A 57,671-nucleotide genomic window follows, 5' to 3' on the forward strand; every position below is an offset into this window, starting at 1 on the left:
CAGAAACACCATTCAATATATTTATAATAGCAGCATGAATAACCATTATTCCTAGCAGGGACATCCCCTTACCATTCAACCAAATTCCTTTCCCTCGAAAAACCAATAACAGGAAACTTAGATAGAATAAGTAATTCACATTTGCTAAAGGCCCCATAAATTTAATTCGCATATAAAAGCATGTTAAAAATAAAGAGCATATCAATCCAAAAGCAACTACAGTACTAATTTTTAATTTACCTTGATGTATCACATAGTGCCTCCAATACTATAACTTCTTCACCATCTTTGCCGGAGACCCTGCATACACTCCTGGCTCTAATAAATCCTTACTGATGACCGAATTTGCCGCTACTACAATGTGGTTACCTATTGTTACTCCCTGGGTAATTACCACATTGGCACAAATCCACACATCGGAGCCAATCTTCACAGGCGCCGATGATATTCCTTGCTTGCAAATCAAATTATTAGGGTTACTGTACTCATGTTTGTGGTCTACTATTACAACGTTCGGTCCAAAGAGATTATTATCTCCTATAGTTATTTCACTCATTGCAACCAATTTACAATTTGTATTAAAAAAATTATTATATCCTAGCTTTAAATTTCCACCATTCACTTCAAGGTTACAAAAATCCGAAAACCATGTCTTAGTTCCTATATCACAATATCCCCTAGAATGAATCCAAAACCTGACGCTTTTCCCGATGAAATACTTAATACCCCTAGTCTTTAATCTTCCTAAATTAATAATCTTTTTATTAAAAAGTCTTAGCAATCCAATACATAACATTATATACTTTCTCATCACCGCTTCTCCAAACTAATAAATTTTATTTTATCCTTATTTTACGCGATAGATATCGGATGTACCCCATTGGAAAGGCCAATACAGTATAAAATAATGGCAGCTTGTACAGCCTTTTTCTTGCAAAGCAATAAAAGCATACCACATTAACTGCAGCCTTAATTTTTTTGATAAACCCTCTAGAATAATTAAATCTATTATAATAGTAAAGCATGAAGCCTTTAGGGTTTTTCATCATGATGCTATATAAATTATTGGTATATCCATCTTCTTGATATTGGACTATTATCAAGGTTTCTGGACAAACCCATAAATAGGATTTAGTATCTAGCAGATCATATACCACACCTTCTGTAATGACCTTTTCATCTGGAAATACCGGAAATGGGTTCTCCTTCATAACATCGGTCCGTATTACTAAAGCTGTATCCACTCCAAAGCCTTTTTCGTATAACTTTGTTAGAGTTGAATAACAATTTTCTTCTGGGAATTTGCTATTGTTTATATGTCTACCTCCTATTACCTCTTTATATGCAACCATTCCCCACGCTTTGCTATCTAATGCTTTGTCCCAATTTTGGATAATAATATCAACTGCATTATCTGAAAGATAATCATCTGAATCAACGCACATAAATAGTGGTGTTTCAATCCCTTCTACCCCACTATTATGTGCTCTCATTTTACCGCCATTATTTTGATAAACGTATTTAATTTCGATTTTGTTTTCTTTTATAAAACCCTGTACTAGTACTTCTGTGTTATCGTTTGAGCCGTCGTCCACTAAAAGCCAGGAAAAATTTTTATTAGTTTGCCTGCACAAACTCCTGTATAGGTTTTCAATTATATATCCTCTATTAAATGTGGTTGTAAGTATGGTAATTTTTTTATTGTTCATTAACAATAACCCCTGTATTTATTTGAAATTTGGCTTAATAAAAACCTTGTTAGGATCAATTATCTGTTTTTTCCCTTTATTTAATTGTAATAATTTCTCCTTGTTAAATTCCGTAAGACAGATGTAATTAAGCTTTTTATAAGTACCTAAAAATCTATGAATCTTTAGCGTAAATACGCAAGCGAGTGTTTGAATCTTGCTACCCCGATAACATTTATTAGTGACCGCACACTTAAGACCTTTGTCAACACAATCTTCACATATTTGACCATCCCGATAAAATAGGGCCCCGGGACATAATAACCTAAAATTGTGTATTGTCTGAATAACTGGGGTTTTTGTACTGAATGCTGCATAGTAGACCGATGGACTAATAAGATTAAGCGTATTATGAACATGAACAACATCTATTTTATTTCGTTTAATAATAGCCTTAACCTCTCGATAAGTTCTAATTGAAAACACTGTAGTAAACGGAAGACATAGCTTTTGTAATTTGCTCATCTTCCTTAACTCATTATTATTTCGGCTGTATAACAAAACTGTGTATCCATGTTCTTCTAATAGCTTCTTCTCATTAATAACAACCGTATCCTCACCACCTGGAATTTGATAATAGTTGTGGACCATGAGAATTTTCTTTTTTTTCTCCATTTTATTTTCCCCTTATAAAGGTATGCCATATGAACTTATTATTCGTATGAAAATATCTCTTAAATAACCTGCGAGGGTCTTGAAGCAATCGATAAAACCACTCCATATTAATCTTCTGCATCCATTTAGGTGCCCTATTAATATTTCCGGCAAAGTAATCAAAACCAGCACCGACACCTAGCATCAATCCATTTACCTTTCCTTGATGCTCAAACATCCACTTTTCTTGCTTTGGGGCACCAAGACCAACCCATACAAAATCTGGTTTAGTATCATTAATAAGCTTTATAATTGTTGCATCTTCTTCGATAGTCATTGGTCTAAAAGGAGGACTATACATCCCGACAACCTGAATATCTGGATAGTTTTGTTTTAATTTTATGTGCATTTTTTCTAAAGTCTCTTCTGTAGATCCATAAAAATAATGTCTATATTGATTCTCCACTGACGCTTCGAACAATTCCCCCATAAGACTTGGGCCCGTTGTTCTATCCATATTCTTATGCCCACGTTTTCTACCAATTGTAGATAATGGTCCACCATCTGGGATTGCCATCAATCCACCATTCTGAATTTTACAATAGTTTTCATCTTCATAGGATGTAACGGTGGTATGTACATTAGAAACACAGATATAATCACCAGCTAAGCGATTTCCAGATTTACTTTTAACATTTGTTTTCAAATATTTTAAAAGCCACTCCATATTAATCGCTGCAATATCCACACCAAGAATATTACAGGTAGGTATATTACTTTTGTCCACCTTGCGTTTATACTCCTTATAAACCGTAACTTTACTCGAGTTCATCTCGTAATCTTCCCACCTTTTATTTAAAAATAAACTTATTATTCTTTCAAACATATTATTGCGTAAAGTGTTCTAAAAAACTATTTCATAAAGTTTAAACATAATAACTTCTTCTAAAATAAAAAAGAGAACCTCCTAAGATTCTTGTATGCTGTATGTTATAAAATAAACCAATCAAGAATAAAAAGAAGTTACGTATAAAACAAGTCATATGCTTATATGAGATTATATATAATAGGTAAGTAAATCAATCAAACATCTTCTTAACTCTATCTTCCTTCTCAACCTTCTCCATATCTGCTTCTACCATAATACGAACAAGCTCTTCAAATGAAGTCTTCGTTGGATTCCAACCTAGTAATGTTTTTGCTTTTGTTGGATCTCCTAATAATTGTTCTACTTCTGCTGGACGGAAGAATTTAGGGTCTACTGCTACAAGTACTTTACCTGTTGCTTTATCAATACCTTTTTCCTCAGCACCTTCTCCTACCCATTCAAGCTCAATACCAACATGTTTGAATGCTAATGCAGTAAATTCACGAACTGTATGCATTTCGCCTGTTGCGATAACGAAATCTTCTGGTTTGTCATGTTGAAGGATTAACCACATACACTCTACATAGTCTTTTGCGTAACCCCAGTCACGAAGGGAGTCTAAGTTTCCTAGGTACAATGTTTCCTGTTTTTCTTGTGCAATACGAGCCGCTGCAAGTGTGATTTTACGTGTTACGAATGTTTCACCACGACGTTCTGATTCATGGTTAAATAAAATCCCGTTTACTGCAAACATGTTATAAGATTCACGGTAATTCTTTGTAATCCAGAAACCATAAATTTTCGCTACACCGTACGGAGAACGTGGGTAGAATGGCGTTGTTTCTTTTTGTGGTACTTCTTGTACTTTTCCGTATAATTCAGATGTTGATGCCTGATAAATACGAGTCGTTTCAGTTAAACCTAAAATGCGAACTGCTTCTAAGATACGTAATGTTCCTACGCCATCTACATCTGCTGTATATTCAGGTACATCAAATGATACTTTTACGTGTGATTGTGCACCTAAGTTATAAATCTCATCTGGACGAATTTCACTAATTAAGCGAATTACGTTTGATGTATCTGTAATATCACCATAATGAAGATGGAAATTTTCTTGGTTATTTAACCCTTCGATTTCTTCGTTTACTAATCGCTCAATACGATCCATATTATAAGAAGAACTACGACGGATAATACCATGTACTTCATATCCTTTTTCTAATAAAAACTCTGCTAAGTAAGATCCATCTTGTCCTGTTACGCCTGTAATAAGTGCCTTTTTCATACTGCCTTTTCCTCCAAGTAATGTAATCTTTTTTACTTTCTCACTAATTCCTTTTCCGTTTGTAAAAACCAATTATACGCTTTCTTTAAACCTTCATCTAAAGAAGTCGTTGCTTTCCAGCCTAAAGAGTTTAACTTTGAAACATCTACTAACTTACGAGGTGTTCCATCTGGTTTAGATACATCAAAGCGAAGTTCGCCAGTAAAACCTACCGTTTCTTTCACTTTTTCAGCAAGTTCTTTAATAGATAAATCTTCACCTACACCGATGTTCACAATTTCATTACCTTCGTATTTATTCATTAAGTACACACAAGCGTCTGCTAAATCATCAGAGTATAAGAACTCACGTAATGGCGTACCTGTTCCCCAAACTTCTACAAACTCAGCATTACTTTCTTTTGCCTCGTGGAACTTACGAATTAAAGCTGGTAATACATGTGATGTATGTAAGTCAAAGTTATCATTTTCACCATATAAGTTTGTTGGCATTGCTGAAATATACTTTGTACCGTATTGACGGTTATATGATTCACACATTTTAATACCTGCAATTTTTGCAAGTGCATACGGCTCATTTGTTGGTTCTAATTCACCTGTTAATAAATATTCCTCTTTTAACGGTTGTGGTGCTAATTTCGGATAAATACAAGTACTACCTAAAAATAGTAACTTCTCAACACCGGAACGATAAGCTAAATCGATTACATTCGTTTGAATCATTAAATTATCACGAATGAAGTCCGCTGGATATTGATTATTTGCAACAATTCCACCCACTTTAGCTGCCGCTAAAAATACATAATCAATTTTTTCTTTTTGGAAGAATTCTTCTACTTGTCTCGGATCACGTAAATCTAATTCTTTACTCGTTTTATAAACTAGATTTGTATAGCCTTGTTCTTCTAATTTACGTAAAATTGCTGAACCAACTAATCCACGATGACCCGCTACATAAATTTTAGAATCTTTTTTCATGATTTTTCAAACTCCTTTTTAAAAGGCATTATTTGATCCTAATAATACCTTTACTGTTTTTAATATAATCTTTATATCATAGAAAACATTTCTATTACGTATGTATTCTAAGTCTAATTCCACCATTTCCGCAAATCCAACACTATTTCTTTCTGTCACTTGCCAAAGTCCTGTACACCCCGGAGTCACCAGTAACCTCTGTTCATCATAAGAAGTATATTCTTTCACTTCTCTCGGAAGCGGTGGACGTGGTCCAACCAAACTCATCTCACCTTTCAATACATTTAATAACTGCGGTAACTCATCAATACTTGTTTTACGAATGAATTTACCAATTCTTGTAACACGTGGGTCCTCTTTCATTTTAAACATAGCACCTGATACTTCATTATGTTGCAATAAATCTTTTAAACGTTCTTCCGCATCTGTTACCATTGAACGGAACTTGTACATTCCAAACTCTTTTCCGTCTTTCCCAACACGAATTTGTTTAAAAAAGACAGGACCTTTCGGATCTTCCAACTTAATCAATATAGTAACAATAATAAAAACGAATGAAAGCAAAATAATACCGCATAACGCACCAAATATGTCCATTAAACGCTTCATAAATAAATACAACCTATTTTGATTTATCTCTTCAGCAGCAAGTAATCCTTGTTCCTTTACAGTTCCACTGGATACCTTGGTTAAGGCCAATTCCTTTTCACCTCACTTTATACGTATACATTTTCTTTTTTTACAAGTTCGTTCATATATTTCATTAATTCTTTTCTTAACTCTTCATGCTGCAATGCCATTTCAATCGTAGTCTTAATAAAACCAAACTTCTCCCCAACATCATAACGAGTACCTTCGAAATCATATGCGAACACACGCTGAATTTCATTTAACCGTTGAATGGCATCTGTTAATTGAATTTCTCCACCAGCACCTGTCTGTTGATTCTCAAGGAACATAAAGATTTCTGGCGTTAACACGTAACGACCCATAATTGCTAAATTTGATGGTGCTGTACCTTCTGCTGGCTTTTCAACAAATTGACGCACTTGATAACGACGGTCATTTTGTTCAACCGGATCAATAATACCGTAACGATGTGTTTCATTTTCAGGTACTGTTTGTACACCGATAACCGACGACTGTGTACCCTCATATTGATCCATTAATTGACGTAAACATGGCGTTTCTGCTTGTACAATATCATCACCAAGTAATACCGCAAATGGTTCATTTCCAATAAACTTACGTGCACACCATACTGCGTGCCCAAGTCCCTTTGGTTCTTTTTGTCTTATGTAATGAATATTAATTCTTGAAGAAGCTTGCACCTTTTCAAGCATTTCATACTTTCCTTTTTCTAAAAGGTTTTGTTCTAGTTCGAATGAATGATCAAAATGATCTTCAATCGCTCGCTTTCCTTTTCCAGTAACAATAATAATATCTTCAATTCCTGATTCTATCGCTTCTTCTATTATGTATTGAATTGTTGGTTTATCAACAATAGGTAACATTTCTTTCGGCATCGCTTTCGTTGCTGGTAAAAACCTTGTTCCAAGACCAGCGGCTGGAATAATCGCTTTTCTTACTTTTTTCAATTGTAGCCCTCCAATATTATTTTATTCACATGTAACAATAACAAAAACCCTACCTATAGAGTCATATTGATAACTCCATAGGTAGAGTTTCTATCATAAATAAATTATGGGCATCTAACCCAACCTCACGCCATACTCCCGACGACAAGCGTCTAAGGTAGGTTTGAAATAAAAATTTCTACCCACAGCACGACCGAGTGTCTCCATTGATAACGGTTAGGAGACATCACCAAATCTCTTCAATTAAAAAATACCAAATAATTTCTTACGACGAATGTTTTCTGGATCTTCTTTATAAATTGCTTTCCCGCTAATGATTAAATACGGATTCTCTCTTAAATCATTCATAACACTTGTGCCGAATTCTTTCTCTATTAGTGCATAGCTCTCTGCTAGATGAAATCCTCTTGACGTTATGTTATGTGCATCTGATGCGATCATATGCGTTAAATTATGTTCAACAAGTTGTAGTGAGAATTTTTTAATCTTTTTTCCGAATTTACCTAGAAGACTTCCTGCCGTCACTTGTGTTAATGCCCCTTTATTGACAAGGTTATATAACTTATCTGGCCGCTCGATTAACTCGGCATTACGTTCGGGATGAACGATAATTGGGATCATTCCTTTTACACGTAGTTCATAAAATAGTTGTTCTGCATAACGAGGTACGTGATTAGATGGAAATTCAATGAATATATATTTATTTGTCTCATTTAAAGTAACGATTTTACCAGATTCATAGTCTTCTAATAAATCACCGTATAACCTGACCTCTTGTCCTGGTAAAACTTTCAGCTTGATTTCATTTTGTTGCAATTCATCATTTAACTGCTTCACTTGATGAATAATAGAAGTACGCTCATTTACATATTTTCCATTTTGATGATGTGGTGTTGCGACAATTGTATGTATTCCTTCTGCCACGGCTTGTTGTGCCATCGCTAAACTATCCGTTACTGTTTGTGCACCGTCATCGATACCCGGTAAAATATGACAATGTAAATCAATCATTTCTTTCACCCTTCCTCTCTTATAGTAATCTTTTTTCCCTTGAATATGAGACATCTCATATTCAAGGGAAAAAAGGAGATATGTTTCCCATATCTCACTCTTTTAATTAATTTGCACCGTAGTAATAATACAGACCCTGCTCACGTTCACGATCGTTCAAGACAACGCCTAATAATTTCCCTTTAGCTGATTCTAGCAATCCTTTTGCCTTTACTGCTGTTTCTTTCTCTGTCGATTCACTACGAACGACAAGAATAGAAGCATCACATACATTCGCCATAATTTGTGCGTCTGTAACAGCTAAAATTGGTGGTAAATCGAAAATAACCAAATCGTACATACTGTATGCTTGTGCAAGAAGTTCTTGCATTGATTTTGAACCTAACAATTCAGCTGGATTTGGTGGGATTGGACCACAAGCTAAAAATTGTAAATTATCAACTGATGTTGTTTGTACACATTTTTCTAAACGTTCACTATGTGTTAATACGTTCGTTAATCCGAAAATGTTATCTACTTGGAACATTTGATGCATCGCTGGTTTACGCATATCTGCATCAATTAATAATACTTTCTTTCCTTGTTGGGCAAACACGACTGCCATATTCGCTGTCGTTGTTGTTTTCCCTTCACTCGGGTTCGCAGATGTTACCATTAATGAATGTAAATTCGTATCAACAGCTGCAAATTCGATATTCGTTCGAATATTACGATATTGTTCTGAAATTGGTGATTTCGGTTGTTGATGAGCAATTAATTGACGACGTTGACGATGATTCTTTTTCTTTTTAAATAAATTAAGAGCCAATTGTTTGTCCCCTCACTTTTCTTGATGATGGAGCGTGTGATTTCACGTTCATTGTTTCTTCATCCATACGAGCTACAATACCTAATACTGGTAAGCCAAGTAAGTTTTCTACGTCTTCTTCTTTTTTCACTGTGTTATCTAAGTATTCTAGTAAGAATGCAAGGCCGACTGCAGCCATTAAACCTACAACGAAGGCGATTGCTACATTTAACATTGGACGTGGTTTAATCGGAGATTGATTTTCTGCAACTTCTGCTTTAGAGAGTACTGTTACGTTATCCACATTCATAATTTTTGCAACTTCACCTTTAAATACCTCTGCAGTTGCATTTGCAATATCACGAGCTAATTTTGGGTCTTTATCCTCAGCTGTTACAGAAATAACTTGTGAATCTTTTTCATTCGCCACATTAATCTTTCCTGTTAACGCTTGCGCTGTCATATTTAAATTTAATTTTTCATTTACTTGATCTAAGATTACTGGACTTTTAATAATAACCTTATATGTATTCGTTAATTGAATATTCGTTTGAACTTCACTAGCTTGAATCATCGTTCCATCTTGTTTCTTCTGGTTAACAAGAATTTGCGTTGAAGATTGATAGATTGGTGTCATGAAGAAGAAGCTAATGATAGCACTTACTATAGCAGCACCAAAGGCGATTACGAGGATTATTGCTAAACGTTTTTTTAAAATATGAAATAACTCTTTCAAACTAATTGTTTCTTCCATAAGTTCCTCCAACTTTCTAAAATTTGCACATAAGAAAAATTATAACATATAAATCTTACATTTTTTATTTTGATTAATTTAGTTCTACATTTGTTCACATCAAGCACATATAATCTTACAAAATAATCTTAAATATGACAACACATTCCAACGAATTTCCAAAATTTCCATTATATCATGTTTTTCATATAATGCAATGATTAATTTTATAAAAATTCAAAAAAGCCAATAAAAATATTTATCAGCTTTTAAATTTACTATTCCACACACTATTTTCTAATAATATCCATATTGTTCTTTTTCTTCTCTTTTATCGTTTAAAACGACTCCAAGTAATTTACCGGACGCTTTGTCTAATATTTGCTTCGCTTTTACAACGTTGTCTTTTTCTGTTTTTTCACTACGTACGACCAGTACAATTCCATCGCATTTGTTCGCTAGTATTTGCGCATCAGTAACCGCAAGAACCGGTGGCGTGTCAATCAAAATCATATCAAACATGTTATATGCTTCTAGTAATAGCTCATCCATTCCACGGCTACCTAATAGTTCAGCTGGGTTTGGTGGGATTGGACCTGCTGCCATTAAGTATACATTCTCTATATCTGTTTTTTGTATGCATTGCATTAGTTTCGCTTGTCCTGATAATAGATTCGTTAACCCATTTGAACTATGGATGGCAAATAAGTTTTGAATCGTCGGCTTACGCAAGTCCGCTCCGATTAATAAAACTTTCTTCCCTTGTTGACCGAAAACAACTGCTAAGTTTGCGATTGTCGTTGTTTTCCCTTCACCTGGATCTGCCGAAGTAACAATAATAGAACGAACATGATTATCTACAGATGTAAATTCAATATTTGTACGAATGTTACGGTATTGTTCTGTGATGCGTGATTTAGGCTCTTTATGCGTAATTAATTGTCGTAATGGTTTTCTTTTTTTTCTCCCGAACATGGTATGATCTCCTCTTTTCAAAATGCGACACTTTCCCCTTTATCTCTCTATGTCCGATATGCTACGCCCATTTTTCATTTACTGATACTGTTAAAATTACCCATCACTTTCCTCTACAATCCATCATAACCAATCATAATAAGCTTTGTACTATCTCATAACCTTCATAATGTGACAACCGCGTCTCTATTTTTATCGCGCTATCATTTATCTTAATTTCAAGATATTTATAGCGTCATTATATATGAACTTCCATTCATTTACAATAAAATTTCTGATTACTCTGCATTTTAATATTTCGAACAAAAAGTACATGAATTTAAAAAATTCTTCTGCCTATTGCAGAAGAATTTTTTAAATTCACATCTATTCTTTTTTATCACCAATCGCAAATGTAATTTCAGCTTCACATGCAACTTCACCATCTACTGTTGCGATTGCTTTTCCTTTTCCAATTGGACCACGTACACGTGTCATTTCTACTTCTAGGCGCAGTTGATCACCTGGACGTACTTGTTTTTTGAAACGGCAATTGTCGATACCAGCAAAGAAAGCAAGTCTTCCACGGTTTTCTTCTTTCTTTAATACCGCAACTGCTCCGACTTGTGCTAATGCTTCTACAATAAGTACACCGGGCATAACTGCATAGTCAGGAAAGTGCCCGTTAAAGAATTCTTCGTTTGCGGATACATTTTTAATTCCAACCGCTCTTTTTCCTTCATCTACTTCTAATATTTTATCAACAAGTAAAAATGGATAGCGGTGAGGAATGATTTCTTTAATTTGTTCTATATTTAGCATATAACAATCGCCCCTTTTGTAATATTGGTCTTACCACTTGGACATATTGTTTATTATCCCATTTTGTTTATTGTTTGTCATTATAAAGTGAAACTTTAATCAGTCGGTTCCCTTTCCCGCTGATTATTAGCTTTCACCAATCGGGCTTTTACGGGCAGTTCATCTCGCACCTCCCCCCCTTGCATTCGCTAAACTTTGAGATGGGAGTCTTACTGCCCGGCGAATAGCGGGGTAAAGTGAAACTTTACTATATTTTCAGCTTTATATATAAAAAAATGCACACACTCTATTCCATTAAAATAGCTGCATATACTTGCAACTGACACGGAGGTAGAAAAGAGTGTATGCCCAGATTAGGGAAAGGCAATATGTACTGAAACATTATTTGCCTTAATGTCGTATTCGACTCATTATATTATAAACGTTTTCAAATAAGGAAATATTAAATTTAACCATATATATGAATATTTTACCTATTTCCTTCGTTTTTCTTTATTTTTCTTCTATTTTCTCAATAAATCAAAATAAAATAAAAAAATGAAAGAATAAAAAAACAAAAAAGAACTACGGTTAACACCGTAGTTCTTTTCATCTTCCTGCTATTTGTGAGCTAATAATAAGTGGGAAGTACCCCCACTTATTAAAGTTTCACTTTATCGTAAAGCACGCTTTGGTAATTTATCAATATTCTCTAACATAATACCTGTACCAACCGCAACACATTGCATTGGGTTTTCAGCAATTAATACTGGTACTTTTAGTTCTTCTGCTAGAAGCATGTCGATACCGTGTAGTAAAGCTCCACCGCCTGTTAGAATAACACCGCGGTCGATGATGTCCGCAGATAGTTCTGGTGGTGTGCGCTCTAATACGCCTTTTGCAGCTTGTACAATGATAGCCGCGTCTTCTTTTAGTGCTTCTGTAATTTCTTCAGAACATACTGTAATTGTGCGTGGTAAACCTGTTACCATGTCACGTCCGCGAATTTCAAGCTCCTCGCTACGTGCACCTGGGAATACTGTACCAACTTTAATTTTAATATTTTCTGAAGTACGTTCTCCAATTAACAGCTTATACTTACGTTTAACATAGTTTAAGATCTCCATATCAAACTTATCGCCAGCCATTTTGATAGAGGAAGAGGTAACAATATCACCCATAGATAGTACAGCGATATCTGTTGTACCTCCACCAATATCAACAACCATGTTACCACTTGGTTGGAAGATTTCCATACCAGCACCAACTGCGGCTACTTTTGGTTCTTCTTCTAAAAATACTGTTTTACCACCTGAACGTTCAGCAGCCTCACGAATTGCTTTTTGTTCTACAGATGTGATATTTGTTGGACAACAAATTAAGATACGAGGTTTTGAAAAGAAGCTCTTTACGTCCAATTTGTTAATGAAATACTTTAACATTGCTTCTGTAATTTCGAAATCTGCGATTACACCATCTTTAAGTGGACGAATTGCTACAATATTACCAGGCGTACGTCCCACCATACTTCTTGCTTCTTCACCTACTGCTAATACTTTACCTGTGTTACGATCAATTGCAACAACAGATGGCTCATTTAATACAATACCCTTACCTTTAACATGGATTAATACGTTAGCCGTACCTAGGTCAATTCCGATATCTCGCGCAAACATTCCCGTTTTTTCCTCCTCGATATTCAAAATCAGGTTACACCCGAATTCTTTTACACCTAATTTCTGATTTTATCATAAATTTAACAGAAACGTAATATTCGCAAAAAGAATTCTTCTGAAAAATATTACCGAATTGACACGGAATGTTTACGATCGCATATTTATTGACGGACCGGCTTTTCTACATCTTCTTTTCTATACTTTTGCTTTGTTGCTTCTCCGCCCCTTAAATGACGAATAGACTTATGATAATCAAGAATTTCTTTCACTTCATTTGCGAGCTCTGGATTAATTTCTGGTAGACGTTCCGTTAAATCTTTATGGACTGTACTCTTTGATACCCCAAATTCCTTTGCAATGACACGCACTGTCTTTCTTGTCTCCACGATATACTTACCAATCTTGATAGTTCTCTCTTTGATGTAATCGTGCACACCACTCGCCTCCCTAAATTGGATGTGAGAAGGGTGAAATGAGCCTCGCTGCATATGACTAAGAAGTAAGTGTGAGTGCTGTTTGTAAGCGTTAAACATTCTTGGATTTATAATGAAATGATTCACGATTTCTCACCTCAAACACTCTCTTTGCTTTGGTTTATACCATTGTATTGCCCGCACTACTGATATATGCTACATGTTCACTATTTTTGCGGACTAAGTTAAGAAAAATTACATTTTTTTGTGAGAAATACGTTAACAGTGACTATTTTGGCGAAAAAAAATGACACCTTATATATAAGGCGTCATTCTTCTCGTTCCAATTCTTCTTCTAATAACTGATGGTGGGGAACCTCTTTCTTACCAGCAATGTAATAATATAAAGTGAATAAAACAAACAATAAAATAATAGCAGTCGACAGAACAAACAAAAATGACACAGTATCCCCTCCCTTTTGTAATATATATTCGAGAATCTCGTCATTTTTCCTTGTTATTGCAACTTTTTTCTCGAAATTGAGTATTTTTATATAAAGTGAAACTTTAATCAGTGGGCGCCATTTCCCACTGATTATTAGCCTTCACCAATCGGGCTTTTACGGGCAGTTGAACCCAGGCCTAACTTCTTAGCTTTCACTGAATTTTGAAGTAGGGGTCTTACTGCCCGTTAATGCGGGGTAAAAGTAAAAAAATCAGCCCTCCTAATGAGAACTGATTTTTCCACTTTTTTATTCTTGTGAAGAAGAACTGTTAGATGATTCTGTAGAACCATTTGTTGATTTTTCTTCTTTCTTCGGTTCTTCTTTTTTGTCACTAGTCGAACCGCTCGTTGATTTCTCTTCTTTTTGAGACTTATCTTCTGTTTTATTTTCTGGTTTCGTGCTAGTTGACTTCTCTTCTTTTTGAGATTTGTCATCAGCTTTTTTACCAGAAGCGTTCGTTGCTTTTGCAGCGCCTGCTTCAGCTTTAATTTCTGCTACTGATTTATTTAAGTAGCGTTCAGGGTTCACAGCCACATTGTCTTTACGTACTTCAAAGTGAACGTGAGAACCTGCTTCTTTATTCATTGCACTTAGACCGGATTTTCCTAATACTTCACCTTGTGCAACTCGTGCACCTTTTTCTACTTTTACACTGCCTAAGCTTTGATAAGAAGCTGCTACACCATTTCCGCTATCAACTGTTACAACATAACCAAGAAGTGAATCTTTTTCAGCTTTCGTTACTGTACCACTTAAAGCAGCAGCTACATTAAATTCTTTTCCATTCTTCGCAGCAATGTCGATTCCTTTATTTGGGGAATATGTGTTGTTATAAAAGACAAGTGCTTTTTCTTGTTCCGCCTCAGTTGCTGCATCTTCATAGAATTTCTTCTGTACGACTACTTCCGCATTCGCGGCAGCTGGCATTTTCACTACTTCTGAAGATTTCGTTACTGGTACTGCTGGATCTTCCGATTGTGTATACGGTGTTGCTTGATCTTGGTTCGGAGTCTTCTTCGGATTAGCTCCTTGGAACCATAGCGCAACCATTAAGATTACCGCTGCACAAGCAATGTACAGTGCCGGAAACACCCATCTTTTTTGAAATAAATGTACTACCTTTTGCGACTTTTTATTATTTCTTCCTCGCATTCCATCATCACCTCAGCAATCATTTTGAACAATATTCACGTATCCTATACAACGTATAACTAATTACTTTTCGACAAAATCTGTAAAAATATGTATAGGAATTGTAAAATTTCCGAGGAAATGATAGAAAAAAGAAAAAACTGAGCATTTTCGGCTCAGTTTTTAGTCTAATTGTTTCTTTTTATATACGATTAAACATGCAATAAGCGAAATGATAAGCCAAACTGCAATATTTAATACATGCCCACTAATATTACTAAATCCTGCCCCACCTACTACGCTGTTAAGTGCTTTTACAATATGAGATGTTGGAAGATATTCAATCATCGTCTTAATTGTTTTATTTTCAACTAGTGCCTCAAATTGTACAGCTAAATACATCGTCATTAAAATAGGCATCCCAATTAATGATGTTTGTGGTACAGAAGATGCGAGTAATCCGATCATTGTTCCAAGCACGATAAATAAAATAGTTCCACATAGAAATATCAATCCTACCAATGGAATGTTGATATTTAACTGATCTAAAATGAATAAATTTGCAATACAAATAGCCATCGTCAGACCTGCTGTTAATAAACTCTTTCCAAGAAGAACTTCAACAGAAGATGCTGGGGATAACATTAACACACGTAGTGTATGTTTTTCTTTTTCTTCTGCAATTACCATAGATTGAACAAAGCCTGCGACAAATAGGAAGCCCGTTATAGTAGTAATGCCTAACATTTCCTTTCCGACTCCAAATCTGCTAAACAAAAATGAAAGTATAATTGGTAAAAATGCCATTAATAACACTTGTGAATTTGTCTTAAAATCTTGTACTTCTTTTCTAAAAATAGCTGATACACGTCTCATTGAAAATGTCATTATAATCCCCTCCCAGTAACTTCAATAAAGATATCGCCTAAAGTTGGTTCGTGTGAATGAATGGATAGTAATTCACCTTTATTCATCCATTCTGAAATGCGTTTTGCCCCTAATTCATCTTTTTTCACAATTTCTTTCTTCTTATCTGTTAACACAACTTGTATTTGATCTTTCGCGTATTGCAAGCGAAGGTTTTCTGGAGTATCAAGCGCTACAATTTCTCCACCACACAGAAAGGCAATGCGATTACAAAGCGTTTCTGCTTCATCCATGTTGTGCGTTGTTAAGAAAATCGTTGTTCCTTCTTTATTTAAGTCTTTTAAGATTTTATGAATGTTTTGCACATTTACTGGATCAAGTGCGGATGTTGGTTCGTCTAAGAAGAGGATATCTGGTTTATGAAGGATTGCTCTCGCTAGTGTGACACGCTGCTTCATTCCTTTTGATAATTTTTTTACTTGTGTTTTTTTATCATCTAGCAAGTTCACTTGTGCTAGTACTTCATCGATTCGTTCTTTTTTGCAATCGTATAAGTCACAAAATAATAGTAAGTTATCATAAATGCTAAGTCTTTCGTATAAGCCGCTATTGTCTGTTAAAATACCGATTCGTTTGTAATCAATGCTGCTTGGTCCTGTAATATCTTTACCTAATACTTTTACAGTTCCAATGCTATGAAGCAATTGAGATGTTAATATTTTTACGGTTGTCGTTTTCCCAGATCCACTCGGTCCGAGGAATCCAAAGATTTCTCCTTGCTTCACCTCAATATTTACATTTCGAAGTGCCGTTTTTCCGTTGAAACTTTTCATTACATCTTTCATTTCAATTGCCAATGTCATTTCTTCATCCCCTTTGTTTTTCTTATATAGATGAAATTCACTTTCGCAAGTTTCGATTTCGTTGTTTCGCTTTTCTTAACTCAATCATATGAAAAGCAAAGGGTTTACGCAGTAAAATACACGCAAAAGGAGTATTTTTACTGGTGAATGAATCGTATTTTGAGCTTATTGGAGCATCTTTTATATCCCAATTACACCTTTTAACTCATCCATTCTTCCTTTCGAAAGCGGGATTGAACTTTTTCTTTCGTCATCCAAAATTAAACTGAAGCTATTACGAGTCCACGTAATGACTTCTCGTACTCTTTGTAAATTCACAAGGTACGAGCGATGACATCTAAAGAACCCGAATCCTGTTAATCTCGCTTCTAGTTCACTTAACGTTAATGCACATACGAAATCACCTTCGCGTACATGAATATGTGTCACTCCGTTTTGCGTTTCAATGAAATGAATTTCCATCGGATCAAGTAAAATAATTTTATCGTTCACTTTCGCTGGAATTCTTTCAAGTTTCATTTGCGGAATCATTTGAACAACCTTTTCTTCACCAACTTCTTCAACTTCTTCTTGTTCGATTTCTATTTTTTTCACACCATCGTTATTTAAAATGTATACATCCTCTGTTAACGACAAGGCGTCTGATAGAAAGGATGACGTAATAAAAATCGCTTTTCCTTTCTCCTTCATTGCCATAATTGCTTTTCGAATAATAATCGTGCTCTCTGTATCTACATTTTGCTCTGGCTCTTCCAAAATAACTAAATCCGGATTATGAATCATAACCCGCCCAATATGAAGGCGACGTTTCTCTGAAAATGATAATTTTTCTATTTTAACGTTTAACTTATCTAGGAGACCGACATGTTGTACTACTTCTTCCGTGCTCATATTTGATTCATAGAGTCCTATTAAAAACTTGAAGTATTCCTTTACCTTCAAACGATCGTATGCTTCATCTTTCAAAAAACAAAAACCAATGCGAGAATAATTTTTCTTTCCAATCAATTCTCCCTCAAATAGCACGTTGCCAGTTGAAGCTTCTTCCTCGCCAATAATGATTCGGTGCAATATTTTCGCTGTATGGTTATTACATTGCAAAACAACACATTGTCCCTTCTCAACCGTCAGTTCAACTACTGGTAACTGGTTCGTTTTTCCTAACTGTCTCAACTCCAATAACGCCATTCTGTCTCCCCCAAATGCTTTTTATCCTATTATACCAAACAATTAATGGAAAATTTTGATATTTTATGGAACGTTCTAAAAAGAAGACTATCCAAATGAATGGATAGCCTTCTTCTCTATTTTTCTCTACCATATACGTCTTGAGCTGATCACGCAGCGCTCGTTTTAAAAACTTCCCTTCAGATGTTTTCGGAATTTCGTTTACAAATAAATCCTTCCGAATCAACCGTGACAATGTCTCCTGTATGGAGCCAGCCATCTTTCATTGATTCTTCTGTACACTCATCCTTATAATAGCTCCCAGCGATCCACGGCCCCCTTAAACAGAGCGCTGAACATTGACGATTTTTTAAATATATCAACGATTCGCCAAAGAATATCGACTTAACTATAAAATACGACAAAAATAACCTATCTACTAACAAAAGAAAACCGTCCCAATATACCTCTTGGGACGGTCTATTTTGTATTCTACTTCTTCACCATTAACTTTCCTTCATAATCATTCATCGACTTTATTTCGACACCCTTATAATAATGAGCAACGATATCTGTATATTTCTTACCTTCCGCTGCCATGCCATTTGCTCCGTATTGGCTCATGCCAACGCCGTGGCCGAAGCCTTTCGTCGTAACGACGATTTTATCTCCATCTTGTTTCCACGTGAAGTCAGAAGAGCGTAAATCTAATTTTTCACGCACTTCTTTTCCTGTTAATGTTTTCCCTTGAAATGCTACGTCTTTTACTCGCTTTCCTTCCGTAAGATCTTTAATATTTCCAACCTTTCCGTCTGCTAGTACTTTCACACCGAGACGTTTTTGGAAGTCAGCTACTGTAAATGTTTGCTCACTCGTAAATTTCGGAGAAGCTTGATCCCACGGACTATCTACGCTCTTTAAATACGGATAATCATTTCCCCAGTAATCAGCCGCATTTTCTGTCCGGCCATTACTCGTTGAGAAGAAGGATGCTGAGATTGGTTTTCCATCATACGTTAAAACTTGTCCTGCGGTTTTCGAAACGGCTTCTTCGATTTTCTTCAAATTATTTTCGTAGTTATTACCCCATTGTTTCTTCAATTCTTCTTTACTTTTGTACACTTGATCTTTCACCGTATCTGTCACGTCCGCATTGTTTTTCTTTCCTCCGCTTAGCATACGCTGCACCACAAATGTTCTCGCTGCTAATGCCTGCGCCTTTAGCGCCTCTATTTCAAAACTGGCATTCATCTCAGAAGCTACTACACCGGTCACATACTCCTCCATAGGTAATGTATCTACCTTTTTCTGTTTCTCACGATATACAGCAACTTGAACCGCTGTATCCACTTTCCCTGGAGCTGGTATACTTTCTATCGCTGGAGGAGTTTTAGAAGCTGCTTCTTCCCCTACTTTTGCTTTCGCAAATGGAATAACAAGAGCAGCAGGTACAATGATAACGAGCGCTATGAGAAGCGCTACTGTGATGAAAAATGGCTTTGAAAATTTCATCTTATTTCCCCCAATATGAAAAAGCTTTACTCCATTCATTCTTATGGAACAACTCTTTCTTTTAGAACATACTTAAGGGGAACCAGCTAAAACGGAAATTTTCTAAATATTTTCACTGGTACGTGCATAAGTATAGAATTTATTGACTATAACAGTAATAACCCAAAAAAAAATAGCCCCTACGTCAAAAGACGTAGAGACTATTTCAATTAAGCATGAAGATCAGAAACTTCTTGTTCTTTCACTTCTTCTACTTGTTCGTTTACACGTTCAATAGTTGCACCTAATGCAGCTAATTTCTTATGGAAATCTACATAACCACGGTCAAGATGCTTTAACTCAGTTACACGAGTGTAACCTTCAGATACTAAACCAGCTAAGATTAATGCAGCAGCAGCACGTAAGTCAGTTGCGCCTACTTCAGCACCTTGTAAGCTGTTTGGACCGTTCATAATAACAGAACGACCTTCAATTTTAATATCAGCATTCATACGACGGAATTCTTCAACGTGCATAAAGCGGTTTTCGAATACCGTTTCTGTAATCATACTTGTTCCATCAGCTTGTAGTAATAATGCCATCATTTGTGATTGCATGTCTGTTGGGAAACCTGGGTGAGGCATAGTTTTAATATCAACCGCTTTTAACTTATCTGGGCCGATAACACGTACACCTTCATTTTCCTCAATAACTTTAACACCCATTTCTTCCATTTTCGCTGTAATTGAGCGTAAGTGTTCAGGTACAGCATTTTCAATTAAGATGTCTCCACCAGTAATTGCCGCTGCAACCATGAATGTTCCTGCTTCAATACGGTCAGGAATAATAGAGTGGTTTCCACCATATAATTTATCAACGCCTTCGATACGAATCGTTCCAGTTCCAGCTCCGCGTACTTTCGCTCCCATCGCATTTAAGAAGTTAGCTAAGTCAACGATTTCTGGTTCTTTCGCTGCGTTTTCAAGGATTGTTGTCCCTTTTGCTAATGTAGCTGCAGACATAATGTTTTCTGTCGCGCCCACGCTTGGGAAGTCTAAATAAATTTTAGCTCCTTTTAGTTCTCCCTCAACGTATGCCTCAACAAAACCATTACCAACCTGTACTTTTGCTCCCATTGCTTCGAAGCCTTTTAAATGTTGGTCAATTGGACGTGAACCAATTGCACATCCACCAGGAAGTGCAATACGAGCACGACCGTTACGTGCAAGTAATGGTCCCATTACTTGAACAGATGCACGCATTTTACGTACATATTCAAATGGTGCTTCGATGTTTAGTTCTTTAGAAGCATCGATTGTTACTTGGTTATTTTCAAATACGACTTCAGCATTTAAATGACGTAATACCTCATTAATTGTGTATACATCAGACAAAACTGGTACTTCAGATAGTACATTCTTTCCATCACTCGCTAATAGGGCTGCAGCGATTATAGGTAATACAGCATTTTTTGCGCCCTCAACACGCACTGTGCCGTTTAACCGCTTTCCGCCACGGACGATGATCTTTTCCAAATTATTCCCCTCCGTGTCCTTTTTTCAGTATCTATTCACTCAATACTCAGAAGTTATGATCGGTGTGCCAACCACAATTGTATCTTTGTTGTCTGTAGAACGTATTGCTATTTGCACATTTATTTTCTCTCTATTTGTTGAAAGAGCGTCATCCCACTTTTTATTGTATGCGGAGACTGACACAAATGCTCTTTCTTCTATCTGTTCGATCGCTCTTGCTGAAAGATCTTTCAAAACCTGATTGGTTTTATTTTGCAAAACACCTTCAATCTTATCATTCAGTACACCTTGAACACAAGTGTAAATTATAGGTTTTTCACTAAAAATTTTATTTGTTTTCTGAATGTACTTCGGGTCCCATTTCGCCCCGCTCACTTCGAAAATAATGAAAGTGTTTTCTTTAGTATTTTCCTTACTCCATGTTACTACTACTCGTTCTTCATAAGAAGAAAACTTTTTATAGGATGTAGCTTTATATCCATCTGGAGATTGCTCTAATTCCCACTTTTGAATATTCGCCTTGTCCTTCACATCGTTTAACAACTTTTGAAACGTATGTATATTAGAAATTGTTTTTGTTTCTCGCGCTAACCATGACCACTTCTCTACTTTAGCATCATTTTTCTCTAAAGTTGCAATCATGCTCTCCATTTTCTGTTCATCGCTGATTGGTTTCATTTCTCTATATCCAACCAAAAATAAAACAACACTTATCACAACAATAAGAATGGCTTTAAGCTTCAATTTCATCCCCTCCTATCCCCATTGTTAACGGAGATATGAGGTTCTATACACTTACTTTACTAAATACGTTAAACTCTTTGAATAGCCTAAATAATCAAGGAAAAAGTTACTTACAGATGTCCCAATTGCAATTGTAATTAGGATGAGTAATACTCGCGTCTGCATCACCTTTCCAGGCTTCATTAAACGCTCAATGTGAATACCTTGTAAGGCCCACCATGTAATGGTAATAAACAATAAATGCGAAACGATGGCAATCAGTGCTTGTTGCCCTAAAAGATGTGCCAAAAAATCGACCCCTTTTTACCCAGCTACTACTTACGAAATACTATAAAAACGATACCATAATAAGTAGGAGCCACACTTTTTCAAATACAAATAATCATCTTACATTTCACATCGTAATTTGCTCTCAAAAAACGTATACCTACGTGCATTTTCAATTGTAGTTCACACAAAATAAAAAGCGCAGAGTAACAACTCCACACCTTTTATTTTCACTATTGTACCACGTTCCCTAGGAAGAAGAAATCCTTCATTAATGGAAAATATTCATAAAAGAAATTGTATCCAATCATCGGCATAATCCCCAGTATTACAATCGAAATTGCACAAAGACTCATAACAACCTTTATATTAAATGGCAAACGAATTTTCTCTTCCACTTCTCCCGTCCGGAAAAACATTTGCTGTAGAATCCGGAAATAGTATACGAATGAGATGACTGTCGTTCCCATCATAATAGAAGCTAGTACGTAATGAGCTGGCTCTACATGCAGTGCACCTAAAAAAATGTTAATTTTCCCGATGAAACCAGCTGTTCCTGGTATTCCGGCCAACGATAAAATAAAAATCGTCATCACTATCGCTGTAAATGGCGATCTTTTATACAATCCGGTGAAAATGGTAATATTTTCTTTGTTACTTTGTAAGATTAAGCCGTGGATAATTGCAAACGCGCCTATATTCATAAGCATATACGCAAGCATGTAAAACCACATGCTATCCATCGTAAATGGTGATAATGCTACAAGCGGAACGAGTAAATACCCCGCATGTGCGATTCCCGAATAGGCAAATAGGCGTTTTACGTTATATTGCTTTAACGCTACGACGTTTCCGATAATCATCGTAATACTCGCTAGCACTGCAATGTATATACTCATACGTCCGTATAAAGATTGCATATCTCCTTGCACCGATACACTTGCAAAAACCATGAGAAACAGACGAATAATGAGTAGGAACCCAGCAATTTTAGAAATCGTTCCAAGAAAAGCAGTAACAGGCGTAGCCGCTCCCTCATACACATCTGGTGCCCACATATGAAACGGCACCGTCGCAATTTTAAACGAGAGTCCAACGAGTAATAGTAGAAATGCGAGAGCTAACAATAACTGAATACCACCAGCAAGCTCCCCTGCGAATACTTTTTGCATATCCACGATATTAGTTGATCCTGTAATACCGTATAAATAACTCATTCCAAAGAGCGTAATTGCCGTTCCAATTCCTCCGTTAATGACATATTTCATGGCCGCCTCATTTGATGCACGGTTCTTTTTTCGTATCCCTACTAAAATATATGAAGAAAGTGAAAGCAATTCTAAACCGACGAAAAGTGTAATGAAGTCGACACTAGAAGCCATAAACATAGCCCCAAGAAGTGCCATTAAAAATAAGTAATAATATTCTCCCTTATCTTCAATGGGATTCTTCTTATCATCGCTCATTGCGGTGCATAAGATGAGGGCTGCTCCGCCTAATAACAACGTTTTGAACCCTTTTGAAAACCCATCTAACACGAACGATCCGTTTAAAATATCTCCTGTCGGTTCACCATATAGCATAATTAATGACACAATTGCTAATATGACGGCTGCGATTGCACTAAGCGCTACATATCTATGGTTCAACTTAAAAAACAAATCACATATGGAAAGAAGGATGGCAGCTCCGAGAATTATGAATTCTGGCACCATGAGATGCCATGATAAGCTAAGTAACGTATTCATATCCATCCTACTTCACCCCCAATGTTTTCAATGTATTTTGAAGCGGATCCCCTAGTATTTCTGGCATTACTCCAATTGCAATAATGCAGAAGATAAGTAGCAATATAGGGACATACTCCCATCCATGTATATCAGCTTTCGCTTCCCACTCTTTCTTACCAAATGTTACTTGAAGTGTCGCTCTCAATACGTATACAGCGGTTAAAATGATGCCAAGTACGCCGACTGCCGCAACGACCGGCTCTCCTTGGAATAAACCGAGAAAGGCAAGAAACTCGCTAACAAATCCAGACATGCCCGGCAATCCAAGCGATGCCATTCCTCCCGCTAAGAAGAATCCGCTAAGTATTGGGACACTTTTCGCGAGTCCGCCAAGCGCTGTAATATCCGACGTTCCAAAACGTTGTTCTATAACACCAAGTAAGAAGAAGAGTAATGCCGCAATTAAACCGTGCGACACAACTTGGAATAGTGCCCCTTGTGTACCTGGTGCATTTAACGCCGCAAGTCCCATTAATACAATACCCATATGCGAAATACTAGAGTAAGCAAGCACCTTCCGAAAGTCCGTTTGGATGAGCGCCAAGAAGGCTCCGTACAATAAATTGATGACTCCTAAAATCGCAATGAGCGTTGCAAACTCGCGAAAGTATTCCGGGAATAACCCCTTTCCGAAGCGAATCATACCGTATGCTCCAATCTTCAGTAAAACGCCCGCATGAAGCATAACTACAGCCGGATGCGCTTCAATATGCACATTAACCATCCAGCGATGTAACGGGAAAACAGGTAATTTAATCGCAAAAGCGATCATTATGGCAAGAAACAAACCGAACTGTAAGCTACTTGAGACAGCCGTTCCTCCCCCAGCACCTACACTCGTTAATATTTCTTTAAGCTCTGTAATATTTGTTGTACCTGTTTTTGCAAATAAAACCGAGAAAACGATGAGTAAAATAGCGGAGCCGATACCGTTATATATTAAATAACTATAAGCAGCCTTTTCACTCGACAATTTCCCCCACTTCCCAATTAATAAAAACATTGGCGGCAATGTAATTTCAAAGAAGATAAAGAACAGCATTAAATTTTGAGCAGCGAAGACGCCGAGCATCCCTATTTCTAGCATGAGTAGCAGCATATAAAAGGCTTTTAAGTTCCTTTTTATAGTAAATGCCGCAATTGCTGCAAGCATCGCTAGAAGGGCCGTCAGCACCATCATAACGAGCGATAAACCGTCAATACCAAGCTCGTAATAAATGGAAAACCATCTTTTATCCACCGCTGCAAAATCCCCAAATTTAATCCATTTCACTTTTTCATCGAATAGCGACAAACTCTTTCCAGAAGCATATGTACAAGCGAGGACGATAGCGATTCCAAATGGAAGCGCCGTCCCAAATAAACCGAGCGCTCGCACTGTACGCGATTCTTTTTTCGGTGTTAATACAAGTAAAAGAATTCCTAAAAGCGGGGAAAAAATGAAGAACGTTAATAACAAATCATTCATCGTAAATCCCCTCCCGTATAAAGCAAAATAATGACGAGTACTGCAAGCGAAACAGCTGTTACAGTGCCGTACACTTGTACATTTCCGTTTTGGAGTCTAGAACCGAGTCCGCTTATCCCTTTAACTAGACTTCCTATTAAAGCGGCAATTCCTTCGACTACATACACCTCAAATAAGCGAAGCACATGAGCGATTCCCTTCGTAATAGGGAGCACCGTCATATTGTATAGTTCATCCACATAGTACTTTTCTTTCAAAAGGTTATATTGAGGTGTTCCCTCGCCACCAGCCCAATCTCTAGAAATAGATTTCTTACCGTATATGAAATATGCAAGAGCAATCCCTGCAAATGAAACGAGCGTCGCTACGATCATAATCCAAACTGGCCCGTGTACCTCTCGCGCTTTAAATGCTACATCTTTCGTAAGCCAATCCCCAAGAAACGTCCCAAACCACGGTGTATTCATATAACCCGCCACTACCGCGAGGACGCCGAGGACAATCATCGGATACGTCATAACGCGGGGCGATTCCCGCACATCTTCCTTCGTCTTCGCTTCCCCCGTAAAGACAAGGAAGTATAGCCGGAACATGTAGAATGCTGTTAAGAACGCTGCAATGACTGCTAATATGAATAAAACGTAATTGCCATTCATCCAAGCCGCCGCTAAAATTTCATCTTTACTAAAGAAACCGGAAAGGAGTGGCACACCACTAATTGCAAGTGTACCGATTAAAAATAGTGCACCCGTTACTTTCATCTTCTTCTGTAAACCGCCCATTTTATTAATGTTTTGCGTATGCACTGCATGAATGACACTTCCTGCAGCCAAAAATAGTAGCGCTTTAAAAAAGGCGTGTGTCGTTAAATGGAAAATACCAGCTACATAACCGGCAGATCCTAATGCAAGCATCATATAACCAAGCTGACTAACTGTAGAATAAGCAAGCACTCTCTTTATATCCGTTTGCACAAGACCGATAGAAGCCGCAAAGATTGCAGTGAAGGCTCCTACGATTGCCACCGTCTGCATTGCCACCGCACTTGCTGAAAATAGCGGGAACATCGTCGCCACTAAATATACGCCAGCTGCGACCATCGTCGCCGCATGAATAAGTGCCGAAACAGGCGTCGGCCCCTCCATTGCATCTGGTAACCACGTATGAAGTGGGAACTGACCTGATTTCCCCATCGCTCCAATAAAAATTAATATCGCCGTTATTGTAATCATCGTAGGGGTAAGATCACCCGTATGAATCGCTCTAAAAATTACGTCATATTCAAAACTACCCGCGTGCCAAAAAAGTAAGATCATTCCTATAAATAAACCGACATCTCCAATACGAGTCATAATAAAGGCCTTTTTTGCAGCAGCCTTCGCTTCTTCTTTAAAGAAATAAAAACCGATGAGTAAAAATGAACCGAGGCCTACTAACTCCCAAAATATATAAAGCTGTAATAAATTCGGTGATATAACGAGCCCGAGCATCGCAAATGTAAAGAGTCCTAAATAGGCATAAAAGGTTGGTAATCTTTCGTCACCTTTCATATAACCTTTCGAATACACATGTACAAGTAAACTCACAAGTGTAACGATAAACAGCATTAAAGCCCCTAATGCTGTCACTTCAAAGCCAAATGATATATCAATATCTCCCGTTCTAAGCCATACCCACTTATGTTTCAATCCTACTTTCGAAAATCGTTCTATTAACACAAGTACCGCAAATATAAAGGAGAGAAAGACGAGGAAAATACTAAGTACACTGCTTCCTTCTCTAATTTTCTTCCCGAATATAAGTAATAAAAAAAACGAAACAAGCGGGAAAAGCGGTATGAGCCATGCATAATCGATCATTGTTTCCTTCCCCCTTTTCGGTCACAATGTTATCCTTTGAGCGTATCCATTTCATCTACATGAACCGTCGTACGATTACGATACAAAGCAATTAAAATGGCGAGTCCTACCGCCGCCTCTGCAGCCGCTACAGCCATCGTAAACAGAGAGAAAATTTGCCCTGTTAAATTTGGGAACAAACCTAATTTACTAAAAGCTACTAAATTTAAATTAGCCGCATTGAGCATTAATTCAATACAAACTAATACAATCACTGTATTTCGCTTTGTTAAAGCTCCAAACAAACCGATGCAAAACAAAATAATCGCAAGCGTTAAATATGCAGAAGCCGGAACGCTACTCATTGGAATCCTCCTCTTTCTCATCCTTCTTCGCAAGAATAATTGCGCCAACAAGTGCTACAAGTAAAATAACTGAGGTTAACTCAAATGGAATAATATATTTCGAATAGAGAAGTGTACCGATTTGAAGTGTGTTTTTTTCATGGAGAGGTAAACTTCCTTGTGCGCTTTCATTTGCAAAATCAATATTGTTAACAGCGAAATACATAACTGCCCCAAATGCTACAACCGCAAAGAAGATAATCCATTTTCGAAGAGTAAGACGTGATTCATTTTCTGCGTTATGTTGCGTTAACATGATGCCAAAGATCATAATAATTGTGATTGCACCCGAGTAAAGTAAAATTTGTGCAACTCCGATAAATTCAGCTGATAAAAGAAAGTACAAACCTGCAATGCTGAGGAATGTCAGAACGAGAGCTAGCATCATATGCATGACTTTCGTTAAGTTCAACATAAGAACGCCGCCGATAATTGCAGACAAGGATAGTATGAAGAATGCTACAAACTCTCCATTCATGCTTTATTCTCCTTCCTGACGTTTTCGTCGTTTTCGTCAAGCCACTGCAAATTTTTAAATAAATCATCACGTGAATATTCCGCAAGTTCAAAGTTGTTTGTCATAACAATCGCCTCTGTCGGACAAACTTCTGTACATAAATCACAAAGAATACAAATTTCAAAATTAATATCGTACGTGTCGATAATTTTTCCTTTTTTCGTAGGATCCGGATGTTTTTTCCCTGTTAACTGAATACAGTCTGTCGGACAAATGTTAGAGCACTGGTTACAAACAATGCACTTTTCCGGATAAAACTTTTGAATACCTCGAAAGCGGTCTGGCAACGGCAACGGTTGATTCGGATAATCGTAAGTCACCTTCTTCTTACTCAAATTGCTTAATGTATATTTTAATCCTTTAAATAGTCCTTTCATCTCTTACTGGCACCCCCCTCATAGATTAGAAGAATAACTCCTTAATCAATGCCGTTAAGAAAATATTCGCAAGTGCAATTGGCAATAATACTTTCCAGCCAAACTCCATTAACTGGTCACCTCTTATACGCGGGAACGTAACGCGGAACCAAATTAATAGAAAGACTACACTGCTAAATTTCAAAGCAAACCATACAGCTCCTGGAATAAATCCAAGGAACATGACTGGATTCCATCCGCCTAAAAAGAGCACTGTAATTAAAGATGCCATTCCGAAGAAATATACGTACTCTGAAAGCATGAAAAACGCCCAGCGAAATCCTGAGTATTCCGTATGATATCCAGAAACAAGTTCTGACTCTGCTTCCGGTAAATCGAACGGCGTCCTATTTAACTCTGCTACCGCTGCGATTAAGAATATGACAAAACCGATTGGTTGCACGAAAATATACCAAACATTCTCCTGCGCTGCTACAATTTCATTTAAATTCAGACTACCAGCTAACAAAACGACACCAATTACACTCATTACGAGCGGAATTTCATAAGAAATCATTTGCGCCGCCGCACGCATCCCTCCTAAAAGGGAATATTTATTATTTGATGCCCATCCTCCGGTCACGACACCAATCGTCGTAATACCAGAAACAGCAATGTAATACAGTAAGCCTACGCCAATATCCGCGAACTGAAATTTATCAGTAAACGGGATGACTGCAAGCACCATAAATGCCGGTGCGAATGCAATAACAGGTGCTAATATAAACAACGGTTTATCTGCCGCTTTCGGAATACTATCTTCTTTCAGTAATAGTTTTAAAACATCAGCTACCGTTTGCAGTAAACCGAATCGACCCCCAACTTGGTTTGGTCCAATCCGCCCTTGCATAAATCCCATCACTTTCCGTTCTGCCAAAATACCATATGTAACGAAGCCAAGGACTGCAAATAATAGAAGCACCGCTAATCCGAAAAAAATGAAGAAATTCGTCCAGCTTGAAGGTGATTGTAAGAGCGTTTCAATCATTAGCCATCAACCTCCCCAAGTACAATATCAACTCCACCTAAAATCGTAATTAAATTGGCGATGTTTTCACCTTTCAATAACTTCGGTAAAATTTGCAAATTGTAAAAAGACGGCCTGCGAAACTTCAAGCGGTACGGCTCTTTCTTTCCGTCACTAGCAATATAGCAACCAATCTCTCCTCGCGGTGATTCTATACGGACAAACGCTTCTCCTTTAGGCGCCTTAATGATTTTCGGCACTTTCGCCAGCACAGCTCCGTCTTTCGGGAACTGCTGGACAGCTTGCTCAACAATCTTTAATGACTCCTCAATCTCTTGCATGCGGCAAACGTAACGATCCCAAGCATCTCCCACGCTCCCAACAGGAATATCGAAGTCAAAACGATCATAAATAGAGTACGGTTCATCCTTGCGAAGATCCCAGTTTACTCCGGTACACCGCAAATTCGCTCCGCTTAAAGAATACGAAATCGCTTCTTCCGCGCTATATATACCAACGCCTTTTACACGATTTAAGAAAATCTCATTACCGCTAACGAGATCATGATAACCTGCCAATTGTTCTCTCATATACGGAACAAATTCTTCCACTTTTTCGATCCAACCATCCGGCGCATCCCACTTTACACCCCCGACTCTCATATAGTTAAAAGTAAGCCGGGCACCGCATAATTCATTTAATAAATTTATAATCATCTCTCGTTCTCGAAACGCGTACAAAAACGGACTGACCGCTCCTATATCAAGAAGATTTGTCCCCCACCAAACGAGGTGACTCGCAATCCTTCCAAGCTCCATTGCAAGCACTCGCAAGTATTCGGCCCGCTCCGGGATTTCAAGCCCCATCATCGTCTCTACAGCATGGCAAATGACGTAATTATTCGTCATGGCCGATAAATAGTCCATTCGATCTGTATAAGGGATAATTTGCGTATACTGTAAGCTCTCGGCAATCTTTTCGGTCCCGCGATGCAAATATCCAATAACCGGTGTAGCTTCTTTAATAATTTCCCCATCAATCTTAATAACAAGCCTGAACACACCGTGCGTACTCGGATGCTGAGGCCCTACATTCAAAAGCATTTCTTCCGTACGGATCATTAGCTACACCTCCACATCATGCGGTTCATAATCTTTCCTAAGCGGGTGCCCTATCCAATCATCTGGCATTAAAATACGTGATAAGTTGGGATGCCCCTTAAATACAATACCGAGCAAATCATACGCTTCTCGCTCCGGCCAGTCCGCGCCTTTCCAAAACGCTGTCACCGATTCTACTTGCGGCTCTTCCCTATCCAGCTTCACCTTCACCGCTACTGACTGTTTCTTTCCATATGAAAATAAATGAACATATACTTCCATATGTGTCACAAAATCTGTCGCATGTAGCTCTGACATATAATCAAATGCAAGTCCCTCGTGGAACCGCAGTAATTCCATCACTTCATAATACTTTGAAGGCTCCACTACAAGAGTTGGCACATCTTTTGAAAGTTTATTAATGTAGGAATCTACTAATATATCCTCTCCTATTTTCCCCTTAATAATTTCAACATACTGATTTAAATACGGCTGATTCACGGATGGCTCTTCCTGCTTCGTTTCCTCTTCCTTCTTACCTTCAGCACCCTTTGTCTTCGCCCTTGCAGCCGCAGCCGCTTTCGCCTTCGCTGCTGCAATCGCCTTCGCCTTTTCATCTCCCGAATCCCCATCACCTTGCAAGGCCTTCGCCTTCGCTAGAGCCGCTGCTTTTGCCTTCGCTATCGCCACGGCCTTTGCTTTCGCCTTAGCCTTGTCCTCTTCCGTTACTTCTTCGCTTCCTTCTCTTTTTTGCTTCGCTAATGCTGCCGCTTTTGCTTTTGCGGCTGCCACGGCCTTCGCCTTCGCTTTGGCCTTTTCTTCTTTCGTCACTTCTTCGCTTCCTTCTCTTTTTTGCTTCGCTAGTGCTGCCGCTTTTGCTTTTGCGGCTGCCACGGCCTTCGCCTTCGCTTTGGCCTTTTCTTCTTCCGTCACTTCTTCGCTTCCTTCTCTTTTTTGCTTCGCCAATGCAGCCGCTTTTGCTTTTGCCGCGGCGGCTGCCTTCGCTTTCGCTTTGGCCTTTTCTTCTTCCGGTACCTCTCCTATTCCTTCTCTTTTTTGCTTCGCTAACGCTGCTGCTTTTGCTTTTGCCGCAGCGGCTGCACGTCGTTTTGCTTCTTCCACAGTTATATCATCATTTTTTGGTAGCGCTTTCTCTTTTTCTCGATTTTCTTCCTCAAGTTTACTTATTTCCGCATCATGTTTCGCAACAAGACGCTTTCTCGCCTCTTCTTTCGCACGCCTAGCCGCTTCTCTTTTCAAATCCTCTAAGTCTTTGTTTGGATCACTCATTTATTCGTCACCTGCTTCCCCGTCTTGGCCTCGTAACGAATTTTCTCTTTCAATTTATTAATTCCATAAATTAAGGCAGCAGGATTAGGTGGACAACCAGGAATATACACGTCAACTGGCACGATTTGATCTACACCTTTCACAACAGCGTATGAATTTACATATGGACCACCTGCTGTCGCACAAGATCCCATTGCAATAACCCACTTTGGTTCAGGCATTTGATCGTATAAACGCCGAACAATAGGAGCCATCTTCTTCGTTACCGTTCCCGATACAATCATAACGTCTGATTGCCTTGGTGAAGTCCGAAAAAATGACCCAAATCGATCTAAATCATAATGTGATGAACCTACTCCCATCATTTCAATTGCACAGCATGCTAGTCCGAATGTCATCGGCCATAAGGAATTGCTCCGTGCCCATCCTTTCAATTGCTCCAATGTAGAAAAAAAGATATTTCGTTCTAATTCCGCACGTTCATTTGGATGTAATTCCTCAAAATTTATAACCATTGTAACACCTTCTTTTTCCAAGCATACGCTAATCCAACTAGCAACATTACAACAAAGATGAGCATTTCAATCAGTGCAAATAAACCGAGCCTGTCATATGCGACAGCCCATGGATATAAAAATAAAGTTTCTACATCAAAGATGACAAACAATAAAGCAAAAATATAATAACGAGCATGAAACCGAATATTCGCATCATGAAAAGGCTCAATCCCACTCTCATACGTCGTCGCTTTCGCTGCACTTGGTTTGTTTGGACGCAGCATCCTTCCTAATGTAAGAGCCACTACCGGCAGCAATATGCCTAATAGCAAGAAAATCAAAACGATCATATAACTATTTTCATATACACTTGCCATTGTGAAACCCTCCCCCCTGAATTAAGAACAAGTTCACTTAGTAAACAATATGTCCTAGTTGCAGTAATTATTATTTTTAAATTTTTCTAAATAATGCAACTATTTTAATCATTATAGCAAACTTCAAATTCCTATGTCGATATGTTGGGGACAGAAACGAGAATTATTAAAATCTGTTTTTATAACTCGCGCCATACCTGTGCAAAATAAATATAAAAATTATATATATTTTTCAAGAAACTATAAAAAATAAAAGAGGAATTTATATGTATATACCGTGGGTGAGATAAATGAAAAAACAAACACATGTAAGTATTCTTATAAGCATTATATTGTTGTCTATAGTGACTCATTACGTAGCAATGCCTTTTCTATACGAATACTCATTTCCTTTTCAAGTATTAATTGGGGTGAGTTCACTATTCATTGATATTATCGCTTGTAGCTATATACTTTATTTTTCAAACATGAAAGAAGGGTTACCTCGTTTATTTTGGACCGTATTATCTGTTGGAACTCTCTCTTATTTCATTGGTGATATCGTCGTTGCCTATCAACGTTTAATTTTAAAGGACTACTATACATTTGTTGATGCGTCCGATTTTTTTTATTTACTTTTTTTAATTAGCTTTGCATTTGCCTTTCTATATGAAATCATCTACAACCGCGATTTATTAGAAAAGCTTTTTATGATATGTGATATTTGTATTATTGTTACAGCACAATTCACTTTAAGTTACTACTTACTTATTGAACGCACCATTCACGTTTCTTCAACATCCTATGTCGACATATTCGTTCAACTTACCTATCCAATGGCCGATTTACTCTTTTTTCTCATAGGAATCAATCTGTTATTCAAGCCATTATCCTTATTATCCAAAAAAGTTGGTGCACTTCTTGGCAGTGCTTTAATTTTATATGCTACTACAGACGCGATTTATGCTTATATTAAATACTTCACACCCGAGTATTCTATGTTTACAGTTACCCCTCTCTATCAAGTAACTTTAGTACTAGTAGCAATCGCCTGTATTCTGCATACAAAAGAACCCGAAAAACAAGAACAAGTACTATTAACACCTAAAATTGGTGAGTCGATCAGATTGTCATTACCTTATATTTCTGTAGTCATGCTTATTGTTTTTATATTAGTTGAATACGTTTTTGCACCTATTGTAGTAATTGGGCTCATGATAACTTTCTCCTTCGTTCTCATACGCCATAGTTTAGTTCGAAAACAAAATAAAATATTATTACTAGCCCAAATGCAATTCAACTTAGAACTCGAAAAACAAATTGAACTACGTACAGAAGATTTAGTAGAACAAAAAAATGAACTATACCATAACCAACAAATGTTTAAATCTTTATACGAGCACCATCCAGATCCAATTTTCACATTAGACTTGTACGGTAATTTTCTTAATGTGAACAACGCTGGTACTACTTTACTCGGTTATCAAACGAATGAATTATTAAATCAACCTTACTATTCACTTATGTATGAAGAAGATTTGGAAGAAATCATTAATGCCTTTCATCGCGTAAAAAAGGGGAAATCTATTTCTTTAGAAATACGGGCATATCATAAAAATAGAGATATTTACTACTTGCATGTTACAGCTGTTCCTATCTTTTTAAAGAATCATATTTCTGGAGTTTATTTAATGATTAAAGATATTACGGAAAGCAAACAACAACAAGAACAAATTAATTTTCTAGCATATCATGATACGTTAACAGAGCTTGCAAATCGTCGTGCATTTCATCAATATGTAGAACAAGCAATTGCTCGATCCGAAATATCAAAAAGGCCTTTTGCTGTTATGTTTCTCGACCTAGACCGCTTTAAAGTTATTAATGACACCCTCGGTCATAGGGTAGGAGACCTTCTATTAATTGCAGTAGCAAAAAGGCTTGAAAGAATAGCAACACCAAATATGAAGCTCGCCCGATTAGCTGGGGATGAATTCACAATCCTTATTGAGAATTATAAAAAAAGACCCGATGTAAAAAAAATAGCTGATGCGATTGTAGCAGACATGAACGAACCATTCGAAATTGAAAATCAACATTTAAAAATCTCACCAAGCATCGGGATTGCAATATATCCTGAAGCAGGTGAAGATCCATTATCAATCTTGCAGCATGCCGATATGGCCATGTACGAAGCAAAAAACAAAGGGAAAAACGGTAGCTCTCTGTACACGAAAGAATTGTATAAAAAAATGGAACGAAAAGCTCGAATTGAAAAAGATTTACCACTCGCTTTAGTAAACGAAGAATTTTATCTCGTCTATCAACCACAAATTGATATTACGACGAAAAAAATTATTGGAGCTGAAGCATTAATACGCTGGAAACACCCACTCCTAGGTGATATTCCGCCATGTGAGTTCATTCCAATTGTAGAAGAGACACCACAAGTCGTGCCACTCGGTCATTGGGTATTAAAAGAATCTTGTCGTCAGTTAAAAATATGGCATACTTTCGGCTACAAAGATTTAAAAATAAGTGTGAACTTATCAGCAAAAGAGTTCCAGCAAGATAATTTAATCCAGAACATTTCACAAATCATAACAGACATTAAAGTCGATCCAAAGCATGTAACACTTGAGTTAACAGAACGAATTGCAATGATCGATGAAAAAGAAACATTATCAAGACTAAAACAATTAAAGGAATATGGTATTCAAACGTCCATTGATGACTTCGGTACCGGCTATTCTTCTCTCGCTTATTTATCTATTTTCCCTATCGATACATTAAAAGTACCTAGAGAATTTACACAACTAGCCGATCATCGGCCTGAGGAAAGAGCCATTGTTTCCACTATCCTTTCCCTTGCAAATACTTTAAATCTTTCCGTCGTCGCTGAAGGAATTGAAACAGAAAAACAACTTAAGTTTCTACAAAAAAACAACTGTAAATATATGCAAGGTTACTATTTCAGTAAACCACTTACTAGTCATCAATTCATAAAATTTCTACAAAAAACACCCAGTATGAACCAATAGCTCATACTGGGCGTTTTTATAGTGTCGGAATTGTTTTCTCGTAATATTCCTCTGCAATCTCTTCATAAAAAGCTGCTGACGTCGTATAAAAATATGGAATTAGCCATAGGAATCCAATTCCTAACGTAATACAACTTAATATAAACCAACCGATAAAGCTTAAACATAAAATGAAATACTCCATCTTATGTCCATCCATCATACGACGGCTTTCTGTAATAGCTTGATTTATAGAATACTCAGGGTGATCATTTATAATAAAGTACGTCATCGCATAAGAAAATGATTTAATAATGCCTGGAATAATAAATAGTAAAAACCATAAGAAAATATAAATGTTCACTACTATATATAATAAAAATGACTTGATAAACTTACTTCCTTCTGTAAACCATCTAAATATATGCCCAATACGCGCTTCTTTCTCACGAAGAATATGTAGTGCTAAATAATAACCACCTAGCGTTAATGGACCTACCATCAATATTGAAATAACGTCTACTGAAAGTGAGCTATTTACTTCTTTCCAATACCAAACCTGAGAGAAAATAAAATTAATACTAAAACTAAAAGCCGAAATAAGAATCGAAATCAGTAATGTTGCACCGACAGCTAATCCCCATTTCCCTTCTAATGAATCTAGCGCTTCTCCTTTTAAATCACTAATCATAACCGTCCTCCTATACGTAATAACTCTATTAGTATAGCATGTTCCTACTACAATTCATCTTTTGAAAGATGGCGATAAAAATGCGCTGTCGTTGTACTCATATACGGGCTAAGCCAAAGAAAACCTATTCCAAGTGTAAGAATTGCTAAAATTGCCCAACCTATAAAACTCAGCCACAACAGAAACAAATCCAATTTGTGCCCCTTCATAAGATGCTTACTTTCTTTCATTGCCTGTGAAACACTATATTCTGGTTTTTCAACCATCACATAATACGTCATTGAATACGAAAAATACAGGATAGTCATTACAATACCCGAGATAGCTAATAAAATAAAGAAAACGATTATGAATGATGGATTTGCACTCTCATCAAAAAACCCTAATGTCCCAAACACAATCATTCCTAACATTGGCACCCATGCACCTGTATATAACAAAATTGCAACCATAGCCCACATTGTTTTCATCATTCTTTTAAAACCACGGAACCCTTCAAACAAGTAATCCACTCTAGCATCTTCTCTTTTACTTATTTGTAGAAACACATTCGTATAACCGTATGTTGTAATACCATAAGCTGCATAACTTAAAATTATCATAAGACAATAAAAAACCCCAAACGTAATCACAGCTGCAATTCCCATCGCTTCTTCTCCAATTGAACCGATTGAGATAGAAGCTAAAAGAAATATTATAACTCCTGGAATTAATAATATAAGCATTACAGCCATTGAAACGACGTAACTTATGATATGATATAAAATCGTTGATCCAACACCTAGTCCCCAATTCCCCTTTAAAGAGTGCAACGCTTCTCGTTTCATTTCACCAATCATTTATTCATCTCCTTTATAAATTGTTGTACATTCTCTACTTATACAAGCATCAATATAATTATACCATTTTTGTAAAATTATCCATAAACCACACAAAAAAATCCGTAAAGGCAAAGCCTTTACGGATTTTTTATTTCATATCGGAAACGTTTAAACGGTTCACAGCACGTTGTAATGCCATTTCTGCACGTTTAAAGTCAACATGTGCTTGTTTATCTTGCATACGTTGCTCAGCGCGACGCTTCGCTTCATTTGCACGATGGATATCGATATGGTTTGCTTCTTCAGCAGATGATGATAATACAGTTACTTTATCTGGACGAACTTCGATAAAGCCACCGCTTACCGCTACATAATCAGTGTGTCCACCATGTTTCAGACGAACTGCACTAATTTTTAATGGTGCAACAGTTGGAATGTGGCCCGGTAAGATCCCCATTTCCCCACTCTCTGCTTTTACGCTTACCATTTCTACTTCTTTTTCGTAAACCGGTCCATCAGGAGTTACAATACTGACTGGAAATGTCTTCATAATTCGTCCCTCCTAAGGCCTTACGCCATCATTTTCTTCGCGTTTTCAATAACTTCTTCAATGCCACCAACAAGGCGGAATGCATCTTCTGGAAGGTCATCATATTTTCCTTCTAGAATTTCTTTAAATCCGCTAACTGTATTTTTTACAGGTACGTAAGAACCTTTTTGACCTGTAAACTGCTCAGCTACGTGGAAGTTTTGAGATAAGAAGAATTGAATACGACGAGCACGATGTACAACTAACTTATCTTCTTCAGATAACTCATCCATACCTAAGATAGCGATGATATCTTGAAGCTCTTTATAACGCTGTAAAGTTTGCTGTACTTGACGAGCTACTTCATAATGCTCTTCTCCTACGATTTCTGGAGAAAGCGCACGAGATGTAGATGCTAATGGATCTACGGCTGGGTAAATACCCATTTGTGTTAAACGACGCTCTAAGTTTGTTGTTGCATCTAAGTGAGCGAACGTTGTAGCTGGTGCTGGATCCGTATAGTCATCGGCTGGTACATATACCGCTTGGATAGACGTGATAGATCCTTTATTTGTAGATGTAATACGCTCTTGTAATTGACCCATTTCTGTTGCAAGTGTCGGTTGGTAACCTACCGCAGATGGCATACGACCAAGAAGGGCAGATACTTCAGAACCTGCTTGTGTGAAACGGAAGATATTATCGATGAACAGAAGTACGTCTTGTCCTTGCTCATCACGGAAATGTTCAGCCATTGTTAAACCTGTTAATGCAACACGTTGACGTGCTCCAGGTGGCTCGTTCATTTGTCCGAATACCATCGCAGTTTTCTTAATTACGCCAGAATCGCTCATTTCGTGGTATAAATCGTTACCCTCACGAGTACGCTCACCTACACCAGCGAATACAGAGATACCACCGTGTTCTTGTGCGATGTTATTAATTAATTCCTGAATTAATACAGTTTTACCTACACCGGCACCACCGAATAGACCGATCTTACCACCCTTAATGTAAGGAGCAAGTAAGTCTACTACTTTAATACCAGTTTCAAGAATTTCTACTTTAGTAGATAATTCTTCGAATGCAGGTGCTTGACGGTGAATTGGATCACGACGTACATCGGCAGGAACCTCACCATCTAAATCAATTGCATCACCTAATACGTTAAATACGCGACCAAGTGTTGCATCACCAACTGGTACAGAGATTGCTTTACCAGTATCTTCTACTTCTGTACCACGAACAAGTCCGTCTGTGGAAGACATTGCAACTGTACGAACTGTATCATCACCTAAATGAAGTGCAACTTCAAATGTTAAGTTAATGCTTGTTCCGTTTTCGTTGCTTTGTTTTACCGTAAGGGCGTTGTAGATTTCTGGTAGCTTTCCGCCATCAAACTTAACGTCTACAACCGGACCCATGATTTGCGTAACGCGCCCTTTATTCATCGGGTTCCCTCCTAGCTTTCTTTTAATTAGCTAACTTGCTACGAGCAGTTAGCTTTTCATTTTTTATTGGTTTATAGCTTACGCGGCTCTTTTGAAAGAGCCGCCTACGCTTTTTATTGAATCTAGCTCCGGTGGCTAGAAGGGTCGGTCATTTCACCCCTTCCTACGAGGCAAAGAACGCCTCTTTGTCAGGAGTTCCAATGCCCTCCCCTTCTGAGCAAGCCACCTACGCTTTTTATTGAATCTAGTTCCAGCGGCTAGAACAGTCGGTCATTTCGCGCCTTCCTGTTCTGGACGAGCCGCTTCCACTTTTTATACTACTCTAACGCTGCTGCTCCACCAACGATTTCCGTAATTTCTTGCGTAATCGCTGCCTGACGCGCACGGTTGAATGAAAGTGTAAGTGAATCGATAACTTCCATTGCGTTGTCTGTAGCACTCTTCATTGCTGTCATACGCGCTGCGTGTTCACTTGCTTTACCGTCTAGTAATGCACCGTACACTAAGCTTTCTGCGTATTGTGGCAATAGTACTTTTAAAATTTCTTCTTCAGAAGGTTCGAATTCATAAGCTGTCGTCGGTTTATCAGACGCCACATCAGTAAGCGGTAAAATTTTATTTTCCGTTACTTCTTGTGAAATTTTACTTACGTAATGGTTGTAGTAAATATACAGCTCATCATAAGCACCATCTGCAAACATCGCAATTGCTCGAGAAGCAAGATCTTTAATATCAGTAAATGATGGGTGGTCAGATAGTCCAACTACTTCATCAATGATGTTAAAGCCGCGACGTTTTAAATAATCACGTCCTAGTCGGCCAAGCACAATAATTGAATATTGGTTTGAGTCCATATTATGACGTTCACGAATTACGTTACTTACTGTACGTAATACGTTACTGTTATAACCACCTGCTAGTCCGCGATCAGATGTAATAACGATGTACCCTGTACGCTTTACAGGACGCGCATTTAGCATCGGATGATTAATTCCTTTACTTCCTTGCGCAATGCTCGCTACTACTTCTTGAATCTTTTCCATATACGGAACGAAAGATTTAGCATTTTGCTCTGCACGGTTTAACTTAGATGCAGATACCATCTCCATCGCTTTCGTAATTTGACTCGTTTTCTTTGTCGAGTTAATCTTCGCTTTTATATCGCGTAAAGATGCCACAGGTTTTCACCACCTTTTTTCCGGAAGTTGGCACGATTAGTAAGAGTTCTCTTCCTAATCTACGTTGCAAGATATTCTTGCTCATGATTGAAGGAAAAGAATAGGTGCACCTACTCTTTTCCTTTACATAACCGTCAGCAATCTCAGAGCCTGAGATGCCTTATATATATATTATCTAGCTCCAGCGGCTTGAATGTTCGGTGGCTTCACTTCTTCCTACGAGGCAAAGACCGCCTCTTCGTCAGAAGCTCCATCCCCCTCACATTCAGGACGAGCCGCTTCCGCTTTTATTATTCAGAAGCTACGAATACTTTTTTAAATCCATTAATAGCTGCTGCAAATTTGTCGTCATCCGCAAGTTTCTTAGTTGTGCGGATTTCTTCTAATAAGTCAGTCGCATTAGAATCTAACCAAGCATGTAATTCTTCTTCGAAACGAGTGATATCTGCTACTGGGATATCATCTAGGAATCCACGTGTTAAAGCGTAAAGAATGATAACTTGTTTCTCTACACGTAACGGTTTGTGTAATCCTTGTTTTAATACCTCAACAGTACGAGCACCACGGTTTAGTTTCGCTTGAGTTGCTTTATCAAGGTCAGAACCGAACTGAGCGAACGCTTCTAACTCACGGTAAGATGCAAGGTCAAGACGAAGTGTACCTGATACTTTACTCATTGCTTTAATCTGAGCAGATCCACCTACACGAGATACAGAAGTACCCGCATCGATCGCTGGACGTACGCCAGAGAAGAATAGGTCAGATTGTAAGAAGATTTGTCCATCCGTAATAGAAATTACGTTTGTTGGGATGTATGCTGATACGTCCCCTGCTTGTGTTTCGATGAAAGGTAGTGCAGTTAAAGAACCACCGCCTCTTGCATCACTTAATTTTGCTGCACGCTCTAATAAGCGAGAATGTAAGTAGAATACATCCCCTGGATAAGCTTCACGACCTGGAGGACGACGTAATAGTAATGAAAGCTCACGGTAAGCCGCTGCTTGTTTTGATAAGTCATCATATACTACTAATACGTGTTTACCATTGTACATGAACTCTTCACCCATTGTTACACCAGCATAAGGAGCTAAGTATAATAATGGAGCTGGTTGAGAAGCAGATGCAGTTACAACGATTGTGTAATCTAATGCACCGTGCTTACGTAGTGTTTCTACTACGTTACGTACAGTTGATTCTTTTTGTCCGATAGCTACATAGATACAAATCATATCTTCATCTTTTTGGTTAATGATTGTATCAAGTGCAACTGCTGTTTTACCTGTTTGACGGTCACCAATGATTAACTCACGTTGACCACGGCCAATTGGTACAAGAGCATCGATCGCTTTAATACCTGTTTGAAGTGGCTCATGAACAGATTTACGATCCATTACACCTGGTGCTGGACTTTCGATTGGACGAGTGTTTGTTGTATTGATTGGGCCTAAACCATCAACTGGTTGACCTAATGGGTTTACAACACGACCGATTAGTTCTTTTCCTACTGGTACTTGCATGATGCGACCAGTACGACGAACTTCGTCACCTTCACGGATTTCTGTGTAAGGTCCTAAGATAATGATACCTACGTTGTTTTCCTCTAAGTTTTGTGCTAGTCCCATAACGCCGTTAGAGAACTCTACAAGTTCACCAGCCATAACGTTATCAAGACCATGAGCACGCGCGATACCGTCACCAACTTGGATAACTGTACCAACATCACTAACTTCGATTTCAGACTGATAGTTCTCGATTTGTTGCTTTATCAGTGCGCTAATTTCCTCAGCTCTGATGCTCATGTGCTTCACCCCTATCTATTCTTCATTAATTCACGCTGAATACGTGCTAATTTTCCTTGTAAGCTTCCGTCATAAATGCGATTTCCAATACGTACTTTAATGCCGCCTAGTAAATCTTCATCTACAACATTTTTTACGCGAATTGCATCTTTTCCTGTTCTCTTTGCAAATGCTTCTGCAATGTTAAGCTTCTCTTCTTCTGATAGAAGACGAGTAGAATATACAGTTGCATCCGCTACGTTACGTTCTTCATTAGCAAGAACAACGTATTCATCTGCAATTTCAGGTAAGATATCAATACGTTTGTTATCAATTAAAATATATAACGTATTTAAAATAGATTCAGAAACAGACCCGAATACGTTTGCAAGAAACGTTTTCTTTTGTTCCTTTGAAATGTTCGGTTGCGTTAAAAAGCTATGTAGTTCTCCGTTCTTTACATAAACGTTTTGTACAAGGCGTAATTCCTCTTCAAACATTTCTAATACGTGTTTTTCTTTTGCAATTTTAAAAAGAGCGACAGCATAACGTTTTGCTACAATCCCATTGCTCATCGCGCTTCTCCTACTTCTTTAATATAATCGCGAATTAACTTAACTTGATCTTCTTCTTTTAACTCTTTTTCAATTACTTTAGAAGCAATTTGAACAGATAAAGAAGCCACTTGTTCTTGTAAAGCAGCAATCGCTTGCTCTTTTTCGCGTTGAATTTCTTGTACAGCAGATGCTTTAATTGATTCTGCTTCTTCTTTCGCAGCAGCAACAATAACATCTTTTTGATCTACAGCTTGTTTTTTCGCTCTTTCGATTAACTCTTGTGCTTCAACACGCGATTGTTTTAACATTTCACGTTGTTCTTCTACTAATTTCTTCGCTTCAGCGTTACTTCTTTCTGCAGCGTCGATTTCATTAGTAACATGCTCTTCACGTTCTTTCATAATTCCCATTAAAGGACCCCACGCAAATTTGCGTAGCATTACTAATAGAAGTAAGAAAATGAACAATGTATAAGCAATCGTTCCAAATGGAATGGCAGCCCCTAATAATAAAGTTGGCACAAGGATTCACTCCCTTCAAAATATCTAAATTGATCATATGAAAAAAAAAGACATACGTTTCATCCATAAAGCAATGGCGAAGAAAGTTCGGAAAAACACTCTTCGCCATCTATGTAAGGGGAGTCTCCCTTATTTGTTCATTACGATGAATGCAATAACTACACCGATGATTGGAAGTGCCTCAACTAAAGCAACCCCGATGAACATAATTGTTTGAAGTGCGCCTTTTAATTCTGGTTGACGAGCAACACCTTCGATTGTACGTGATACGATAAGACCGTTACCAATACCTGCACCTAATGCTGATAAACCAATTGCAATTGCAGCTGCGATTACACCTAAACTCATTTAATTTGTCCTCCTTTGTATTATAAAAAAATAAATTTTTTCTTACTTAAATTATATTAATGGTCATGGCTTACTTTATGAGCCATATAAACCATCGTTAACATAACGAAAATAAATGACTGGATTGACCCAACGAATACGCTGAATCCCATCCATGCTAACATTGGTACAAGCGCACCTAATGCTCCAAGGAATGATGCCCCGCCTAACTTAGCAAGTAATCCTAATAAGATCTCACCTGCATAAATGTTACCGAATAAACGAAGACCTAACGTTAATGTGTTAGCAAACTCCTCAATAACCTTTAATGGGAATAAGAATTTCATAGGTTGGAAATAACCTTTTACGTATTCTTTCGTACCCTTCATCTTAATTCCATAATAATGGGTGAGGGTAACTACCATCACGGCTAATGTTAATGTAACTGCTGGATCAGACGTTGGTGATCTCCACCATGCAATATGTTCGCCAGCCTCAACTGTTGAATACATGAATGGTAAACCAAGGAAGTTCGATACGATGATAAACATGATAAGCGTAACGCCAAGCGTTAAGAAACGTCCACCTGTTTTCCAGTCCATCGTACTATTGATAATCCCTTTCACGAAGTCAAACACCCATTCCATGAAGTTTTGCATCCCGGTTGGGCGAAGGGCTAAACTGCGAGTTCCGATAACAGCGATTAAGAAAACTATAACTGCTGCTACAGTAACCATCATAACTGATGACAAATCGAACGTTAAACCTAGAAATTTAACTAATTTACCGTGTTCCACTAGTAATTCACCTCTCTTCCCTGCTCTTATACTCTAAATAAAGAAAATCTATGATCATGACAAGGTATCCTGTCAGCAATCCCACACCTAAGCCCCACATCGCAATTAACTCTTGATATTTGGCTGCAAATAAAATTAATAACCCAATCGTGGCGAATCTTGAATATGTACTTACCGCTGTCGCCTTAAACTTCACGTTTTCTCCATTTGTTACGCGATCCAACAGCTTGTCTGTTCTACGTGCAATGATGCGCAAACTAAGAAAACTGAAAATCGTTCCGATAATCAGTCCAAGAAATACATCCTTGTAAGAGGTGAATCCCCATCCTAGCACTAGAAGCGCAAGCAAGTAGTACATATATTTCTTTTGTCTTTGGACAAGTCCATGTACGTCTATCATCATTGCTCTCCCGAATAGTAATGTCGAATGAGTCGAATCATTGCGTATACCCCAGTTCCTAATCCGAGTAATAACCCTATAATAAGAAACAATGGAAACGTTCCAACCTTATTATCAATCCACTGCCCACCAAAGATTCCAATAAGAATAGAACCGACTAACTGAGCAAGAATACCTGACATTAAAGCATAAGCTTTTATATGGCTGCGATCGTTTTTTTGCAAGGATTCATCCCTCCAATATGTAACCCTCATTCACGATGTGTTAATAATAACTCATTTTTTTGCATAAATCCTATACAAAATAAAAAGTTTACATTTTCGTCACTGAATAGATGTATTTTTGTCACTGAAAGCCCTACCATCTATCCCCGTTGTTAGCATACAATAGGGTATTAACAGTGTCAACGAGAAATCGTAAAAAATCAAAAAATTTGAGTATTAGTCATTTCCTCCCAAAAATGAAAACGTTCCCCTTCTAAATACTGGTTAGAGATATGCAATTTCTAACAGTTTTCTCTTTATAATAGAAGGAAATGTTCACAAGTTTGTCACTATTATATTTTTACGATATAACGCTTTCCTTCCATAATATAGTGCTCCTTAGACGTAAGACTTCTATATTATATGTGATGCGCATGCAACTTATGTTGTATATACTATGTATATTTATCCCCCTCCCCTACTTAATCAAGGTACAAAAAAACGAGAGGGAATCCCCTCTCGTCAGTTGTCTTACTTCGTTCCGAATAAACGGTCACCAGCATCACCAAGACCTGGTACTACATATCCGTGGTCATTTAATTTCTCATCTAATGCCGCTACATAAATATCAACATCCGGATGTTCTTCTTGTACTACTTTTACGCCTTCTGGAGCTGCAACGATACACATTAATTTAATTTGCTTTGCACCGCGCTTTTTCAGAGAGTTAATTGCTTCAGCTGCAGAACCACCTGTTGCTAGCATCGGATCTAGTACGATAAAGTCACGCTCTTCTACATCCGTTGGAAGTTTCACATAGTATTCTACCGGTTGCAATGTTTTAGGGTCGCGGTATAAACCAACGTGTCCTACTTTTGCTGCTGGAATTAATTTCAGAATTCCATCAACCATTCCTAAACCTGCACGTAAAATCGGAATTAAACCAAGTTTTTTACCAGCGATCACTTTTGTTGTCGCTTTGCTTACAGGCGTTTCAATTTCAATGTCTTTAAGTGGAAGGTCGCGAGTAATTTCGAAGGCCATTAAACTTGCTACTTCGTCCACTAACTCACGAAAATCTTTCGTACCTGTATTCTTATCGCGAATATATGTAATCTTATGTTGAATTAACGGGTGATCAAATACATACAGTTTTCCCATGTGAATCTCTCCTTTAGATGATATTCATGCGTTTGCACGCTTTTTTACACTATTTACGATTGTAAAGAAAACGTTACTAATATTCAAGGACAAATTTGGCAAAATCATAATTTTATGATGAATCTATCTAGTATCTTTACCAATTATGGGAGCTGTATCCTTCATTATATCGCCAAAATTTATTCATCATTTGTATACATACTTAAAGACCAATATATGTCCAAAAAAAGACTGCCAAAACAATTACGTCTCAGCAGTCTTCTTTCATCTATTATAGATCTGTGTACATTGGGAATTTGCTCGTTAACGCTTCTACACGCTTACGTGCTTCTTCTAATGCAGCTTCATTTTCATGATTTTTTAATGTGTAAGCAATAAGTGACGCAATTTCATCCATTTCTTCTAAACCGAAACCACGTGATGTTACAGCTGCCGTACCGATACGTACACCGCTTGTTACAAATGGGCTTGCTGTTTCAAATGGAATTGTATTTTTGTTCACTGTAATACCAACTTCATCTAATACGTGCTCTGCTACCTTACCTGTGATTTCTAAGTTACGAACATCAATCAGGATTAAGTGATTGTCTGTTCCTCCAGAAACAAGTGTAAGTCCTTCTTTTTGAAGACCTTCAGCTAAGCGGTTCGCATTATTAATGATATTTTGTGCATATGTTTTAAAATCATCTTGTAGTGTCTCACCAAATGCAACAGCTTTTGCAGCGATTACGTGCATAAGTGGACCACCTTGAATACCAGGGAAGATTGATTTATCAATTTGTTTTGCAAATTGCTCTTCACATAAAATCATACCACCACGTGGACCACGTAATGTTTTATGTGTTGTCGTTGTAACGAAATGTGCATGTGGTACTGGGTTTGGATGTAAACCAGCAGCTACTAAACCAGCGATATGTGCCATATCAACCATAAAGTATGCACCCACTTCATCTGCAATCTCACGGAATCGTTTGAAATCGATAACACGAGGATATGCACTTGCACCTGCAACGATTAATTTTGGTTTATTTTCTTTCGCTTTTGCTAATACATCATCGTAATTAATACGGTGAGACTCAGCATCCACGCCATATTCTACGAAATTATATTGTACTCCACTGAAGTTAACAGGGCTTCCGTGTGTTAAGTGACCACCATGAGATAAATTCATACCAAGTACTGTATCGCCTTGCTCTAAAATCGTGAAGTATACTGCCATGTTCGCTTGTGCACCAGAATGCGGTTGAACATTTACATGCTCTGCGCCAAAAATTTCTTTCGCGCGATCACGTGCGATATCTTCCACTACGTCTACGTGCTCACAGCCACCATAGTAACGTTTTCCAGGATATCCCTCAGCATACTTATTCGTTAAAACAGAACCTTGCGCCTCCATTACTGCTTCACTTACGAAGTTTTCCGAAGCAATTAACTCAATCTTTGAACGCTGTCTTCCTAGTTCTGCCTCAATTGCAGCAAATACCTTTTCATCTTGACGTTTTAAATGATCCACCAAAATCCCCCTTTTCTGAACGAATTACATCGATTCCCAATAGTTTTTTCTCATTTATTCAGAAAAAACGAAAATTCAGGTTGTAATTCTTTCGAACCTTCATGTTTTCAACTACATTCTAACATGACTTTCTATATCATAAAAGAAAAAAAAGACCGAAAATCGGTCTTTTCTTTCTTCTATTATAAAGTCAGACTACATACCTTTTATCTTTCGATATAAAGCTATTATGCGACTTTATAATTTTTCATGTCTAACGGCAAGTAATAGTCTCTTCCTTCACCGCATAAACAGCACGTGCTCCACCAATTAGTTTCCCACGTGTTGTTGCCATCGTTACATGTGCACTTCCAATTTCCTTCACACCTGTACGAACAGGAACAGCTACATGCTTTAAATGCATACCGATAAATGTATCACCAATATCCATTCCTGCATCTGCTTTAATAAACTCAATTACTACCGGATCTTTCAAATTGTGATACGCATATGTTGCTAATGCACCACCTGCTGATCTAACAGGCGTAACTGTTACAATTTCAAATTGATATTTCATCGCCAACTCTCTCTCAACTACTAAAGCACGGTTTAAATGCTCACAACATTGAAATGCCAACTCCATACCCGTTTGTTCTTGAAATTGTTTTAACTCAGAAAAAATCGCCTCTGCTACTTCCATCGTTCCTGATGTTCCAATTCTCTCTCCTAGCACTTCGCTCGTGCTACACCCCACTACAAAAATTTGACCACTTTGTAATGAAGCTTGTTCTTGGAAATCAGAAAGCGACATTTGTAACTGTTCTCTTACCTTTACGATTTCTGTCATTACGCCTCTTCCTTTCACAGGTTGGTTCACCAAATTATATTTCATACTGCTTCTAGTTAGAATCTATTACTTTGTTTCGTATGTTTTAATTTTTCCTACGCGGTTTTCGTGACGACCACCTTCATAGTCAGTTGTTAACCAAATTTTTGCGATGTCACGCGCTAGGCCTGCACCAATTACACGCTCGCCCATTGCTAGCATGTTCGTATCATTATGCTCTCTCGTTGCTTTCGCACTGAAAGTATCATGAACTAATGCACAACGAATACCATTTACTTTGTTCGCTGCAATTGACATACCGATGCCTGTCCCACAAACCAAAATACCACGATCTACTTCGCCATTCGCTACCATTTCCGCTGCTGGAAACGCAAAATCAGGGTAATCAACAGAACCAGCTTCACATTCACAACCTAAATCAATATATTCAATATTTAACTCTTCTAATAAACTTACAAGTTCTTTACGGATATTCATACCGCCGTGATCAGATGCTACTACTACTTTCATTTTTACCCCTCCAAAGTTTCAATCAATTATCTTCATTTCTCACTCGTTACCTTAACGGAACGAAGTGATCTCCAATATCGTATTATACACGAAACATCAACCCTCTGAATGTTTTTTCAGTAAAGTTTGTACAAGTTTTTCCATCTCTTCTAACGTTTCCTTATAAATAGAAAGTGATCCGCCGAATGGATCTGAAATATCCTTACTTATCCCCTCGGTTACTCCATATAATGTATCTACTTTCTTTTCAACACTCGGATAATGACCAAGTACAATTTGCTTATGATTTTCCGTCATCGTTACTACAATATCTGCCCAATCAATCAAAGTTTCATTTACCTGCTGTGAAGCATGATTGATTGCAATTCCCTTTTCAGCTAAAGCTTCCTTTGCATATATCGACGCATCACTACCAGGATAGGCGAAGACGCCAGCAGATTGCACTTCAAACTTACCTTCTCCATGATGACGAAGTAACGCCTCAGCCATCGGGCTACGGCATGTATTTCCAGTGCAAACAAATAATACTCGTTTCATCTAACCCCACCCCTTTTCTCTGCTTCCTTTATCATAGCGTACATAAGAATAGAACAAAAGAAATGTGAATATACGAAAGGCGCATTTCTCTTATATTTTTTCTAAGAAAAATGCGCCTTATCCACATATATGTGAAACCCTATTTCCAAGTGCCCAAAGTATTTTAACATACATAAGGAACAGACTACAAAACAAAATAAGGAATCCATTTCATACGAAACGGATTCCTTTCATGCAATAATTATTTCATTGTAACTTTCATTACTTCTGTTGAACCTTTTGTAGCAGTTACACCTACAGTTGTCTTAATAGACTCAGCTGCATCTGTATTTGTGATAACAATTGGAGTAATTGTGCTTTTCGCTTTTTCACGGATTAATTCTAAGTCGAATGAGATTAATTTATCTCCAGCTTTTACAGCTTGTCCTTCAGAAACGTGAGCTTCGAAACCTTCGCCTTCCATTTTTACAGTTTCTAATCCAACGTGGATTAAAATTTCTGTACCGTTTTTCGCTTTAATTCCAATTGCATGTTTCGTGTGGAATAATTGTACGATTTCACCATCAACTGGAGATACAACTACACCTTCAGTAGGATCGATTGCAACACCGTCACCCATCATACGACCAGCGAATACTGGATCTGGTACTTCTTCAATATTTTTCACTGCTCCAGTTAATGGAGCTACGATTGTTTCTTCATTTGTTTTTGAACCAAGACCGAATAATTTTTTAAACATAGGATAGTCCTCCTTATAATTTACCTAAAAGTTTATAGGGCAATCTCTATTAAAGATCGAAATAAACGTAAGACCTCATACTTCGAATATTATACTGTAAAAACGCTTTCGAAATAAATTACGTCATTACTACTAGACTCTTATTGTAGCGCCTCACAAAATTCCAGTCAATTCTGATTGTCTGAATAACAATAAGAAGTTAACTTCTACTTATATTTTCTCTTTTTTTATCCAACTTGTCTAGAGGTCTTTACTACATTTTGTTTTTTGTCGCTAATTTGTAAAATTATTTTCAAACTTTTTTCGAAATCCACTTGACTAAAGTAAGTAACTATTTTATCATTACTTACATAAGGTAAGTTAATAACTTTTAGGAGGTTTTTAAAAATGATGGATTTCGGTCTTCTTATTATTCGTCTTATTATAGGTATTACATTCATGGGTCATGGTGCTCAAAAATTATTTGGTTGGTTCGGCGGTTACGGTTTAAAAGGAACAGGCGGCTGGATGGAATCAATCGGTTTACGCCCTGGTGTATTCATGGCATTTATGGCTGGCGCAACTGAATTATTAGGTGGCTTCTTATTCGCATCAGGTATTTTCACTGCAGTTGGTTCATTATTTATCGTTGGAACAATGTTAATGGCAATCTTCACTGTTCACGGAAAAAATGGTTACTGGGTGACACAAAACGGATATGAATACAATTTAATGTTAATCGCTGTTGCGATCGGTGTAGCTTTAATCGGACCTGGCGCATACGTTTTACTGTAATATTTATCTCAGTTTCGAGATTATTCAAACGGAACTTACTTCATTACAATTGAAGTAAGTTCTTTTTATGCAATAAAAATATTATTTCCAGCAGGAGTTTTCCACTAACATCTTGTAAACAAACAATAAGTCGTCATATTTAGAAAGGGGATTTTACACATGTTATCCATTAATCCAAATGAACAAACAGAAAAAGAGAATTACAAATTATTAACGGGAAGTATCATTCCACGTCCTGTCGCATTCGTTACTTCTGTAACAAAAGAAGGCGTATTAAACGGAGCACCGTATAGTTATTTCAATATCGTCGCTGCCAACCCACCACTTATTTCAGTTTCTGTGCAACGGAAAGCAGGAGAAAGAAAGGACACTTCCCGAAACGCAATTGAAAAAGGTGAGTTTGTCGTACATATTTCTGATGAATCTTACGTAGAAGCAATTAACGAAACAGCAGCTAATCTTCCGCCAAATGAGAGTGAAATTGAACTAGCAAAACTAACACCAATTGAAAGTGACGTCATCTCTGTTCCAGGTGTAAAAGAAGCAAACATTCGAATGGAGTGCGTATTAGAACGCGCAATCCCTCTTGGCGGAACAGAAGACTCACCAGCTTGTGACCTACTAATCGGACGCGTCGTTCGTTTCCACGTCGCAGAACACCTATACGAAAAAGGTCGCATTCACGCTGAAGGACTAAAACCAGTAAGCCGTCTAGCAGGACACAACTACGCAAAACTAGGAGAACAATTTGAATTGGTGAGGCCTATCTAAAAGTGGAAGCGGCTCGTTCAGAATGGGAGGGGGATGGAGCTTCTGACAAAGAGGCGCTTTTTGCCTCGTAGGAAGACGCGAAGCCACCGACCATTCTAGCCGCTGGAACTGGATATATCTAAAAGTGGAGGCGGCTCGTTCAGAATCGCAGGGTATTGGAGCTCTCGACCTTGAAGCGCTTTTTGCTTCATGCGAGAGAGCGAAATGACCGGAGATTCTAGCCGCTGGAGCTGGATATCAACATAAAAGTGGAAGTGGTTCGCTCAAAATAGAATACCTGTAAAATATAAAAGGCTGTACCAAATTAATTTGGTACAGCCTTTTCATAGAAGAAGAAAAATAATTTTTCAATTTTGGTCATCGACCTCTTTTACCATCATTGGTCATCGGTAAAAAGTAACAGTGTGATCGGTTATTGGATGATTGGTTGTACCCTTTGCCATCACATAATCTCATTTTTACAAAAGCGGTCTTCTTCTATGCCTTGAAGCAGAGTCTCACCACTTCAAGGTTTAAAAGTATTTTTCACCATCGAAGTCTAGTTCAATCGCGTAGTTTTTCGCATTAATTAAATTGGACAATCTATTAGCTTGTCTCTCTAACTCTAAACCTTTTACACGATATACTTCAGGATCAAACATTGCTACTTTTAAAAGAGATGATGTTTCACCGTAAGAATATACATGTTCTTCTTTCTTACTCACGCCAAACTCTTTGCACTTTCGAGCTTTTGCACGTAGTTGTGTTGCAAGCTCTATCGCCTCAACAATCGTTACGTTTTCTCCATTGAAGTTAACTTCATTTTGAATATTTGCTTCGTACATCAATTTATCTAAAAGACGAAAGTCAGCGCGAACTTCATCTAACTCTTGTTCAACTTGTATCAATGTACGCGTCTGTTTCGGAAGTGTATCACCTTTTTCAATTTCAACAAATCCAATTTGGTTCATCTCTTCTTCTAATTCATGTATTCTTTTCGATAACACGCTTTTTAATTTTACAGCTTCTGCTAAAGAAATGTTAGACATAGTCTCCCCCTTATATTTCTTCCTTCTGCTCCTCTAAAGTAGGTACTTTCTCTTTTTTCGGTTTCCCAAGCTTAATTACTAAGAAATATAGGGAAAGCAATGTAATAAGAAAAACGATTATAAACGGATACGGAGAATAAAAGGCACGCGCCGCCTCCGTTTTTCCCGCAACAAACTTCAATGACTCAATATCTAAAAACTCAGCAAACATTTGTACACCGAGCATACTAAACCAAAAAACAAAAAAACTAATAATGATACCAAAAACTTGTTTCAATCTCGTCATTCATCTCATCCTTTCTATATGTGTAATTTTTTAGCGCAATCAGTATAGTACAAATAAAACTATGCACAGAAAGGAGCTATCTTACCATTCGCGAATTAAATTCATCCAACCTAAAATTGAAATTTGCAAAATAATACCCCAAATAACAAGCAGTCGCAACCATCTAGGAAAGAAAGTGACAAATCGAATATACCACTCCAATAGCTTGTTCATAACGCCCTCCTCCTTAAAATTATATAGGAAAAAGGAGATATAATCCAAATCCAACCAAAATGATACCGCCTACTATCTCGCCATATGTGCCGAGCATGTCTTTCGCATGCCTACCAATTAATAAACCAAGCCACGCTAATAACATACTAACAAATCCAAAAAGTAATATCGTAATAAGTGTCTGCGCCCCGTAAATACCAAGACTAAGGCCTACTGAAAAACTATCTATACTAACACCAAATGCAAATACGAACAAACTAATTCCAATAGGGGCCGTTCTAGTCTCTTCATTCTCCAAAATAGAGGAATATACAATATAAAATCCTAGTCCAATTAATAAAATAGCACCTGCAAAATGTGCAATATCTCCATACTGCTCTGATAAAAAACGACCTAATACCATCCCTATAAATGGCATGATAATATGAAATATCCCTATCGTCATACCGATATACAGGATTTGTCTTCCCTTTAAGGTCATCATTCCCATACCAAGACTCACCGAGAACGCATCCATCCCTAAGGCGAATGCCATTATTGTTAAAGGTAGTAGCTGTTCAAACGTCATTCATGTCCCTCCTCGGACGTGCTACTTCAAAATATGCTTATCCGAGGAGAAATATTCTGTTTGCTAATCGTACCTTATTATTCAGTAATAATTTGATGCCCTGCCGCTTTCGTTAAGCGATTCATAATAGCATTCCCTATTCCTTCATTCGGGAATGATTCACTAAAAATAACATCCACTTCACTTGCATCAAACGTTCTAAGTACATCATATAATTTAGTCGCAACGCTTGCTAAATCGCTTCGAACACCACAAGACAATACAACATCTGCGTTGTATACATGCTGATACTCTTCTGTCGTTAATACACCTACTTTGAACCCTTCTTCTTTCTTCTCATCCACAAGGCGTTGAATAAATTCACGTGAACCTTCCACAATACTCAGTGGCGCTTTCGGTGCATAATGTGTATATTTCATTCCAGGTGATTTCGGTTTTTCCTTCTCATCCTTTAAAGCCGGATCTAAAGAAACAGTACCAATCACCGCTTCCAATTGTTCTTTCGTAATCCCACCTGGGCGTAATATTGTTGGAACATCGCTCGTACAATCAATTACAGTCGATTCAACACCTACTCCAGTCGCCCCACCATCTACAATACCTGCGATTTTCTCATTTAAATCTTCATATACGTGAGACGCTAACGTCGGACTTGGACGACCAGAACGATTCGCACTCGGTGCTGCAACAGGTACATTTGCCTCTTCAATAAGAGCAAGCGCTACTGGATGATCAGGCATTCTTACTCCAACCGTATTAAGTCCTGCCGTCACCTTCTCTGAAATTCCTTCTTTTCTAGGTAAAATAATTGTTAACGGACCTGGCCAAAAATGTTCCATTAACTTCTCTGCAACTGGCGGGATTTCTTTCACAATCCCGTCCAACTGTGACTTTGTACCGATGTGGACAATCAGTGGATTATCACTCGGTCTTCCTTTCGCTTCAAAAATTTTCGCGATTGCTTCATCATTCATCGCGTTGGCGCCTAGTCCATATACCGTTTCTGTAGGGAAGGCAATCGCCTCGTTTTCCCTTAATAATTTTGCTGCTTCTTGTAACTGTGGATAATATTTATTTCTTTCCACAACATTATCCACAACCCACATATTTGTATGCATTTTTTTACACGTCCTTTTCTACCCTGAAATACTTGTCTATTTTTAGTTTACTATGAGATTTATCCAAAAGACAAACAAGGTTTATCCACAAAATGTGGATAAACCTAATTAATCCGTGGATAACTTTGTGAATAGCTGACAATTTAGTATTATTGCATTTGGCTCTTTTATATTTTTACAAAAGTGTTCTAACTGTCGAATTCCCTCTGGTACGTTTTCTTTCTCTATAGTAACAAAGTCGAAAAACTGAAAGATTGTTATAGATTGTGGATGATTTGTTAGTAAGTACAATTGTCGAATATTTTTTTCTTTCATATACTGCAAAAACATTTCAAAAAAATATAAGAAAGTCTGTTTATCCACATTAGGTGTGAATAAACAAGAACGAATCAATGCGTGTTCTTCACTTTGTTCATATCCGATAACAGCCCGTATTTCTTCCGCCTCTTCCAAAATCATAAATTGCGCGTACAACTCATTTATTTTATCATCTTTTTTATTAGCTTGTCCGAAAAAAGAATGCAATCTTTCCACATCTGCTTTCGTTGCAAAATATACTTTCTTCATAGTAAATCCCTCCTCTTTTTTATATATGAGAAGGGATTTACTAATAGTACTATTTAGAGAATAAAGATGTAAAAGCTTCTACAATAAATAACTTCACTTCTGGCTTTTCTTCTTCCTCCTCTACTTTTACATACTCATTTTGTTTTTCTTGCTTTTGTTCCACAGGTTTCTCCACTTTTTCCACAGTTTTTGTTTCTTCTTTACTTACAGGTTGTTCCTCTACTTTCGTTTCATTTTTTACTACTTTCTTTTCAGAAGCTGTTACCTTTTTTGCAACTTCCTGCTTTACAACTTTCGTTTCTTTCACTTTATCCTCTTTCTTCTCTCGTACATCCACTACTTCCTCATCTTGTTTCTTAACTTCTCCTTCTTCAGGAGATTCAGCCTTCACAACATGTTCTTCTTTCCTTACAGCTGTACCACTTGAAAAATCTAAGAAACACATCGGCGGAAATAATACACACCACCAGTTTGCCCCTTCACCTTCCCCGATTGTAATCAATACCGCCTCATATTCCCCTGCTGGGTAAATAAAATTCCCATATACCTTTGTAGGAAACTTTACATTCTTACTGAATTTCACTTGAAATGAATCTTTACTTCCTTCTTTTTTCAACGTATTTGCCACCGTTTTTTCGATTTCTGGAATATGACTTTGAATGACTTTACGTGCCTCTTCAAATGAAGTTAAATCCGCTACCCATCCATCAATTTGTGCTTTTACTTCATCACGCACTTTACGCTTTAACGCCTGATCTTTATCTGAATCACTATTTGCTAAAATTCGTAATCGAACGGCCTCTTTCGGAATAACTGAAGGCCCTTTCGCATCAGCTTTCATATATCCAAACTGCACAAGCAACTGTGCACCAATTAATAATAGAAGAAGATAAGCAATAACTTGTTTTTTCATTTCCTCCACCGTCCCTTCTACAAACAGTGTGGACAGACTTTCATCTTTCTAAACTATTAAATTCAAAATCTATATAAATTTTTCCACAAAAAAATAGAGTAAGGTGTGAACCTTACTCCATCTCTGCAAATACCATACGATCTTTTCCGTTAATATCAAAAACAATCTGAACATGAGCATGAGGAAAAGCTTGTTGTAACAGCTCTTTTACGTCCTCACCTTGTCCTACTCCAATTTCAAATGCCACAATTGCTTTCTTCTGCAACACATTCGGCAACTCTTCCATAAAACGGCGATAGAAATCTAATCCGTCCTCACCACCAACAAGGGCTCTCTTTGGCTCATGCTCTTTCACCACAGGAGAAAGGCCACGCCAATCCTCTTCCGGTATATATGGAGGATTTGAAACAACAACATCTAGCTTTTGACCTGTTTCATGAAATGGCGATAATAAATCACCGTGATAGAACGTTACTTCTGCGCCCAAAGTTTTTGCATTTTCTTTTGCAACTTCAATCGACTCTTGTGCAATATCTACCGTATACACATGAAGATTTTTATTTTCTAAAGCAAGCGTAATAGAAATCGCACCACTACCTGTACCGATATCCGCCACATGCAGTTTCTCATCACCAAAATGACGCTCGATTCTTTCTAACACTCCCACTATGAGCTCTTCTGTTTCCGGTCTTGGTATTAATACTTCTTCATTCACAAAGAATGACCGTCCATAAAACATTTCATAACCAATCATATATTGAATAGGAATACCTTCTACATGCTTGTGAATAAACTCCGTAAAACTTGTTTCTTGTTCCACAGTTATTTCTTCACGCATATTCATGAGCATTCCGGTTCTGTTCGTCTTTAATACATGACAAAGGACAATTTCTCCCGCATTTTCATCTCGTCCATTTTCCTGTAAAAAAGAAGAAGCCCATTTCAGGGCTTCATAGACACGCATTACTCAGCTGCCTCCATCTTTTGAGCCTGATCTTCCATCACTAAGGCATTGATGAAATCATCTAACTTACCTTGTAAGATTTGATCTAGCTTTTGAATCGTTAAACCGATTCGATGGTCTGTAACACGGTTTTGCGGGAAATTATACGTACGAATACGCTCTGAACGATCACCCGTACCAACAGCTTGTTTACGGTTTTGATCATACTCAGCTTGTGCTTCTTGTCTAAACTTATCATAAACACGTGC

Annotated in this window: 68 protein-coding genes and 1 pseudogene (2 of these 69 running past the window's edge); 3 read left to right on the forward strand and 66 right to left on the reverse strand. The window is 37.6% G+C overall.

The window, feature by feature from the left end; all coding sequences use genetic code 11:
• The 38 genes and pseudogenes from FOT98_RS17240 to nuoA form a co-directional block, all read right to left on the reverse strand.
• Positions 1-253, reverse strand: the 5' portion of a protein-coding gene (locus tag FOT98_RS17240) for a hypothetical protein (RefSeq protein WP_063262307.1). The gene continues 968 nt to the left of window position 1, outside the view; 253 of the gene's 1,221 nt are visible here — the first part of the coding sequence; its start codon is at positions 251-253; its stop codon lies off the left edge, out of view.
• A gap of 15 nt (positions 254-268) precedes the next feature.
• Positions 269-811: an acyltransferase gene (locus tag FOT98_RS17245; RefSeq protein ID WP_063262308.1), complete on the reverse strand. Its 543-nt coding sequence runs from the start codon at positions 809-811 to the stop codon at positions 269-271.
• A gap of 25 nt (positions 812-836) precedes the next feature.
• Positions 837-1,709, reverse strand: coding sequence for a glycosyltransferase family A protein (locus FOT98_RS17250; RefSeq protein WP_063262309.1), 873 nt, complete (start codon positions 1,707-1,709; stop codon positions 837-839).
• 18 nt (positions 1,710-1,727) lie between these two features.
• Entirely contained in the window at positions 1,728-2,363 is a 636-nt protein-coding gene (locus FOT98_RS17255) for a glycosyltransferase (protein WP_063262310.1), read from the reverse strand.
• Position 2,364: 1 nt separating this feature from the next.
• Complete coding sequence (locus FOT98_RS17260; protein ID WP_063262311.1) at positions 2,365-3,174, reverse strand: WecB/TagA/CpsF family glycosyltransferase; 810 nt, start codon at positions 3,172-3,174, stop codon at positions 2,365-2,367.
• Between the two features lie 247 nt (positions 3,175-3,421).
• Positions 3,422-4,498 carry a GDP-mannose 4,6-dehydratase gene (gmd, locus tag FOT98_RS17265; RefSeq protein ID WP_063262424.1) on the reverse strand — a complete coding sequence of 359 codons (1,077 nt, stop codon included), beginning with the start codon at positions 4,496-4,498 and terminating at the stop codon, positions 3,422-3,424.
• A 32-nt stretch (positions 4,499-4,530) separates the two neighbouring features.
• On the reverse strand, positions 4,531-5,475 hold the full coding sequence (gene fcl, locus FOT98_RS17270; protein WP_063262312.1) for a GDP-L-fucose synthase: 945 nt from the start codon (positions 5,473-5,475) through the stop codon (positions 4,531-4,533).
• An 18-nt stretch (positions 5,476-5,493) separates the two neighbouring features.
• The gene (locus FOT98_RS17275) at positions 5,494-6,174 is read right to left on the reverse strand and encodes a sugar transferase (RefSeq protein ID WP_063262313.1); all 681 of its coding nucleotides are present in this window, start codon (positions 6,172-6,174) and stop codon (positions 5,494-5,496) included.
• A 17-nt stretch (positions 6,175-6,191) separates the two neighbouring features.
• Positions 6,192-7,073 (reverse strand): UTP--glucose-1-phosphate uridylyltransferase BpsC, encoded by an 882-nt coding sequence (bpsC, locus tag FOT98_RS17280; protein ID WP_063262314.1) that lies wholly within the window; start codon positions 7,071-7,073, stop codon positions 6,192-6,194.
• A 243-nt stretch (positions 7,074-7,316) separates the two neighbouring features.
• Positions 7,317-8,084 (reverse strand): tyrosine-protein phosphatase, encoded by a 768-nt coding sequence (locus tag FOT98_RS17285; protein ID WP_063262425.1) that lies wholly within the window; start codon positions 8,082-8,084, stop codon positions 7,317-7,319.
• A 106-nt stretch (positions 8,085-8,190) separates the two neighbouring features.
• Entirely contained in the window at positions 8,191-8,892 is a 702-nt protein-coding gene (locus tag FOT98_RS17290; protein WP_063262315.1) for a CpsD/CapB family tyrosine-protein kinase, read from the reverse strand.
• Positions 8,882-9,625: a YveK family protein gene (locus tag FOT98_RS17295; RefSeq protein ID WP_144291094.1), complete on the reverse strand. Its 744-nt coding sequence runs from the start codon at positions 9,623-9,625 to the stop codon at positions 8,882-8,884. The genes FOT98_RS17290 and FOT98_RS17295 overlap by 11 nt, the downstream gene beginning before the upstream one ends.
• Positions 9,626-9,901: 276 nt before the next feature.
• On the reverse strand, positions 9,902-10,579 hold the full coding sequence (locus tag FOT98_RS17300; protein WP_063262317.1) for a CpsD/CapB family tyrosine-protein kinase: 678 nt from the start codon (positions 10,577-10,579) through the stop codon (positions 9,902-9,904).
• 366 nt (positions 10,580-10,945) lie between these two features.
• On the reverse strand, positions 10,946-11,380 hold the full coding sequence (fabZ, locus tag FOT98_RS17305; protein ID WP_000931959.1) for a 3-hydroxyacyl-ACP dehydratase FabZ: 435 nt from the start codon (positions 11,378-11,380) through the stop codon (positions 10,946-10,948).
• A 653-nt stretch (positions 11,381-12,033) separates the two neighbouring features.
• On the reverse strand, positions 12,034-13,035 hold the full coding sequence (gene mreB, locus FOT98_RS17310; RefSeq protein WP_000457990.1) for a rod shape-determining protein: 1,002 nt from the start codon (positions 13,033-13,035) through the stop codon (positions 12,034-12,036).
• 161 nt (positions 13,036-13,196) lie between these two features.
• Positions 13,197-13,469 carry a sporulation transcriptional regulator SpoIIID gene (gene spoIIID / locus FOT98_RS17315; RefSeq protein ID WP_000544012.1) on the reverse strand — a complete coding sequence of 91 codons (273 nt, stop codon included), beginning with the start codon at positions 13,467-13,469 and terminating at the stop codon, positions 13,197-13,199.
• Positions 13,470-13,777: 308 nt separating this feature from the next.
• Positions 13,778-13,912, reverse strand: a complete 135-nt coding sequence (locus tag FOT98_RS17320; protein ID WP_000008903.1) for a hypothetical protein — start codon at positions 13,910-13,912, stop codon at positions 13,778-13,780.
• A gap of 288 nt (positions 13,913-14,200) precedes the next feature.
• Positions 14,201-15,106: a stage II sporulation protein SpoIIQ gene (gene spoIIQ, locus FOT98_RS17325; RefSeq protein WP_063262318.1), complete on the reverse strand. Its 906-nt coding sequence runs from the start codon at positions 15,104-15,106 to the stop codon at positions 14,201-14,203.
• A 162-nt stretch (positions 15,107-15,268) separates the two neighbouring features.
• Positions 15,269-15,973 carry an ABC transporter permease gene (locus FOT98_RS17330; RefSeq protein WP_061679411.1) on the reverse strand — a complete coding sequence of 235 codons (705 nt, stop codon included), beginning with the start codon at positions 15,971-15,973 and terminating at the stop codon, positions 15,269-15,271.
• Complete coding sequence (locus FOT98_RS17335; RefSeq protein ID WP_061679412.1) at positions 15,973-16,815, reverse strand: ABC transporter ATP-binding protein; 843 nt, start codon at positions 16,813-16,815, stop codon at positions 15,973-15,975. The genes FOT98_RS17330 and FOT98_RS17335 overlap by 1 nt, the downstream gene beginning before the upstream one ends.
• 180 nt (positions 16,816-16,995) lie before the next feature.
• A complete protein-coding gene (locus tag FOT98_RS17340) occupies positions 16,996-18,003 on the reverse strand; it encodes a LytTR family transcriptional regulator DNA-binding domain-containing protein (RefSeq protein WP_063262319.1) in 1,008 nt (335 codons plus the stop codon).
• On the reverse strand, positions 17,948-18,229 hold the full coding sequence (locus tag FOT98_RS32955; RefSeq protein WP_390842070.1) for a hypothetical protein: 282 nt from the start codon (positions 18,227-18,229) through the stop codon (positions 17,948-17,950). The genes FOT98_RS17340 and FOT98_RS32955 overlap by 56 nt, the downstream gene beginning before the upstream one ends.
• A pseudogene (locus FOT98_RS33445) lies at positions 18,210-18,335 on the reverse strand (fatty-acid--CoA ligase); the annotation flags it as partial. The pseudogene FOT98_RS33445 and the gene FOT98_RS32955, both read right to left, overlap by 20 nt.
• Positions 18,336-18,474: 139 nt before the next feature.
• Complete coding sequence (gene spoIID / locus FOT98_RS17350) at positions 18,475-19,494, reverse strand: stage II sporulation protein D (protein WP_063262321.1); 1,020 nt, start codon at positions 19,492-19,494, stop codon at positions 18,475-18,477.
• Positions 19,495-19,703: 209 nt separating this feature from the next.
• Positions 19,704-21,008 (reverse strand): UDP-N-acetylglucosamine 1-carboxyvinyltransferase, encoded by a 1,305-nt coding sequence (gene murA / locus FOT98_RS17355; RefSeq protein WP_061679415.1) that lies wholly within the window; start codon positions 21,006-21,008, stop codon positions 19,704-19,706.
• 39 nt (positions 21,009-21,047) lie between these two features.
• Positions 21,048-21,752: a YwmB family TATA-box binding protein gene (locus FOT98_RS17360; protein WP_371399484.1), complete on the reverse strand. Its 705-nt coding sequence runs from the start codon at positions 21,750-21,752 to the stop codon at positions 21,048-21,050.
• 51 nt (positions 21,753-21,803) lie between these two features.
• Positions 21,804-22,040: a DUF1146 family protein gene (locus FOT98_RS17365; RefSeq protein ID WP_000940742.1), complete on the reverse strand. Its 237-nt coding sequence runs from the start codon at positions 22,038-22,040 to the stop codon at positions 21,804-21,806.
• A gap of 212 nt (positions 22,041-22,252) precedes the next feature.
• The gene (gene nuoN, locus FOT98_RS17370) at positions 22,253-23,767 is read right to left on the reverse strand and encodes an NADH-quinone oxidoreductase subunit NuoN (RefSeq protein ID WP_063262426.1); all 1,515 of its coding nucleotides are present in this window, start codon (positions 23,765-23,767) and stop codon (positions 22,253-22,255) included.
• 7 nt (positions 23,768-23,774) lie between these two features.
• Positions 23,775-25,277, reverse strand: coding sequence for an NADH-quinone oxidoreductase subunit M (locus FOT98_RS17375; RefSeq protein WP_063262322.1), 1,503 nt, complete (start codon positions 25,275-25,277; stop codon positions 23,775-23,777).
• On the reverse strand, positions 25,274-27,136 hold the full coding sequence (gene nuoL / locus FOT98_RS17380) for an NADH-quinone oxidoreductase subunit L (RefSeq protein WP_063262323.1): 1,863 nt from the start codon (positions 27,134-27,136) through the stop codon (positions 25,274-25,276). The genes FOT98_RS17375 and nuoL overlap by 4 nt, the downstream gene beginning before the upstream one ends.
• A 29-nt stretch (positions 27,137-27,165) precedes the next feature.
• A complete protein-coding gene (nuoK, locus tag FOT98_RS17385) occupies positions 27,166-27,480 on the reverse strand; it encodes an NADH-quinone oxidoreductase subunit NuoK (RefSeq protein WP_000100078.1) in 315 nt (104 codons plus the stop codon).
• Positions 27,473-27,997: an NADH-quinone oxidoreductase subunit J gene (locus FOT98_RS17390; protein WP_063262324.1), complete on the reverse strand. Its 525-nt coding sequence runs from the start codon at positions 27,995-27,997 to the stop codon at positions 27,473-27,475. Before FOT98_RS17390 ends, nuoK begins: the two co-directional genes overlap by 8 nt.
• Positions 27,994-28,413, reverse strand: a complete 420-nt coding sequence (gene nuoI / locus FOT98_RS17395) for an NADH-quinone oxidoreductase subunit NuoI (protein ID WP_000677191.1) — start codon at positions 28,411-28,413, stop codon at positions 27,994-27,996. Before nuoI ends, FOT98_RS17390 begins: the two co-directional genes overlap by 4 nt.
• 25 nt (positions 28,414-28,438) lie before the next feature.
• Positions 28,439-29,440 (reverse strand): NADH-quinone oxidoreductase subunit NuoH, encoded by a 1,002-nt coding sequence (gene nuoH / locus FOT98_RS17400; RefSeq protein ID WP_063262325.1) that lies wholly within the window; start codon positions 29,438-29,440, stop codon positions 28,439-28,441.
• Positions 29,440-30,540, reverse strand: coding sequence for an NADH-quinone oxidoreductase subunit NuoD (gene nuoD, locus FOT98_RS17405; protein ID WP_000621434.1), 1,101 nt, complete (start codon positions 30,538-30,540; stop codon positions 29,440-29,442). The genes nuoH and nuoD overlap by 1 nt, the downstream gene beginning before the upstream one ends.
• 3 nt (positions 30,541-30,543) lie before the next feature.
• On the reverse strand, positions 30,544-31,809 hold the full coding sequence (locus FOT98_RS17410) for an NADH-quinone oxidoreductase subunit C (RefSeq protein WP_063262326.1): 1,266 nt from the start codon (positions 31,807-31,809) through the stop codon (positions 30,544-30,546).
• Positions 31,806-32,324, reverse strand: a complete 519-nt coding sequence (nuoB, locus tag FOT98_RS17415; RefSeq protein ID WP_000236331.1) for an NADH-quinone oxidoreductase subunit NuoB — start codon at positions 32,322-32,324, stop codon at positions 31,806-31,808. The genes FOT98_RS17410 and nuoB overlap by 4 nt, the downstream gene beginning before the upstream one ends.
• Positions 32,315-32,683 (reverse strand): NADH-quinone oxidoreductase subunit NuoA, encoded by a 369-nt coding sequence (gene nuoA / locus FOT98_RS17420; RefSeq protein ID WP_063262327.1) that lies wholly within the window; start codon positions 32,681-32,683, stop codon positions 32,315-32,317. The genes nuoB and nuoA overlap by 10 nt, the downstream gene beginning before the upstream one ends.
• Positions 32,684-32,973: 290 nt before the next feature.
• Here nuoA and FOT98_RS17425 point away from each other — a divergent pair, with 290 nt between their 5' ends.
• Complete coding sequence (locus FOT98_RS17425; protein ID WP_063262328.1) at positions 32,974-35,703, forward strand: putative bifunctional diguanylate cyclase/phosphodiesterase; 2,730 nt, start codon at positions 32,974-32,976, stop codon at positions 35,701-35,703.
• Positions 35,704-35,719: 16 nt separating this feature from the next.
• Here the strand turns inward: FOT98_RS17425 and FOT98_RS17430 are convergent, their stop codons facing one another.
• From FOT98_RS17430 to FOT98_RS17520, 19 genes are all read right to left on the reverse strand, one after another.
• Positions 35,720-36,373, reverse strand: coding sequence for a DUF975 family protein (locus tag FOT98_RS17430; RefSeq protein ID WP_063262329.1), 654 nt, complete (start codon positions 36,371-36,373; stop codon positions 35,720-35,722).
• Positions 36,374-36,420: 47 nt separating this feature from the next.
• Entirely contained in the window at positions 36,421-37,212 is a 792-nt protein-coding gene (locus FOT98_RS17435) for a DUF975 family protein (RefSeq protein ID WP_063262330.1), read from the reverse strand.
• A gap of 130 nt (positions 37,213-37,342) precedes the next feature.
• On the reverse strand, positions 37,343-37,744 hold the full coding sequence (atpC, locus tag FOT98_RS17440) for a F0F1 ATP synthase subunit epsilon (RefSeq protein ID WP_060487972.1): 402 nt from the start codon (positions 37,742-37,744) through the stop codon (positions 37,343-37,345).
• A 20-nt stretch (positions 37,745-37,764) separates the two neighbouring features.
• Positions 37,765-39,174: a F0F1 ATP synthase subunit beta gene (gene atpD, locus FOT98_RS17445; RefSeq protein ID WP_001032603.1), complete on the reverse strand. Its 1,410-nt coding sequence runs from the start codon at positions 39,172-39,174 to the stop codon at positions 37,765-37,767.
• A 317-nt stretch (positions 39,175-39,491) separates the two neighbouring features.
• Positions 39,492-40,352 (reverse strand): F0F1 ATP synthase subunit gamma, encoded by an 861-nt coding sequence (gene atpG, locus FOT98_RS17450; protein WP_000157696.1) that lies wholly within the window; start codon positions 40,350-40,352, stop codon positions 39,492-39,494.
• Positions 40,353-40,642: 290 nt separating this feature from the next.
• Positions 40,643-42,151 carry a F0F1 ATP synthase subunit alpha gene (gene atpA, locus FOT98_RS17455; RefSeq protein WP_000027514.1) on the reverse strand — a complete coding sequence of 503 codons (1,509 nt, stop codon included), beginning with the start codon at positions 42,149-42,151 and terminating at the stop codon, positions 40,643-40,645.
• An 11-nt stretch (positions 42,152-42,162) separates the two neighbouring features.
• Complete coding sequence (gene atpH / locus FOT98_RS17460) at positions 42,163-42,705, reverse strand: F0F1 ATP synthase subunit delta (RefSeq protein ID WP_000064683.1); 543 nt, start codon at positions 42,703-42,705, stop codon at positions 42,163-42,165.
• The gene (gene atpF / locus FOT98_RS17465; protein ID WP_001142618.1) at positions 42,702-43,208 is read right to left on the reverse strand and encodes a F0F1 ATP synthase subunit B; all 507 of its coding nucleotides are present in this window, start codon (positions 43,206-43,208) and stop codon (positions 42,702-42,704) included. The genes atpH and atpF overlap by 4 nt, the downstream gene beginning before the upstream one ends.
• A 129-nt stretch (positions 43,209-43,337) precedes the next feature.
• Complete coding sequence (gene atpE / locus FOT98_RS17470) at positions 43,338-43,556, reverse strand: F0F1 ATP synthase subunit C (protein ID WP_000052064.1); 219 nt, start codon at positions 43,554-43,556, stop codon at positions 43,338-43,340.
• Between the two features lie 56 nt (positions 43,557-43,612).
• Positions 43,613-44,332: a F0F1 ATP synthase subunit A gene (atpB, locus tag FOT98_RS17475; protein ID WP_048542682.1), complete on the reverse strand. Its 720-nt coding sequence runs from the start codon at positions 44,330-44,332 to the stop codon at positions 43,613-43,615.
• Positions 44,333-44,339: 7 nt separating this feature from the next.
• Positions 44,340-44,732 carry an ATP synthase subunit I gene (locus FOT98_RS17480; RefSeq protein WP_000567600.1) on the reverse strand — a complete coding sequence of 131 codons (393 nt, stop codon included), beginning with the start codon at positions 44,730-44,732 and terminating at the stop codon, positions 44,340-44,342.
• Complete coding sequence (locus tag FOT98_RS17485) at positions 44,732-44,956, reverse strand: AtpZ/AtpI family protein (RefSeq protein WP_001171219.1); 225 nt, start codon at positions 44,954-44,956, stop codon at positions 44,732-44,734. Before FOT98_RS17485 ends, FOT98_RS17480 begins: the two co-directional genes overlap by 1 nt.
• A 26-nt stretch (positions 44,957-44,982) precedes the next feature.
• Positions 44,983-45,096, reverse strand: a complete 114-nt coding sequence (locus FOT98_RS17490) for a DUF4024 domain-containing protein (protein WP_071724806.1) — start codon at positions 45,094-45,096, stop codon at positions 44,983-44,985.
• Positions 45,097-45,466: 370 nt separating this feature from the next.
• Positions 45,467-46,096 (reverse strand): uracil phosphoribosyltransferase, encoded by a 630-nt coding sequence (upp, locus tag FOT98_RS17495; RefSeq protein WP_000517539.1) that lies wholly within the window; start codon positions 46,094-46,096, stop codon positions 45,467-45,469.
• Between the two features lie 271 nt (positions 46,097-46,367).
• Positions 46,368-47,609 (reverse strand): serine hydroxymethyltransferase, encoded by a 1,242-nt coding sequence (gene glyA, locus FOT98_RS17500; protein ID WP_063262331.1) that lies wholly within the window; start codon positions 47,607-47,609, stop codon positions 46,368-46,370.
• A gap of 253 nt (positions 47,610-47,862) precedes the next feature.
• Entirely contained in the window at positions 47,863-48,480 is a 618-nt protein-coding gene (locus tag FOT98_RS17505; protein ID WP_144291095.1) for a TIGR01440 family protein, read from the reverse strand.
• 21 nt (positions 48,481-48,501) lie between these two features.
• Positions 48,502-48,945, reverse strand: coding sequence for a ribose 5-phosphate isomerase B (rpiB, locus tag FOT98_RS17510; protein ID WP_000869917.1), 444 nt, complete (start codon positions 48,943-48,945; stop codon positions 48,502-48,504).
• 96 nt (positions 48,946-49,041) lie between these two features.
• Entirely contained in the window at positions 49,042-49,482 is a 441-nt protein-coding gene (locus tag FOT98_RS17515) for a low molecular weight protein arginine phosphatase (protein WP_063262333.1), read from the reverse strand.
• A 241-nt stretch (positions 49,483-49,723) separates the two neighbouring features.
• Entirely contained in the window at positions 49,724-50,221 is a 498-nt protein-coding gene (locus FOT98_RS17520; protein WP_000473666.1) for a PTS sugar transporter subunit IIA, read from the reverse strand.
• Between the two features lie 387 nt (positions 50,222-50,608).
• Here FOT98_RS17520 and FOT98_RS17525 point away from each other — a divergent pair, with 387 nt between their 5' ends.
• A complete protein-coding gene (locus FOT98_RS17525) occupies positions 50,609-50,995 on the forward strand; it encodes a DoxX family protein (RefSeq protein ID WP_061680023.1) in 387 nt (128 codons plus the stop codon).
• A gap of 159 nt (positions 50,996-51,154) precedes the next feature.
• A complete protein-coding gene (locus FOT98_RS17530; RefSeq protein ID WP_063262334.1) occupies positions 51,155-51,766 on the forward strand; it encodes a flavin reductase family protein in 612 nt (203 codons plus the stop codon).
• 512 nt (positions 51,767-52,278) lie between these two features.
• On the opposite strand, the gene FOT98_RS17535 is transcribed toward FOT98_RS17530, so the two are convergent.
• The 9 genes from FOT98_RS17535 to prfA form a co-directional block, all read right to left on the reverse strand.
• The gene (locus FOT98_RS17535) at positions 52,279-52,794 is read right to left on the reverse strand and encodes a hypothetical protein (protein WP_063262335.1); all 516 of its coding nucleotides are present in this window, start codon (positions 52,792-52,794) and stop codon (positions 52,279-52,281) included.
• A gap of 10 nt (positions 52,795-52,804) precedes the next feature.
• Positions 52,805-53,080 (reverse strand): DUF3935 domain-containing protein, encoded by a 276-nt coding sequence (locus FOT98_RS17540; RefSeq protein WP_000197468.1) that lies wholly within the window; start codon positions 53,078-53,080, stop codon positions 52,805-52,807.
• A gap of 81 nt (positions 53,081-53,161) precedes the next feature.
• The gene (locus FOT98_RS32960) at positions 53,162-53,293 is read right to left on the reverse strand and encodes a hypothetical protein (RefSeq protein ID WP_258958303.1); all 132 of its coding nucleotides are present in this window, start codon (positions 53,291-53,293) and stop codon (positions 53,162-53,164) included.
• A 19-nt stretch (positions 53,294-53,312) separates the two neighbouring features.
• Complete coding sequence (locus tag FOT98_RS17545; RefSeq protein WP_063262336.1) at positions 53,313-53,861, reverse strand: manganese efflux pump MntP; 549 nt, start codon at positions 53,859-53,861, stop codon at positions 53,313-53,315.
• A 77-nt stretch (positions 53,862-53,938) separates the two neighbouring features.
• Complete coding sequence (locus FOT98_RS17550) at positions 53,939-54,979, reverse strand: L-threonylcarbamoyladenylate synthase (protein WP_061680027.1); 1,041 nt, start codon at positions 54,977-54,979, stop codon at positions 53,939-53,941.
• Between the two features lie 108 nt (positions 54,980-55,087).
• Positions 55,088-55,546, reverse strand: coding sequence for a GNAT family N-acetyltransferase (locus tag FOT98_RS17555; protein ID WP_000758431.1), 459 nt, complete (start codon positions 55,544-55,546; stop codon positions 55,088-55,090).
• Positions 55,547-55,595: 49 nt separating this feature from the next.
• Positions 55,596-56,459, reverse strand: coding sequence for a stage II sporulation protein R (gene spoIIR, locus FOT98_RS17560; protein WP_061680122.1), 864 nt, complete (start codon positions 56,457-56,459; stop codon positions 55,596-55,598).
• Positions 56,460-56,571: 112 nt separating this feature from the next.
• Positions 56,572-57,423: a peptide chain release factor N(5)-glutamine methyltransferase gene (gene prmC / locus FOT98_RS17565; RefSeq protein WP_063262337.1), complete on the reverse strand. Its 852-nt coding sequence runs from the start codon at positions 57,421-57,423 to the stop codon at positions 56,572-56,574.
• Positions 57,423-57,671: the 3' end of a peptide chain release factor 1 gene (prfA, locus tag FOT98_RS17570; protein ID WP_063262427.1), read on the reverse strand. 819 nt of this gene lie beyond the right edge of the window; the window shows 249 of its 1,068 coding nt (coding positions 820-1,068); its start codon lies beyond the right edge, outside the window; it ends in the stop codon at positions 57,423-57,425. Before prfA ends, prmC begins: the two co-directional genes overlap by 1 nt.

The sequence above is a fragment of the Bacillus sp. HY001 genome (assembly GCF_007558965.1).
GTDB classification, from domain to species: Bacteria; Bacillota; Bacilli; order Bacillales; family Bacillaceae_G; genus Bacillus_A; species Bacillus_A mobilis.

Bases quoted from the DNA above. Each gene is read 5' to 3' on its own strand.
- FOT98_RS17245 (WP_063262308.1), bottom strand. From the start codon at position 811: ATGAGAAAGTATATAATGTTATGTATTGGATTGCTAAGACTTTTTAAT.
- FOT98_RS17250 (WP_063262309.1), bottom strand. From the start codon at position 1,709: ATGAACAATAAAAAAATTACCATACTTACAACCACATTTAATAGAGGA.
- FOT98_RS17255 (WP_063262310.1), bottom strand. From the start codon at position 2,363: ATGGAGAAAAAAAAGAAAATTCTCATGGTCCACAACTATTATCAAATT.
- FOT98_RS17260 (WP_063262311.1), bottom strand. From the start codon at position 3,174: ATGAACTCGAGTAAAGTTACGGTTTATAAGGAGTATAAACGCAAGGTG.
- gmd (WP_063262424.1), bottom strand. From the start codon at position 4,498: ATGAAAAAGGCACTTATTACAGGCGTAACAGGACAAGATGGATCTTAC.
- fcl (WP_063262312.1), bottom strand. From the start codon at position 5,475: ATGAAAAAAGATTCTAAAATTTATGTAGCGGGTCATCGTGGATTAGTT.
- FOT98_RS17285 (WP_063262425.1), bottom strand. From the start codon at position 8,084: ATGATTGATTTACATTGTCATATTTTACCGGGTATCGATGACGGTGCA.
- FOT98_RS17295 (WP_144291094.1), bottom strand. From the start codon at position 9,625: ATGGAAGAAACAATTAGTTTGAAAGAGTTATTTCATATTTTAAAAAAA.
- FOT98_RS17300 (WP_063262317.1), bottom strand. From the start codon at position 10,579: ATGTTCGGGAGAAAAAAAAGAAAACCATTACGACAATTAATTACGCAT.
- fabZ (WP_000931959.1), bottom strand. From the start codon at position 11,380: ATGCTAAATATAGAACAAATTAAAGAAATCATTCCTCACCGCTATCCA.
- mreB (WP_000457990.1), bottom strand. From the start codon at position 13,035: ATGTTTGCGCGAGATATCGGAATTGACCTAGGTACGGCTAACGTATTA.
- spoIIQ (WP_063262318.1), bottom strand. From the start codon at position 15,106: ATGCGAGGAAGAAATAATAAAAAGTCGCAAAAGGTAGTACATTTATTT.
- FOT98_RS17330 (WP_061679411.1), bottom strand. From the start codon at position 15,973: ATGACATTTTCAATGAGACGTGTATCAGCTATTTTTAGAAAAGAAGTA.
- FOT98_RS17335 (WP_061679412.1), bottom strand. From the start codon at position 16,815: ATGACATTGGCAATTGAAATGAAAGATGTAATGAAAAGTTTCAACGGA.
- FOT98_RS17340 (WP_063262319.1), bottom strand. From the start codon at position 18,003: ATGGCGTTATTGGAGTTGAGACAGTTAGGAAAAACGAACCAGTTACCA.
- spoIID (WP_063262321.1), bottom strand. From the start codon at position 19,494: ATGAAATTTTCAAAGCCATTTTTCATCACAGTAGCGCTTCTCATAGCG.
- nuoN (WP_063262426.1), bottom strand. From the start codon at position 23,767: ATGAATACGTTACTTAGCTTATCATGGCATCTCATGGTGCCAGAATTC.
- FOT98_RS17375 (WP_063262322.1), bottom strand. From the start codon at position 25,277: ATGAATGATTTGTTATTAACGTTCTTCATTTTTTCCCCGCTTTTAGGA.
- nuoL (WP_063262323.1), bottom strand. From the start codon at position 27,136: ATGATCGATTATGCATGGCTCATACCGCTTTTCCCGCTTGTTTCGTTT.
- nuoK (WP_000100078.1), bottom strand. From the start codon at position 27,480: ATGAGTAGCGTTCCGGCTTCTGCATATTTAACGCTTGCGATTATTTTG.
- FOT98_RS17390 (WP_063262324.1), bottom strand. From the start codon at position 27,997: ATGAATGGAGAGTTTGTAGCATTCTTCATACTATCCTTGTCTGCAATT.
- nuoI (WP_000677191.1), bottom strand. From the start codon at position 28,413: ATGAAAGGACTATTTAAAGGATTAAAATATACATTAAGCAATTTGAGT.
- nuoH (WP_063262325.1), bottom strand. From the start codon at position 29,440: ATGATTGAAACGCTCTTACAATCACCTTCAAGCTGGACGAATTTCTTC.
- nuoD (WP_000621434.1), bottom strand. From the start codon at position 30,540: ATGATCCGTACGGAAGAAATGCTTTTGAATGTAGGGCCTCAGCATCCG.
- FOT98_RS17410 (WP_063262326.1), bottom strand. From the start codon at position 31,809: ATGAGTGATCCAAACAAAGACTTAGAGGATTTGAAAAGAGAAGCGGCT.
- nuoB (WP_000236331.1), bottom strand. From the start codon at position 32,324: ATGGTTATAAATTTTGAGGAATTACATCCAAATGAACGTGCGGAATTA.
- nuoA (WP_063262327.1), bottom strand. From the start codon at position 32,683: ATGGCAAGTGTATATGAAAATAGTTATATGATCGTTTTGATTTTCTTG.
- FOT98_RS17425 (WP_063262328.1), top strand. From the start codon at position 32,974: ATGAAAAAACAAACACATGTAAGTATTCTTATAAGCATTATATTGTTG.
- FOT98_RS17430 (WP_063262329.1), bottom strand. From the start codon at position 36,373: ATGATTAGTGATTTAAAAGGAGAAGCGCTAGATTCATTAGAAGGGAAA.
- FOT98_RS17435 (WP_063262330.1), bottom strand. From the start codon at position 37,212: ATGATTGGTGAAATGAAACGAGAAGCGTTGCACTCTTTAAAGGGGAAT.
- atpC (WP_060487972.1), bottom strand. From the start codon at position 37,744: ATGAAGACATTTCCAGTCAGTATTGTAACTCCTGATGGACCGGTTTAC.
- atpD (WP_001032603.1), bottom strand. From the start codon at position 39,174: ATGAATAAAGGGCGCGTTACGCAAATCATGGGTCCGGTTGTAGACGTT.
- atpA (WP_000027514.1), bottom strand. From the start codon at position 42,151: ATGAGCATCAGAGCTGAGGAAATTAGCGCACTGATAAAGCAACAAATC.
- atpH (WP_000064683.1), bottom strand. From the start codon at position 42,705: ATGAGCAATGGGATTGTAGCAAAACGTTATGCTGTCGCTCTTTTTAAA.
- atpE (WP_000052064.1), bottom strand. From the start codon at position 43,556: ATGAGTTTAGGTGTAATCGCAGCTGCAATTGCAATTGGTTTATCAGCA.
- FOT98_RS17480 (WP_000567600.1), bottom strand. From the start codon at position 44,732: ATGATAGACGTACATGGACTTGTCCAAAGACAAAAGAAATATATGTAC.
- FOT98_RS17490 (WP_071724806.1), bottom strand. From the start codon at position 45,096: ATGGTAGGGCTTTCAGTGACAAAAATACATCTATTCAGTGACGAAAAT.
- upp (WP_000517539.1), bottom strand. From the start codon at position 46,096: ATGGGAAAACTGTATGTATTTGATCACCCGTTAATTCAACATAAGATT.
- FOT98_RS17505 (WP_144291095.1), bottom strand. From the start codon at position 48,480: ATGAAATATAATTTGGTGAACCAACCTGTGAAAGGAAGAGGCGTAATG.
- rpiB (WP_000869917.1), bottom strand. From the start codon at position 48,945: ATGAAAGTAGTAGTAGCATCTGATCACGGCGGTATGAATATCCGTAAA.
- FOT98_RS17515 (WP_063262333.1), bottom strand. From the start codon at position 49,482: ATGAAACGAGTATTATTTGTTTGCACTGGAAATACATGCCGTAGCCCG.
- FOT98_RS17520 (WP_000473666.1), bottom strand. From the start codon at position 50,221: ATGTTTAAAAAATTATTCGGTCTTGGTTCAAAAACAAATGAAGAAACA.
- FOT98_RS17525 (WP_061680023.1), top strand. From the start codon at position 50,609: ATGATGGATTTCGGTCTTCTTATTATTCGTCTTATTATAGGTATTACA.
- FOT98_RS17530 (WP_063262334.1), top strand. From the start codon at position 51,155: ATGTTATCCATTAATCCAAATGAACAAACAGAAAAAGAGAATTACAAA.
- FOT98_RS17535 (WP_063262335.1), bottom strand. From the start codon at position 52,794: ATGTCTAACATTTCTTTAGCAGAAGCTGTAAAATTAAAAAGCGTGTTA.
- FOT98_RS17540 (WP_000197468.1), bottom strand. From the start codon at position 53,080: ATGACGAGATTGAAACAAGTTTTTGGTATCATTATTAGTTTTTTTGTT.
- FOT98_RS32960 (WP_258958303.1), bottom strand. From the start codon at position 53,293: ATGAACAAGCTATTGGAGTGGTATATTCGATTTGTCACTTTCTTTCCT.
- FOT98_RS17545 (WP_063262336.1), bottom strand. From the start codon at position 53,861: ATGACGTTTGAACAGCTACTACCTTTAACAATAATGGCATTCGCCTTA.
- FOT98_RS17550 (WP_061680027.1), bottom strand. From the start codon at position 54,979: ATGCATACAAATATGTGGGTTGTGGATAATGTTGTGGAAAGAAATAAA.
- FOT98_RS17555 (WP_000758431.1), bottom strand. From the start codon at position 55,546: ATGAAGAAAGTATATTTTGCAACGAAAGCAGATGTGGAAAGATTGCAT.
- spoIIR (WP_061680122.1), bottom strand. From the start codon at position 56,459: ATGAAAAAACAAGTTATTGCTTATCTTCTTCTATTATTAATTGGTGCA.
- prmC (WP_063262337.1), bottom strand. From the start codon at position 57,423: ATGCGTGTCTATGAAGCCCTGAAATGGGCTTCTTCTTTTTTACAGGAA.